51 protein-coding genes, 1 tRNA gene and 1 other RNA gene (1 of these 53 only partly in view) are annotated in these 51,856 nt (G+C 69.0%); 21 read left to right on the plus strand and 32 right to left on the minus strand.

The window, feature by feature from the left end; translation table 11 throughout:
• From OXU32_17820 to aspS, 16 genes are all read right to left on the minus strand, one after another.
• On the minus strand, positions 1-932 hold the 5' portion of the coding sequence (locus OXU32_17820; protein ID MDE0075814.1) for a competence/damage-inducible protein A. 379 nt of this gene lie to the left of the window's left edge; the window shows 932 of its 1,311 coding nt (coding positions 1-932); it begins with the start codon at positions 930-932; the stop codon falls past the left edge of the window.
• Positions 896-1,537 carry a CDP-diacylglycerol--glycerol-3-phosphate 3-phosphatidyltransferase gene (pgsA, locus tag OXU32_17825; GenBank protein MDE0075815.1) on the minus strand — a complete coding sequence of 214 codons (642 nt, stop codon included), beginning with the start codon at positions 1,535-1,537 and terminating at the stop codon, positions 896-898. Before pgsA ends, OXU32_17820 begins: the two co-directional genes overlap by 37 nt.
• An 8-nt stretch (positions 1,538-1,545) precedes the next feature.
• Entirely contained in the window at positions 1,546-2,124 is a 579-nt protein-coding gene (locus OXU32_17830) for a gliding-motility protein MglA (GenBank protein MDE0075816.1), read from the minus strand.
• Between the two features lie 4 nt (positions 2,125-2,128).
• Positions 2,129-2,443, minus strand: a complete 315-nt coding sequence (locus tag OXU32_17835) for a hypothetical protein (protein MDE0075817.1) — start codon at positions 2,441-2,443, stop codon at positions 2,129-2,131.
• Positions 2,444-2,479: 36 nt separating this feature from the next.
• Complete coding sequence (gene recR, locus OXU32_17840; protein ID MDE0075818.1) at positions 2,480-3,073, minus strand: recombination mediator RecR; 594 nt, start codon at positions 3,071-3,073, stop codon at positions 2,480-2,482.
• A 17-nt stretch (positions 3,074-3,090) separates the two neighbouring features.
• Positions 3,091-3,414 (minus strand): YbaB/EbfC family nucleoid-associated protein, encoded by a 324-nt coding sequence (locus OXU32_17845; GenBank protein MDE0075819.1) that lies wholly within the window; start codon positions 3,412-3,414, stop codon positions 3,091-3,093.
• A gap of 88 nt (positions 3,415-3,502) precedes the next feature.
• The gene (dnaX, locus tag OXU32_17850; GenBank protein ID MDE0075820.1) at positions 3,503-5,188 is read right to left on the minus strand and encodes a DNA polymerase III subunit gamma/tau; all 1,686 of its coding nucleotides are present in this window, start codon (positions 5,186-5,188) and stop codon (positions 3,503-3,505) included.
• A gap of 27 nt (positions 5,189-5,215) precedes the next feature.
• Positions 5,216-5,313, minus strand: an RNA gene (gene ffs, locus OXU32_17855) — signal recognition particle sRNA small type.
• A 108-nt stretch (positions 5,314-5,421) separates the two neighbouring features.
• Positions 5,422-5,799 (minus strand): YraN family protein, encoded by a 378-nt coding sequence (locus OXU32_17860; GenBank protein ID MDE0075821.1) that lies wholly within the window; start codon positions 5,797-5,799, stop codon positions 5,422-5,424.
• A 53-nt stretch (positions 5,800-5,852) separates the two neighbouring features.
• Complete coding sequence (gene hutU / locus OXU32_17865; GenBank protein MDE0075822.1) at positions 5,853-7,517, minus strand: urocanate hydratase; 1,665 nt, start codon at positions 7,515-7,517, stop codon at positions 5,853-5,855.
• Positions 7,514-9,085, minus strand: coding sequence for a histidine ammonia-lyase (gene hutH, locus OXU32_17870; protein MDE0075823.1), 1,572 nt, complete (start codon positions 9,083-9,085; stop codon positions 7,514-7,516). Before hutH ends, hutU begins: the two co-directional genes overlap by 4 nt.
• A 6-nt stretch (positions 9,086-9,091) precedes the next feature.
• Entirely contained in the window at positions 9,092-10,447 is a 1,356-nt protein-coding gene (gene mgtE / locus OXU32_17875) for a magnesium transporter (protein MDE0075824.1), read from the minus strand.
• Between the two features lie 17 nt (positions 10,448-10,464).
• Complete coding sequence (gene ybeY / locus OXU32_17880; protein MDE0075825.1) at positions 10,465-11,073, minus strand: rRNA maturation RNase YbeY; 609 nt, start codon at positions 11,071-11,073, stop codon at positions 10,465-10,467.
• The gene (locus tag OXU32_17885; protein MDE0075826.1) at positions 10,979-13,261 is read right to left on the minus strand and encodes an HDIG domain-containing protein; all 2,283 of its coding nucleotides are present in this window, start codon (positions 13,259-13,261) and stop codon (positions 10,979-10,981) included. Before OXU32_17885 ends, ybeY begins: the two co-directional genes overlap by 95 nt.
• Positions 13,258-14,235, minus strand: coding sequence for a PhoH family protein (locus OXU32_17890; GenBank protein ID MDE0075827.1), 978 nt, complete (start codon positions 14,233-14,235; stop codon positions 13,258-13,260). Before OXU32_17890 ends, OXU32_17885 begins: the two co-directional genes overlap by 4 nt.
• Positions 14,232-16,004 carry an aspartate--tRNA ligase gene (gene aspS, locus OXU32_17895; protein ID MDE0075828.1) on the minus strand — a complete coding sequence of 591 codons (1,773 nt, stop codon included), beginning with the start codon at positions 16,002-16,004 and terminating at the stop codon, positions 14,232-14,234. The genes OXU32_17890 and aspS overlap by 4 nt, the downstream gene beginning before the upstream one ends.
• A gap of 221 nt (positions 16,005-16,225) precedes the next feature.
• Here aspS and rlmN point away from each other — a divergent pair, with 221 nt between their 5' ends.
• Positions 16,226-17,308 carry a 23S rRNA (adenine(2503)-C(2))-methyltransferase RlmN gene (gene rlmN / locus OXU32_17900; GenBank protein ID MDE0075829.1) on the plus strand — a complete coding sequence of 361 codons (1,083 nt, stop codon included), beginning with the start codon at positions 16,226-16,228 and terminating at the stop codon, positions 17,306-17,308.
• A gap of 16 nt (positions 17,309-17,324) precedes the next feature.
• Here rlmN and lepB read toward each other — a convergent pair whose 3' ends face one another.
• From lepB to OXU32_17915, 3 genes are read right to left on the minus strand one after another with little or no spacing between them, the layout of a single operon-like run.
• Positions 17,325-18,059: a signal peptidase I gene (gene lepB / locus OXU32_17905; protein MDE0075830.1), complete on the minus strand. Its 735-nt coding sequence runs from the start codon at positions 18,057-18,059 to the stop codon at positions 17,325-17,327.
• Positions 18,056-18,604 (minus strand): LytR C-terminal domain-containing protein, encoded by a 549-nt coding sequence (locus OXU32_17910; GenBank protein ID MDE0075831.1) that lies wholly within the window; start codon positions 18,602-18,604, stop codon positions 18,056-18,058. Before OXU32_17910 ends, lepB begins: the two co-directional genes overlap by 4 nt.
• Positions 18,597-19,016, minus strand: a complete 420-nt coding sequence (locus OXU32_17915; protein MDE0075832.1) for a hypothetical protein — start codon at positions 19,014-19,016, stop codon at positions 18,597-18,599. Before OXU32_17915 ends, OXU32_17910 begins: the two co-directional genes overlap by 8 nt.
• Before the next feature lie 292 nt (positions 19,017-19,308).
• Here OXU32_17915 and OXU32_17920 point away from each other — a divergent pair, with 292 nt between their 5' ends.
• Positions 19,309-20,928, plus strand: coding sequence for an NFACT RNA binding domain-containing protein (locus OXU32_17920; GenBank protein MDE0075833.1), 1,620 nt, complete (start codon positions 19,309-19,311; stop codon positions 20,926-20,928).
• Here the strand turns inward: OXU32_17920 and OXU32_17925 are convergent.
• The 5 genes from OXU32_17925 to trpC all read right to left on the minus strand — a co-directional run bounded on the left by OXU32_17925 (position 20,925) and on the right by trpC (position 25,928).
• Positions 20,925-22,085, minus strand: a complete 1,161-nt coding sequence (locus OXU32_17925) for a 6-bladed beta-propeller (GenBank protein ID MDE0075834.1) — start codon at positions 22,083-22,085, stop codon at positions 20,925-20,927. The genes OXU32_17920 and OXU32_17925 overlap by 4 nt on opposite strands.
• Before the next feature lie 281 nt (positions 22,086-22,366).
• On the minus strand, positions 22,367-23,200 hold the full coding sequence (trpA, locus tag OXU32_17930; GenBank protein MDE0075835.1) for a tryptophan synthase subunit alpha: 834 nt from the start codon (positions 23,198-23,200) through the stop codon (positions 22,367-22,369).
• A complete protein-coding gene (gene trpB, locus OXU32_17935; GenBank protein ID MDE0075836.1) occupies positions 23,193-24,395 on the minus strand; it encodes a tryptophan synthase subunit beta in 1,203 nt (400 codons plus the stop codon). The genes trpA and trpB overlap by 8 nt, the downstream gene beginning before the upstream one ends.
• Entirely contained in the window at positions 24,392-25,042 is a 651-nt protein-coding gene (locus OXU32_17940; GenBank protein ID MDE0075837.1) for a phosphoribosylanthranilate isomerase, read from the minus strand. The genes trpB and OXU32_17940 overlap by 4 nt, the downstream gene beginning before the upstream one ends.
• Entirely contained in the window at positions 25,035-25,928 is an 894-nt protein-coding gene (gene trpC, locus OXU32_17945) for an indole-3-glycerol phosphate synthase TrpC (protein MDE0075838.1), read from the minus strand. The genes OXU32_17940 and trpC overlap by 8 nt, the downstream gene beginning before the upstream one ends.
• Positions 25,929-26,046: 118 nt before the next feature.
• Between trpC and lexA the strand changes: the two genes are divergently transcribed.
• A complete protein-coding gene (lexA, locus tag OXU32_17950) occupies positions 26,047-26,655 on the plus strand; it encodes a transcriptional repressor LexA (protein MDE0075839.1) in 609 nt (202 codons plus the stop codon).
• Positions 26,656-27,004: 349 nt separating this feature from the next.
• On the opposite strand, the gene trpD is transcribed toward lexA, so the two are convergent.
• Entirely contained in the window at positions 27,005-28,051 is a 1,047-nt protein-coding gene (gene trpD / locus OXU32_17955; protein ID MDE0075840.1) for an anthranilate phosphoribosyltransferase, read from the minus strand.
• Positions 28,052-28,211: 160 nt separating this feature from the next.
• Between trpD and truA the strand changes: the two genes are divergently transcribed.
• From truA to purF, 9 genes are all read left to right on the plus strand, one after another.
• A complete protein-coding gene (truA, locus tag OXU32_17960; GenBank protein MDE0075841.1) occupies positions 28,212-29,168 on the plus strand; it encodes a tRNA pseudouridine(38-40) synthase TruA in 957 nt (318 codons plus the stop codon).
• Positions 29,165-29,821 (plus strand): fructose-6-phosphate aldolase, encoded by a 657-nt coding sequence (gene fsa, locus OXU32_17965; protein MDE0075842.1) that lies wholly within the window; start codon positions 29,165-29,167, stop codon positions 29,819-29,821. Before truA ends, fsa begins: the two co-directional genes overlap by 4 nt.
• A complete protein-coding gene (gene purB, locus OXU32_17970) occupies positions 29,811-31,310 on the plus strand; it encodes an adenylosuccinate lyase (protein MDE0075843.1) in 1,500 nt (499 codons plus the stop codon). The genes fsa and purB overlap by 11 nt, the downstream gene beginning before the upstream one ends.
• A gap of 43 nt (positions 31,311-31,353) precedes the next feature.
• Positions 31,354-32,307: a phosphoribosylaminoimidazolesuccinocarboxamide synthase gene (locus tag OXU32_17975; GenBank protein ID MDE0075844.1), complete on the plus strand. Its 954-nt coding sequence runs from the start codon at positions 31,354-31,356 to the stop codon at positions 32,305-32,307.
• Between the two features lie 10 nt (positions 32,308-32,317).
• A complete protein-coding gene (pssA, locus tag OXU32_17980) occupies positions 32,318-33,247 on the plus strand; it encodes a CDP-diacylglycerol--serine O-phosphatidyltransferase (protein ID MDE0075845.1) in 930 nt (309 codons plus the stop codon).
• On the plus strand, positions 33,244-33,522 hold the full coding sequence (gene purS / locus OXU32_17985; GenBank protein MDE0075846.1) for a phosphoribosylformylglycinamidine synthase subunit PurS: 279 nt from the start codon (positions 33,244-33,246) through the stop codon (positions 33,520-33,522). Before pssA ends, purS begins: the two co-directional genes overlap by 4 nt.
• A complete protein-coding gene (purQ, locus tag OXU32_17990) occupies positions 33,519-34,223 on the plus strand; it encodes a phosphoribosylformylglycinamidine synthase subunit PurQ (GenBank protein ID MDE0075847.1) in 705 nt (234 codons plus the stop codon). Before purS ends, purQ begins: the two co-directional genes overlap by 4 nt.
• Entirely contained in the window at positions 34,220-36,511 is a 2,292-nt protein-coding gene (gene purL / locus OXU32_17995; protein ID MDE0075848.1) for a phosphoribosylformylglycinamidine synthase subunit PurL, read from the plus strand. The genes purQ and purL overlap by 4 nt, the downstream gene beginning before the upstream one ends.
• 84 nt (positions 36,512-36,595) lie before the next feature.
• Positions 36,596-38,095 (plus strand): amidophosphoribosyltransferase, encoded by a 1,500-nt coding sequence (gene purF, locus OXU32_18000; GenBank protein MDE0075849.1) that lies wholly within the window; start codon positions 36,596-36,598, stop codon positions 38,093-38,095.
• Positions 38,096-38,154: 59 nt separating this feature from the next.
• Here the strand turns inward: purF and OXU32_18005 are convergent, their stop codons facing one another.
• Positions 38,155-38,757, minus strand: a complete 603-nt coding sequence (locus OXU32_18005) for a hypothetical protein (protein ID MDE0075850.1) — start codon at positions 38,755-38,757, stop codon at positions 38,155-38,157.
• A 263-nt stretch (positions 38,758-39,020) separates the two neighbouring features.
• Positions 39,021-40,055 (minus strand): lyase, encoded by a 1,035-nt coding sequence (locus OXU32_18010; GenBank protein MDE0075851.1) that lies wholly within the window; start codon positions 40,053-40,055, stop codon positions 39,021-39,023.
• Positions 40,056-40,322: 267 nt separating this feature from the next.
• On the opposite strand from OXU32_18010, the gene OXU32_18015 reads away from it, so the two are divergent.
• From OXU32_18015 to OXU32_18030, 4 genes are all read left to right on the plus strand, one after another.
• A tRNA-Ser gene (locus OXU32_18015) sits at positions 40,323-40,406 on the plus strand.
• A 247-nt stretch (positions 40,407-40,653) separates the two neighbouring features.
• Positions 40,654-41,676: a hypothetical protein gene (locus OXU32_18020; GenBank protein MDE0075852.1), complete on the plus strand. Its 1,023-nt coding sequence runs from the start codon at positions 40,654-40,656 to the stop codon at positions 41,674-41,676.
• A gap of 337 nt (positions 41,677-42,013) precedes the next feature.
• A complete protein-coding gene (locus OXU32_18025; protein ID MDE0075853.1) occupies positions 42,014-42,406 on the plus strand; it encodes a hypothetical protein in 393 nt (130 codons plus the stop codon).
• 17 nt (positions 42,407-42,423) lie between these two features.
• On the plus strand, positions 42,424-42,927 hold the full coding sequence (locus tag OXU32_18030; GenBank protein MDE0075854.1) for a hypothetical protein: 504 nt from the start codon (positions 42,424-42,426) through the stop codon (positions 42,925-42,927).
• 2 nt (positions 42,928-42,929) lie between these two features.
• Here OXU32_18030 and OXU32_18035 read toward each other — a convergent pair whose 3' ends face one another.
• Entirely contained in the window at positions 42,930-44,936 is a 2,007-nt protein-coding gene (locus tag OXU32_18035; protein ID MDE0075855.1) for a procyclic acidic repetitive family protein, read from the minus strand.
• A gap of 213 nt (positions 44,937-45,149) precedes the next feature.
• On the opposite strand from OXU32_18035, the gene OXU32_18040 reads away from it, so the two are divergent.
• A complete protein-coding gene (locus OXU32_18040; GenBank protein ID MDE0075856.1) occupies positions 45,150-45,350 on the plus strand; it encodes a type II toxin-antitoxin system HicA family toxin in 201 nt (66 codons plus the stop codon).
• Positions 45,328-45,546 carry a type II toxin-antitoxin system HicB family antitoxin gene (locus OXU32_18045; GenBank protein ID MDE0075857.1) on the plus strand — a complete coding sequence of 73 codons (219 nt, stop codon included), beginning with the start codon at positions 45,328-45,330 and terminating at the stop codon, positions 45,544-45,546. The genes OXU32_18040 and OXU32_18045 overlap by 23 nt, the downstream gene beginning before the upstream one ends.
• Before the next feature lie 69 nt (positions 45,547-45,615).
• Here the strand turns inward: OXU32_18045 and OXU32_18050 are convergent, their stop codons facing one another.
• The 3 genes from OXU32_18050 to OXU32_18060 all read right to left on the minus strand — a co-directional run bounded on the left by OXU32_18050 (position 45,616) and on the right by OXU32_18060 (position 48,304).
• Positions 45,616-46,581 carry an alkaline phosphatase family protein gene (locus OXU32_18050; protein ID MDE0075858.1) on the minus strand — a complete coding sequence of 322 codons (966 nt, stop codon included), beginning with the start codon at positions 46,579-46,581 and terminating at the stop codon, positions 45,616-45,618.
• 71 nt (positions 46,582-46,652) lie between these two features.
• Positions 46,653-47,093, minus strand: a complete 441-nt coding sequence (locus tag OXU32_18055; protein ID MDE0075859.1) for an SRPBCC family protein — start codon at positions 47,091-47,093, stop codon at positions 46,653-46,655.
• Between the two features lie 20 nt (positions 47,094-47,113).
• Entirely contained in the window at positions 47,114-48,304 is a 1,191-nt protein-coding gene (locus tag OXU32_18060) for an acetamidase/formamidase family protein (GenBank protein MDE0075860.1), read from the minus strand.
• A gap of 248 nt (positions 48,305-48,552) precedes the next feature.
• Here OXU32_18060 and OXU32_18065 point away from each other — a divergent pair, with 248 nt between their 5' ends.
• Positions 48,553-49,719 (plus strand): 6-bladed beta-propeller, encoded by a 1,167-nt coding sequence (locus tag OXU32_18065; protein ID MDE0075861.1) that lies wholly within the window; start codon positions 48,553-48,555, stop codon positions 49,717-49,719.
• An 81-nt stretch (positions 49,720-49,800) separates the two neighbouring features.
• Here the strand turns inward: OXU32_18065 and OXU32_18070 are convergent, their stop codons facing one another.
• Positions 49,801-50,406 (minus strand): TetR/AcrR family transcriptional regulator, encoded by a 606-nt coding sequence (locus OXU32_18070; protein MDE0075862.1) that lies wholly within the window; start codon positions 50,404-50,406, stop codon positions 49,801-49,803.
• Positions 50,407-50,414: 8 nt separating this feature from the next.
• On the opposite strand from OXU32_18070, the gene OXU32_18075 reads away from it, so the two are divergent.
• Complete coding sequence (locus tag OXU32_18075) at positions 50,415-51,164, plus strand: DUF5671 domain-containing protein (protein ID MDE0075863.1); 750 nt, start codon at positions 50,415-50,417, stop codon at positions 51,162-51,164.
• The gene (locus OXU32_18080) at positions 51,161-51,664 is read left to right on the plus strand and encodes a hypothetical protein (protein MDE0075864.1); all 504 of its coding nucleotides are present in this window, start codon (positions 51,161-51,163) and stop codon (positions 51,662-51,664) included. The genes OXU32_18075 and OXU32_18080 overlap by 4 nt, the downstream gene beginning before the upstream one ends.
• Positions 51,665-51,856: the final 192 nt, after the last annotated feature.

The raw sequence follows: 51,856 nt of genomic DNA on the forward strand, positions 1-51,856 counted from the left end.
CGCCGCGCCACCAAGCCGCCCGTGCAGCTCTCCGCCACCGCGAGAGTTCGCCCGGATGACGTCATTTCCGCCGCGATGCACTCGACGATATCCCCGCTCTCGGCCGGGTAGCGGTACGGCCGCAGGACCGGCTCGACCAGCGCTTCCACCCGGTCGAGCCGGCGTGCAGCCCGGGGATCGTCGGGGGTCGCGCGCGCACTCAGCCGAACGTCGACCCCGGTGAGCCGCGGCAGGAAGGCGATGGACACCGCACCCAGGTTCTCGGGAACGCCCGCGTCGATGCGCTCGGCGAGCGAGGATTCGGCGATGCCGGTGGTGTGGAAGACGCGGTGCACCAGGGGCAGCAGACGGTCGCCCAGACGGTCGCGCAGCAACGGCTCGACGCCCGTGTCGAACAGCCCGCGCATCTCCGCGGGGACGCCGGGGAGGAGCACGACGATCCCGCCTTCCACGTCCAGGACCAGTCCGGGGGCGGTCCCGACCCGGTTGGGAAGCACCTGCGCGCCCTCGGGCACCCGGGCCATGCGCTCGTTGCCCGCCGGAAGCGGGGTCCTGCGCCAGGTCGCCCAGCGAGTCCTGAGCTCGTCGAGCAGCTCCTCATCCAGACGAAGGGGCCTGCCCAGCGCCTCGGCCACGACTTCCCGCGTGATGTCGTCCGCAGTGGGACCCAGGCCTCCCGTCACCAGCACGACGTCGGCAACCTCCAGAGCGCGCGCGAGCGCCCCCCGGATGTCGGCCGCGCTGTCCCCGACCACGAACCTCGCCCGCACCGGAAGCCCCAGGCTCCCCGCCCGCCGGCCCATCCAGGCGCCGTTGCTGTCGACGGTGAAGCCGGCCAGAAGCTCGTCGCCCACCGCGACGATGGCGCAGCTGGCCGGGGGAGGCGCCGTCCGGGTCAGCGGTTGCTCCCGGCCAGGCCGCGGTTGCGCCAGAAATAGAGCCCCATCGAATAGATCGTCAGCACCAGCGCCAGCAGCAGGGCCAGGCCGATGACCGCGCTGTGGAAGTGGACCCACAGATCCCAGACGGCTCCGCTCCAGCTTCCCTGTTCCGCGAAGCGGACCAGGGCGTACCACAGGAGCACGGCTCCCATGAACACGTTCTGCAGAAGGGCCTTGTACTTCCCGGCGCGGTCGGCGGCGATCACCACCCCCCGGCGCACGGCGAAACCCCGCAGGAGGGTCACCATCAACTCGCGCCCCAGCAGGACGACGAGCACCCAAAGCGGAAGTTCGCCCCACCACGGAATCTCGCCCCCTCCCGCCGGACGGTGCGAGACGATGTAGATGGGCACGAGGGTGGACACCAGCAGCAGCTTGTCGGCGATGGGGTCCAGCAGCTTGCCCAGGTCGCTGATGAGGTTGTGCTTGCGCGCCAGATAGCCGTCCCACACATCGCTCAGCGCCGCCGCCAGAAAGAGACCGAAGGTGACCGCCAGCACCGTGCCGTCGGACGACAGGGCCAGGAAGAAGATCGCGGGACAGGCAGCCATCCGCGACAGCGTAATGATGTTGGGCAGATTCCGTTGGCTCGCCATGGCGGACCTCAGCGAAGCGACTGCACCACCAGCCTGCTCACCGCCGCGAGCGTCTCGAAGACGCCCTTGCCCTCCGTGGCGACGCTCTCGAAGTCCGGCACGCCGGCCGGATTCAGGCGCGCACGCAACTGTTGCACCGGAACGATGCCCGGCAGGTCGCGCTTGTTGTACTGGATCACGAAGGGAAGACGGGAGACATCGCACCCGCGCGCCTCCAGTGTTTCGTAGAGACTCTGCATCGCCTCGTCGTTGGCTTCGTCGCGGTCGATCTGGTAATCGGCTACTAAGACGACCCCGTCCACGCCCTCGAGGAGAATCCGGCGTCTGCTCTCGAAATAAGCCTGACCCGGCACGGTGTAGAGGTGGAAGCGGGTCCGGAGGCCCTGTACGTCGCCAAGATCGAGGGCCAGAAAGTCGAACAGCAGCGTGCTGCCCTGCTTCGTGGCCAGGGAGATGAGCTCGCCCCGGTTTCCGGGATCGACGCGGGAGTGGACGTATTCGATGTTGGTGGTCTTGCCCCCCTGCCCCGGCCCGCAGTAGAGGATCTTGCAGTTGACCTCCCGGCCGGCGTAGTTCGTCATCGGCATGGCTTCACGCCATCTTCTCGCTAAGCCCGGTCTCCAGCACCGCCAGCTCCCGCTCCATCCGCGCTTCGATGGCCCGTGCCCGATCGCGGAGCAGCTTGCGGGGCTCCCACGCCATGTAGTCCTTCAGGAGGTTCACCGTGTTCACCGAGGCGCGGGCGCGCGCCATGTGCCCCAGAGCCGCGAGCCGCCGAAAGACCCGCGGGCTGAAGAGGTCCCGCTGGTGCCGGGTCATCTGGTCGTGGGCGACCAGAACCGCGACACCCCCGACCGCCACCAGCAGCAGCGCCACCAGCCCCACCTTCTTCAGCTTCTTGTTCATCCGCTGGCTCCACCGCCCCGGCGGCGATTCCGTTTCCTACATCTCACGGCGCGCTTCCAGCGCCTGTGCGAGCGTCGTCCCATCCACGAACTCCAGGTCGCTGCCCACGGGTACGCCCGTGGCCAGGCGCGTCACCCTCAGGCCCATCGGCCTGAGCTGACGTTCGATATACACCGCCGTCGCCTCGCCCTCAACCCGCGGGTTGGTGGCGAGGATGATCTCGCGCACCTCACCCTCCGCCGAGCGGATGCGCTCGAACAGGGACCGCAGGTTCAACTGCTCGGGCCCGATCCCGTCCAGGGGCGACAGGCGACCGCCCAGTACATGATACACCCCCCCGTACCTTCCGGTGCGCTCCACCGCACCGACATCGAAACTCCCCTCGACCACGCAGATCGTGGAAGTGTCCCGCCGCGGGTTGGAACATATCGCGCAGCACTCTTCGTCGCCGAAGTTGCCGCACGTCGCACAGGGACGCACCCGTTCAGCCAGGACCTCGATGGCGGCGGCGAGCCTTCGGGACTCGTCCGGGCCGGTGCGGAGCAGGTGATGCACCAGGCGGAGCGCGGTCCTGGGGCCGACCCCGGGGAGTCGGGAGAACTCGCTGGTGACCCGGTCGATCACCGACATCGAGCCTTCCCGCGCCGCTAGAACAGTTTGGGAAGCTGTCCCGGCATCGGAAAGCCGCCGGTCATCTTCTTCATTTCGGCCTCGTAGTGCCGGCGCGCCTTGCTCTGCGCCTCCCCCACCGCGGCCAGAACGAGATCCTCGAGCATCTCGACATCGTCGGGATCCACGGCCGAGGGTTCGATCGTGATGCTGCGCACCGTACCCTTGCCGTCCACCACCGCGGTCACCATGCCTCCGCCGGAGGATGCGCTCAGTTCCTGTCGGTCCAGGGTCTCCTGAAGCTCGGTGACCCGGCTCTGCATCTGCTGTCCCAACTGGATGAGCCGCTGCAGATCTTTCATCGAGTGGTTCTCGGGGGCGAGGGTGTGTGAGGAGCGGGCGTGAATGCATCGCCGCTCGAATGCCGGGGGAAGTTGGTCCAACGGGCTGCTAATCCACCAATTCGAGATCGAGTTCTTCTACCGCGCGTGCCAGGAGTGGTTCCCGCTCCACGAGCTCCTCCAGACGCTCCTGCCGCACCTGTTCCGGAGACACCGCGCGGGGTGCGCGGGGCGCCGCCCGGCCACCCTCGACGATGTCGATTTCGGGGGTGTAGTCAAGGTGACGGGCGAGCGCCTGCCTGAGCGATGCGACCGAGTTGCGGGGAAGATCATCGAGTCCCATGCCGTCGGGAAGTCCGATCCTCAACCCACTCTCTCCAGCCTTCTCGACGGATGCACCCTTGAGGATGGTCAGCAGGCCGCCGGGCAGGGTTCCCCGTCCCTGACGGAGTACGGTCTCGAAGGCCGTGACGAGATCCGGACCGGTGGTGGCGGAGGACGAAACGGGCTCCGGAGCGGGCGACGGCACTGCGGACGGACGGGACGCGGGCGGCGGCGCCGCGGGCGGACGGGACGCGGGCGACGGACGGGAAGGGGGTGACGGCCGGGAAGGGGTCGGCTTCGGATCCGCCGCCGGGCGCGCCGGCGCGCCGCCGAGGCCCTCGATCAGATCCTCGATCAGGACGGTGTGCTCCAGGTGGCTCAGGCGCAGCAGCAGGAGCTCGATCAGGACACGCGGCTGGCTCACCCGCTTCAGGCTGCCCTGTGACTCGAGATCGGCCGCCATCGCCAGCATGCGCACCAGATCGGCGGCTTCGAAGTGCCGTGCGCGCGCTTCGAGGGCGGCGCGGTACTCGCCGCCCGCATCGACGGATTCCTCGCCGTCCAGACGGACGCGCAGGAGCAGGCGCAGACTCTCCACCAGACCGTGGTAGAACTCCACCAGGTCGTAACCCTCGTCCACGAGCGCCTCGACGAAGGAAAAAACATCCCGGTGACGGTGCCCGTGGATGATGTCGAAGAGTTCGAGGAAGCGTTCCTCCTCGACCAGGCCGAGCACCTCCCGCACCGCTCCGGGGGCGACCTCGCCCCCGGTGAGCGCCAGAACCTGGTCGAGAAGCGAGAGAGCGTCGCGCATCCCCCCATCGGCCTTGCGCGCGATGATGCGCAGTGCTTCGGCGGAGGCCCGTGCGCCTTCGCTTCCGATCACCTGCTCCAGTCTGGCCACGATGTCGGCCACCCCGAGCCGCCGGAAGTCGAACCTCTGGCAGCGGGAGAGGATGGGCGATGCGGACTGCTGGATGCGCTGGGGCTCGGTGGTGGCGAAGATGAACATCACCCGGGGAGGCGGCTCCTCCAGAATCTTGAGCAGAGCATTCCACGCCTCCCGCGTGAGCATGTGCGCTTCGTCTACGATGTAGACCTTGAAGCGATACTCGTCGGAGGGCGCGTACATCGCCCGCTCGCGCAGGCTGCGGGCGTCGTCGACGCCCCGGTTGGAGGCCGCGTCGATCTCCACGACGTCCAGCGATGTGCGGCCGCTCCAGATGAGCGAGCAGCTCTCGCATGTGCCGCAGGGTTCGCCCTCGCCTGTTCGCGCAGGGCAGTTGAGCGCCATGGCCAGGACGCGCGCCAGTGTGGTCTTGCCGACGCCCCGCGGACCGCAGAAGAGGTAGGCGTGACCGGTGCGGTCTGCGCTCACCGCCCGCCGCAGCGTCTCGGAAACGTGTTCCTGGGTCGCAACCTCGGCGAAGCGCCGGGGACGGTACTTGCGGGCTAGCGCGGTATGGGACACGCGGATTCGGCTGCGGGAGAAAGGAACATGCCCCAGGTGAACCGCAGCCGCGATCGCCGCACGTACCGCTGCTGCCTGCACGGCCCTGACGGGGTTCGGTGGGTCTTCGCTCTGCGGACCTGGGGCACGCAGCAATCTGGATTCGGGGGTATCGCGCGTCAAGCGGAAGCGGGGGCCGCCAGCCCGGCCCCGCTCGACGCCGGCCAGCGGGGCGGATGGGTGCGCGAACCGGGTCAGAGGCGCCACGCATCGGCGACATGGTCGACGTGCGGAACACGCGACGCGTCGCGTGTGCTCCCGAACTGGACCGCCACCGCGTCGAAGCGCAGCGACAGTCCCCTGAGGCCGCCACGCGCATGCATCCAGGCGCGGGCGACCTTGGCGATCTCGCCCTTCTTGCGTTCCGTGATGGCCTCGAGTGGATGGCCGAAGCCCGTTCCCCGTCGCGCCTTGACCTCCACGAAGGCCACCGTGCGCCCGCGGCGCACGATCAGATCCACCTCGTTGCGGCCCGCGCGGTAGTTGCGCTCCAGCACGGTCCAGCCCGCGTCCTCGAGATGGCGCGCGGCGATCGCTTCGCCCTCGCGCCCCAACTGCCCGCTTGCGGTCATGAATGAATGTGCGGGCGAAGCGCGGGCGCTGGAATGGCTTCGTGGGACCGCGGCTACTCCAGCATCGGGATGCGGATTCCCTCGCGCCGAGCGGTCCGGAGGGCGATGGGGTAGCCGGCGTCGGCGTGGCGCGCGACCCCGATGCCGGGGTCGTTGGTGAGCACCCGCTCGATGCGCGCCCGCATCCCGGGGGTGCCGTCGGCGACCACGACCTGGCCGGCGTGAAGCGAGTAGCCGATTCCGACGCCGCCGCCGTGGTGGAAGGACACCCAGCTGGCCCCCGACGCGGTGTTGAGCAGCGCATTCAGGATCGGCCAGTCCGCGATGGCGTCGCTGCCGTCGCGCATGGCCTCGGTTTCGCGGTTGGGGGAAGCGACGCTCCCGGTGTCAAGGTGGTCGCGGCCGATGACTACCGGCGCGCTCACCTCCCCGCTTGCCACCAGGTCGTTGATGGCGCACCCGAAGCGCGCCCGCTCTCCCTGCCCCAGCCAGCAGATGCGCGCGGGGAGGCCTTGAAACGCGACCCGGTCGCGGGCCAGCCGGATCCAGCGGCACAGGTGCTCGTCGCGGGGGAACATCTCCAGCACCAGGTCGTCGATACGGTGAATGTCGGCGGGATCTCCCGAGAGCGCGGCCCAGCGGAAGGGGCCCCTGCCCTCGCAGAACAGGTCGCGGATGTAGGCGGGCACGAAGCCCGGATAGGCGAAGGCGTTGTCCAGGCCCGCCTCCAGGGCAATGCCGCGCAGGTTGTTGCCGTAGTCGAACGCCACCGCGCCGGCTTCCTGCATCGCCACGATGGCCGCGCAGTGGGCGCGCATGGAGGAAAGCGACCGCCGCTGGTACTCCTTCGGGTCGGCTTTGCGCAGGCGCGCGGCTTCTTCGAGGGAGAGGCCGGCCGGGACGTACCCGCCCAGGGGGTCGTGCGCCGATGTCTGGTCGGTGACCACATCCGGGGTCACGCCGCGCGCCACCAGCTCCGGAAGCACCTCGGCGCAGTTGCCCACCAGCCCGACCGAGACCGCCTCGCCCGACCGCGCCGCGCCCCGCACCCACGCCAGGGCTTCGTCGAGGTCGTGGGTCATGCGGTCGCAGTAGCGGGTCGCGATGCGCCGCTCGATGCGCTCGGCGTCGACCTCCACGCACAGGATGGCGCCCTCGTTCATGGTGGCGGCGAGCGGCTGGGCTCCACCCATGCCCCCCATCCCGCCGGTCAGCACCCAGTGTCCGCGCAGAGATGCCCCGAAGTGCTTGCGGGCGAGTGCGCCGAAGGTCTCGTAGGTGCCCTGGAGGATGCCCTGGGTGCCGATGTAGATCCACGACCCCGCCGTCATTTGCCCGAACATGATGAGGCCGCGCCTCTCCAGCTCCCGGAAGTGCTCCCAGGTCGCCCATTTGCCGACCAGGTTGGCGTTCGCGATGAGCACCCGCGGCGCCTCCGGATGGGTGCGGAACACCCCCACCGGCTTTCCGGACTGAACGAGCAGCGTCTCGTCGTCGGCGAGGCCGCGCAGCGTGCGCACGATGGCGTCGAAGGCGTCCCAGGAGCGCGCCGCCCTTCCGGTGCCGCCGTACACCACCAGGGCGTCGGGCGCTTCGGCAACCTCGGGGTCGAGGTTGTTCATGAGCATGCGCAGGGCGGCCTCCTGGGTCCAGCCGCGGCACGAAATGCGCTCTCCCCTGGGAGCCCGCACGGTGCGGGTCCGTGGCGTGCGGGTCATGAGCCTCCCCCGGCGCTGCGGGTGATGTCGGCGATGGCGCCCGAAGCCACCAGATCGGCGAGCGCCTCCAGGTCCGCGGTCAGCGACCGGTCGCCGGAAAGCGTCGCAACCCGGGTACGAACGAGCGCGTGAATCTCCTCGACCGCGTCGCTGGAACGCAGCGGACGGCGGTAGTCGATGCCCTGCGCCGCGCACATGAGTTCGGCGGCCAGGATGTGCTCCAGACAGGACACGGCCCGCCCCGCCTTGCGCGCAGCCGCGAGCCCCATGGCGACGTGGTCTTCCTGGCCGGCGCTGGTCGGCACCGAGTCGACGCTGGCCGGGTGGGCCAGAACGCGCATCTCCGACAGCAGGTCGGCGACCACCACCTGCGCGACCATCAGGCCGCTCTCGAGCCCCGGGCGCCGGGCGAGAAAGGCGGGCAGCCCGAGCGACAGGTCCGGGTTGACGAGCCGCTCGATGCGGCGCTCGCACATGGACGCCACGTCCACCACCGCGATCGCGAGAAGGTCGAGCGCCTGCGCCACGATCTGGGCGTGGAAGTTGCCTCCGGAGAGGACCTCGCGGGACTCGCCGGCGCCCCCTGCCGCTTCCGGGAACACCAGGGGATTGTCGGTCGCGCTGTTCACCTCCACCTCGAGGATGCGCCGCGCGTAGCCGAGCGCGGAGCGAGCGGCCCCGTGCACCTGCGGGATGCAGCGAAGCGAGTACGCATCCTGCACCCGCGGGTCGCCGAGGCGGTGCGACTCGCGAATCTCGGATCCCGCGATGAGGGCGCGCAGGCGGGCAGCCGACGCCGCCTGCCCGGGGTGGGGCCGCGCGGCCTGGATCTCCGGCCGGAACGCCTCGGGGGTCCCCAGGAGGGCTTCCGTCGACATCGCGCCGCTCGCCTCGGCGGTGTCCAGCGCCCGCTCCGCGGCCAGCAGCGCCAGAACCCCCAGCGCGGTGGTCGCCTGGGTGCCGTTGATGAGCGCGAGGCCCTCCTTGGGTCCCAGCCCGATCGGCGCGAGCCCCGATTCGGCCAGGACGTCTTCCATCGAGCGCTGCTCGCCGCCCATCTCGCCCATCCCCTCGCCCAGAAGGCTCAGGGCCACGTGCGCCAGGGGCGCGAGATCACCGCTCGCACCCACCGAGCCGAATTCGGGGATGACGGGGTGGATCCCGCGGTCGAGCATGTCCAGCAGCCGCTCTACGAGCCGCGGGCGGCATCCCGAATGTCCCCGGGCCAGGGCGTTTGCGCGCAGCAGCATGATCGCCCGCACGCATTCGCGGGGCAGGGGTTCGCCGACGCCGGAGGCGTGGCTGCGGATGAGATTGTGCTGCAGCGCCCTGCGGTCCTCGGGCGCAATGACGACCTCGGCCAGCCGCCCGAACCCGGTGGTCATGCCGTAGACCGGCTCGCCCGACCCGATCAGCCGCTCGATCGTGGCGCGGGAGGCCCGCATGCGCCGGGCGGCCGCGGCGTCCAGCGAAAGACGCTGCGTGCCGGGGGCCGAGCGCGCCACCGCCTCCACCGCCTCCAGCGTGAGCGAGTGTCCGTCGATCGGGATCCCGTGCGGAACGTCCAATTTCGGCTACATCAGGAGGACGGTGGCGAGGCCCAGCAGGAGCAGGAAGCCCAGGAAATCGGTCGCGGTGTGCAGGAAGACCGAGGACGCGACCGCCGGGTCGAATCCCAGGCGGTGCAGCAACATGGGGATGAACGCCCCTCCGAACCCCGCCATCAGCATCGTGCCCCACATCGAGATCAGCACGACCAGCCCGAGGCGCGGATCTCCGCCCGGCACGAGCAGGCTCGCCCCGGCCACGATGCCTCCCAGCACGGCCCCGTTCACAAGCCCCACCAGGACTTCCTTGCTCACCACCGCCCCCGGATCGGCGCCCACATCGTCGCGCAGCGCCAAGCGGCGCACCGTCACCGCCAGGGCCTGGGACCCGGCGTTCCCGCCCATCCCGGCGATCACGGGCATGACGACCGCGAGAATGACGGCGCTCTCGACGGTATCGGCGTAGAAATAGACCACCAGCGCTGCCGCGGTCGCGGTCAACAGGTTCAGGACCAGCCACGGAAGACGGGTTCGGACCGCTGCCACCCAGTTCGCCCCCAGCGACTCGTCGTCCGAGACACCGCCGAAGCGCAGGATGTCCTCTGTCTGCTCGGCTTCCATCACATCGAGCACGTCGTCGAAGGTAATCCGCCCCAGCAGCTTTCCACCGGGATCCACCACCGGTACCGTGGGCAGGTTGTAGCGGGCCATGAGGCGGCCAACCTCCTCCTGGTCCTCGTCCGGGCTCACCGCGGCCGCCACGGGCTCCACCAGCGTCGATACCGGGTCCTCCGGCTCAGCCAGGATCAGATCGTCGAGAGGGACCGTTCCCACCAGCCGCCCGCTGCCGTCGACAACCCACACGGTGTAGAAGTCCTCCACCTCCCTGCCCTGCCGGCGGACCTCCTCGATCGCCTGCCCGGCGCTGAGGATTTCCGGCACCGAGACCAGCGCCGCGGTCATGATGCCGCCCGCGCTCTCCTCCGGATAGGCGAGCAGTTCGCGGATCTCTCCCGCGTCCTCGACGGACATCTCCGCGAGGATGCGCGCCCGCTCCTCGGGCTGCAGGTCGGCTACCAGGTCGGTGGCGTCGTCGTCGGCCAGCTCGCTCAGCAGTTTCGCGCCGCGGTGGGGCGTCATGGCCGCAAGCAGATCCGCCGCGTGCTCGTCCTCCTCCATCTCGGCGAGGGTCTCGGAGGCCAGCTCGGCGGGGAGAGCGCGCAGAACCACAAGGCGGTCGGCGTCCGAGAGCGACTCCAGGACATCCGCCACATCCGAAGGATGCAGCTTCGCCAGGGTATGGTTCGCCTCCGCGATCTTCCCCTGGGCGATCGCGGCCAGCAGAACCTCCTTGCGGAGCGCGAGGGACTCTTGCGACGACACGGCGAATGGTCCGGAAGCTAGGGCGGGTTCGACGAGGCGCGAGAATTCTCGCGGGACCCGTCGCCGGCGGCAAGCACCCGCTTCACCAGCGCTTCCTGGCGGAGGAAGAAGGCGCTCGCGAAGCGATCCTCGGCGGGATGGTCGTACCCCAGCGCGTGGAGGGTTCCGTGGATGGCGAGCCGCACCAGTTCCTCGTGCGCGGACAGACCGAGTTCGGCTGCCTGGCGCAGGGCCTGCGGGTAGCCGATGTAGATGTCGGCCAGCAGCGGCTCATCCGGACCGTGCAGGGCGAAGGAGATCACGTCGGTGACGCGGTCGCGGCCGAGGTAGTCGCGATTCAGGGCACGGATGCGGTCGTCTCCGACGAGGGTGAGCGACACCTCCCCATGCATCGTTTCCTCGTCGGCGCACGTGGTGCGCACGGCACGGACCAGGCTCGCGCGCACACGCGCCGAAATCGCCGATTCGGCCGCGGCCGGGGAGTCAACGTCAACCAGCACCTGGGGCCCGGTCACGGTTCCGGGAGCGGTGTCAGGGGGAGGAGGAGGGGGACGGCGCGGCGTCGCCGGCGGGATCACCGTTTGCGGCGGCTTCCGAGGGTTCGTCGCCGGCCGCTTCGCCGTCATCGCGAGCCTTGCTGATATGCGCCGTTTCGGGATAGTCGATGCGGCGGTGGTACATCGCTTCGAGCACCTTCGCGAACTGCTCCTTCACGAGCGATACCTGCGCGAAGGTGAGCGGAGCCTCGTCCAACTGGCCATCGGCCACCCGGCTGTCCACGATCGCGTCGACCATGGCTCGGATGCGTTCCGGGGTGGGATCGCGCAGGGTGCGGGCGGCCGACTCCACGGGATCTGCCAGGAGCGCCACCGCGGTCTCCCTGGACTGCGGCTTCGGTCCCGCATAGTGGAACTCGGTTGCGTCGACATTCTCTTCACCGGCCTGCTCGAGCGCCTTGCCGTAGAAGTAGCCGATGCGCTGGGTGCCGTGGTGCTCGGCGATGAAGGCCGAGATGGCCGCGGGCAGCTTTTCCTGACGGGCCAGCCGGAGTCCTTCGACCACGTGGCGCCGCAGGATGGCCGCCGAGATCGCCGGATCGAGCCGGTCGTGCGGGTTTACGCCCCCGTGCTGGTTCTCGATGAAGTACTGCGGCTCGAGCACCTTGCCGACGTCGTGGTAGTACGTGCCCACCCGGCACAGAAGCCCGTTCGCGCCGATGGCCGTGCCTGCCGCTTCGGCCAGGTTGGCCACGTTGACGGTGTGGGCGTAGGTGCCGGGTGCCTCCATGGACAGGCGCTTGAGCAGCGTGCGGTTGGGATCCGCGAACTCGAGCAGCGTCTGATCGGTGGTGATGCCCGTGAACCACTCGAACGCGGGCACGAAGAGGAGCGCCAGGCCCGCGCTTACGATGGCGTTCCCGGTGGTCCAGCCGATGGAGGGGAGCACCCCCGCGGAGGGCTGCATCCGACTGAGCCACAGTGAGAGCGTGACGAAGGCATAGGATCCGGCGATTACGGCGATGAAGGTCCAGCTCTGCGAGCGCCGCCGCACGACTCCTACGGCGAGCGCCGCCGCGCCGCCGCCCACCATGGTGGTCACCATCACTTCCGCGCCCTGGAAGGGCGTTAGCGACGCGGTAACGACGGCCAGCACCAGCGCGAGCATGAGGGCGAGGCGGCCGTCCCACACCACCGCCACCGAGAGCGTCACGAAGGCAATGGGGAGCAGCTCGGGCGGGAAGATGGCAACCCGCGAAATGACGATTGCGGAGGCGAAGTAGGTGGCCAGCAGCAGAGCCAGGAGCGTCATCCAGCGGATGTTGGTGTACACCTCGCCGCGATAGGCCCACAGCACGATCCAGAGCATCCCGAGCAGCAGCACCTGCAGGAGGTACGCGCCGAGGGACGGCAGAAAGCCCGTGGCCGTCGCGCCGAGCAGCCCGAGCGTCCGTAGCTGCTCTTCGTAGGCGCGCAGGCGGACCAGGTCCTCGTCGGTGACCTGCTGGTTGGCGCGCAGGATGGCCTCTCCGGTGAGCACGTTGCCGCGCGTGGTGGCGACGGACTGGCGGGCCGCCGTGCGCCGGGCCGCCGTGGCCTCCTGGTTGGGCACGTAGCTGAACTCGCGGAAGCGGATGAGGAGCAGACGCAGGATCTCGGTCGCCTCCGGAGAAGCGTCGTCGGGCAGCAGCGCGGCGGAGCGGTTGTAGAGGTCGGTGGCGGTCAGCAGCTCGGCGGCCGACACGAAACGTTCACCGCCCTCGTCGAGCACCGTGATGCGGTCACCGAGGTTATCCCGTGTCGTCGCATCGACCACGCCGGCCGGGATGAGTTCCCGCGCGGCGCGCAGTGCGGCCCGGAGCACTTCCTCGCGGACGGCCGCATCCCGCAGCATCTCCACCAGCGCAGGTGTCGCGGCGATGTTCTCGGCCGCCAGCACGGAATCGAGCGCCGCGGGGCCCGCCCCCAGGGTATCCTCGACCGTGGCGAAGAAACGGTTGAGGGCGTCGGCGGTGGAGTCGCCCGCCTCCGGACGGTAGCGGTAGATCATCGGCACCGCGGCAACCGCGGCCGCCCGGTCGCGCTCCAGCTCGGCCGCGGACTTGGGCACCGCGAACTCGACCTCGGCAATCAGATCCTCGGTCGCGACCACCCCGGCCTCGTACCCGCTCACGTCGGCCACCCGCGGGTTGGGCGGGAACCCCACCGTCACCAGGAGGGCGAGCCCGGCGAGCATCAGGACGCGCGCGCCGTGGTGGACGACCGCCTCGGGCCACAGGCGCTCCGGCGGGCTCGACAGCATGCGCCAGAGGGTCACCGGGGCTCTCCTTCCACGGTGTCCTTCTCGTACGCGCGGATGATGTGCTTCACCAGCCGATGGCGGATGACATCCACCGCGTCCAGATAGACGAGCGCGATACCGTTCACGTTGCGGAGGATGTTCTCCACCTGAAGCAGACCCGAATCCGCTCGGTTCGGGAGGTCGATCTGGGTCTTGTCGCCGGTGATGACCACGCGCGAGTTCAGGCCCAGGCGGGTCAGGAACATCTTCATCTGGGCGCGGGTGGCGTTCTGGGCCTCGTCCAGGATGACGAAGGCGTCCGAAAGCGTGCGGCCGCGCATGTAGGCGAGGGGCGCGATTTCGATGGTGCGATCGTCCAGGGCGCGGCGCACGCGCTCGGGCGGCATCATGTCCTCCAGCGCATCGTAGAGGGGCCGCAGGTAGGGGTCGACCTTCTCCTGCAGGTCGCCGGGGAGAAAGCCCAGGTTCTCGCCCGCCTCCACCGCGGGCCGGGCCAGCACGATGCGCCGCACCCGCTTGCGGTAGAGCGCCTCCACCGCCTTGGCCACGGCCAGATAGGTCTTGCCTGTGCCGGCCGGACCGATCGAAATGACGATTTCGAAGCTGTCGATGGCCTCGACGTAGCGCCGCTGTCCCTCGGAGCGCGGGCTGATCACCCGGCGTGACCCGGGCAGCGCGATGCGGGACGGCTCTCCCGCCTCCACGGGTGCCGCCCGGCCGCCGCTGGCGTGCTCTTCCGCGAAGCGTGCGATGTCGGAGGCGTCGAACCCGACCCTCATGCGGGCCAGCTCGATCATGTGGCGCACCACGGGGACGGCCCGCTCCACGCCTTCGAGGGCCCCCGAGAGCAGCAGCCGGTCGCCGCGCAGGATCACCCGGATGCCGAAGAGACGCGCCAGTCCCTGCATATTGGCGTCGTTGACCCCGGCCAGCAGGAGCGGATCGGCTCCCTCGGTGTCGAGGCGGTGCTCCACTATGGTCTGGGTCATGCCAGCTTCAGCGCCTCCAGCTCCGCCCTTCCCGGACGTCCGGGCGCGGCCTCGAAGAGGGCCCTCGCCGCGGTGGTCTTCGGGAACGCGATCACGTCTCTCAGGCTTGTGGCTCCCGCGAAATGCTGCACGATGCGGTCCATCCCCAGCGCGATTCCGCCATGCGGAGGAGCACCGGAACGCAACGCCCGAAGGAGGAAGCCGAAGCGCTCTTCGATCTGCCGGTCGCCCAGGCCCAGAGCCCGCAGGACGCGCTCCTGCAATGCCGCGTCGTGGATGCGCAGGCTGCCCGATCCGAGTTCCGAACCGTTATACACCAGATCGTACGCGCGTGCCCCGCACGAAAGCGGATCCGACTCCAGTCGAGGCAGGTCCTCCTCCGCCGGCATCACGAAGGGATGGTGGTTGAAGGTGATGCCCGCTCCGTCCGGAAGCGGGTCGAAGAGCGGGAAGTCGAGAATCCACGCCCACGCATGCTCCCGGCCGCGTGGGACGGCGGCCACATCCGCCGCCCGCAGCCTCGCCGCCGCGAGAGCCGGCGAGGTGACCGCATCCGGGCCGGCTGCGGCCAGGGCCAGATCGCCGGCACGCAGGCTCAGCGCGTCGTAGTGCCCCTCGCCCAAGAAGCGGGCGAGCGGACCCGAACCGCCGTCTTCGGTGCGCTTGACCCAGAGCAGCCCGGGCGCACCGGCCTTCCTTGCGGCCGACTCGATCACCCCCACCTGCTTGCGGGAGAGCGATGCACCTCCCGGAAGGCGGAGCCCGCGCACGCGCCCGCCCGCCTCCAGCGCCGCGCGCGTAATGCGGAAGTCCACATCCGCGAAGGGCTCCGACCAGTCCTCGATCTCAAGCCCGAAGCGGAGGTCGGGACGGTCGCTGCCATAGCCGTCCAGGGCATCGCGGTACGCCATGCGCTGGAACGGCGCGGGCGTGCCCATCCCCGCCACCTCGGAAAGGCGGACCATGAGTCCCTCGATCCACCCCAGGATATCCTCCGGCGCGATGAACGATGCCTCCACGTCGATCTGGGTGAACTCGGGCTGCCGGTCGGTGCGCTGATCCTCGTCGCGGAAACAGCGCGCGATCTGGAAGTAGCGGTCGAACCCCGCGGTCATGAGGATCTGCTTGTAGATCTGCGGGCTCTGCGGCAGGGCGTAGAACTCTCCCGGGTGGACGCGGCTGGGCACCAGGAAGTCGCGCGCCCCCTCCGGCATCGGCTTGGTGAGGATCGGGGTCTCGATCTCGAGGAAGCCCAGCCGGTCGAGGTAGTTGCGGGTCTCGAGCACCAGCCGGTGACGCAGTTCCAGCGCGGCCTGCATGGGCGCGCGCCGCAGGTCCAGATGGCGGTGCAGCAGCCGCAGTTCCTCCGCCGGAGGCTCCTCTCCCGGGTTCTGGTGCACCGGGATGGCGGGCGTGTCTGCGTCCCCGAGCAGTTCGAAGCTCGTGGCCTGCAGTTCCACCGCACCGGTCGCCATTTCGGGGTTTTGCGCCTCTGCCGGCCGTCGGACGACCTCGCCGCGCACCGCGATCACGTCTTCGGCGCCGAGCTTGCCCGCCGCCCTGAACGACTCCGGTTCCGTCCAGTCGGGGCCGAAGGAAACCTGCACGATCCCGGAGCGGTCGCGCAGATCGATGAACACCATGCCGCCCAGGTCGCGGCGCCGATGAACCCAGCCGGCGAGTCGCTGCGTGCGGCCCGCGTCCTGTTCGCGGAGGCTTCCCGCCATGCGCGACCGCCGGGAAGTGCGCTCCGGTTTCGGATCAGTCATGTGAGCCCGGGTTGAAAGCGGGGACAAGCCGACGAATCGGACTTGCGGGGAGTGCTCGTCGAACATCTCGCGAGCGGGGATGGAAGAGGAAGCCGACGGCCCCTCTCCTGCGAAATCGCGCTAAGTTAGTCAGCGTGCGCCCCCGGCTCAAGCAAGGAGACTTCGCCTGTTTCCGGAGGGTGCGCGAGAACGAGCGTGCGGTGACTTCCTTCCGGACTGCCATGGTGCGAAAAGCGAGCGGCGACGAGCGCCCCGACCTGCTGGGCCTGGTCCCGGCGGAATTGCGCGAAGTTCTGCGCCGCCACTTCCGTGAACGCGGGCAGCCGGAGTTCCGCACCGGCCAGGTGGAACGCTGGGTGTTCCGCAACGATGCCCGCGGCTTCGGGGAGATGAACGACCTGCCGCTGGGCGAACGCGACGTCCTCGCCTCGGCCTTTCGCCTCGAGGAGCCCGCGACCGCCAGCGTGTCGGTCTCGCGGGACGGGACCGTAAAGCACCTGTGGCGGCTCTGGGACGGCGAGCTGGTGGAATCGGTGCTGATCCCCACCCGCTCGCGCCTCACCCTGTGCATCTCGTCGCAGGCGGGCTGCCCGCTGGGGTGCACCTTCTGCGCTACCGGCTGGTCGGGCTTCCGGCGGCAGTTGACGGCGGGTGAGATCGTGGCCCAGTTCCGAGCCTCCCGGCGCTGGGCGCGGCAGCGCGACATGGGCGAAGTCTCCAACATCGTGTTCATGGGGATGGGGGAACCGCTCGCCAACCCGCGCGCGGTCCTGCCCTCGCTCACCATCCTGAATGGCGGCTACGGGGTCGGGGCGCGCAGAATCACGGTGTCGACGGTGGGCGTGGTCCCCGGAATCCGCTCCCTGGCCGAACGGCCGGAGCAGTTCGGGCTCGCGCTTTCGCTGCACGCTCCGGAATCCGAATTGCGCCGGGAGCTGATCCCGCTGGAGAAGCGCTATCCGCTGGCCGAGGTGAAGGCCGCCCTCGAGCGATTCCGCCGGGTGCGCGGCCGCCGCATCACGCTCGAGTACACGATGATCCGGGGCGTGAACGACGATCTCGCGCTCATCCCCGCCCTGGCCGGTTTCGCGCGCGACACGCGCGCCTTCGTGAACCTGATCCCATTCAACCCGATTCCCTACCAGCCCGACTGGCGCCCGAGCGCGCCCGCGAGAGTGCAGGCGTTCCGCAGGAAGCTGGAGGAGGGCGGAGTGGCGGTGATGGTGCGCGAGCCCCGGGGGCGCGACATCGACGCGGCGTGCGGTCAGTTGCGGGCGAGCCGGCTGACGGTGCTCACCGGGTAGGGGTTGCCGGCCCGCGTCAGCGGATGCGGTCCCCTATGCGATCCCAGCGAATGCGGCGGAGCCAGGGGAAGGGCGTCATCGTGCCGCGTTCGTACGAGTAGTAGATGAACAGTGCGCGGCCCTCGAGCCGCCAGCCCTCAAGCAGCCCCCAGTAGCGTGAATCCTGGCTTTCGTCGCGGTTGTCGCCCAGCATGAAGTAGTTGCCGGGCGGGATGATGATGGGACCCCAGTCGTCGCGGCTGGGGCGATACGAGTCCGCATCCTCCCCGGGCACCAGGAACGGCGTCTGCCAGGTCATGCGGATGTCGTCGTGGTCCGGGCTCGCCGGGTTGTGCTGCGCGTAGGGCTCATTCGCGACCGAGCCGTTGATGTAGAGGGTCTTGCCGCGCATCTCCAGCGTGTCGCCGGGCAGGCCGATCAGGCGCTTCACCAGCATCATGTTCTCCTCGTGCGGCGGATCGAACACGAGGATGTCGAAACGTTTCGGGCTCGAGTAGCCCGGGATGCGAATGGAGGTGCCCGGGATGGGGGAGCCGATCGCGGCCCGGTTCACCACCAGGAAGTCGCCCAGCAGGAGCGTGTCCATCATCGAACCCGAGATGATGACGAAGGTCTGCAGGACGAAGAACCGGATCAGAAAGAAGAGGCCACCCCAGATGAGGAGCATGCGCAGCCAATCGCCCAGAGTCCCTTCGGATCTCTCGGCCCTGGCCCGCGCCGCCCGGCTCGACTTGCGCTTCTTCCTGCTCATCGCTGGCTCCCCGCCTGGTTCAGACCGTCCGCCCACTCCCTGAGACGCGAGAGGATCCCGCGCCAGCCCGGCTCGGGCGGAGGGGCCGCCACCGCGTCCTGCGCGCGTTCCGCCTCGGGCTCGATCAGGATGGAGGGATCCCAGGTGCTCCCGAGCAGCACCGTGACGTCGACGTACGCAGTCGAGTCGGGCTCGTCCTGGTAGGTGGGGATTGCGAGGGCGTCCGCGACCATCGACGCTAGGTCGACGCGTCCCAGCCGGGCGAGCACCAGGGAGCTGTCGCGGTCGAACGCGCCGGCGTTGCCGAACTCGACCACATCGAAACCGGCGTCGCGCAGCACCTCCGTGGCCTCCCGCGCCATCCCGGGTACCCCACCCGCGTTCAACACCTCCACGCGCACCCGCTCGCGCGGATTGGCGATCACGTCGGCGGTCAGGGGCGGGGCTTCGGGCGGCTCCCACCACTGGAGCACCGCCGAGCCCGCCAGCACGGCCAGTCCGCCGAGCACGGCCACCAAGGCCAGTCCGCGGAGCAGCCTACCCATGAGCCCTCATCCTCAGCAGCTCCAGGAAGGCCGCGGTTTCGGGCCGGACGGACCCGCCGATCCCCCGCAGGTGCTCGGTGCGCGCGCCCGCCACCTCGAAGGCGACGTCGTCCATTTCATCGGGCATGCGTCCCCGGAGCGACGCCCGCCATTCCGCCCGGACCGCGCGTCCGGGTTCGAGAAAGTCCGCCGCGTAAAGAGCCACACCCGCGGTGTCCAGGCCGGGATGACCGAGGGTGTGGAAGGCCACCGCCCGCAAAAGGCCATCGTCCTCGACGCCCTCGCGGGCCAGACGGCCGGCGGCGGCGGGCCCGTGCAGCAGCTTCCCGGGGAGCTCCGCGAACTCATCGTCCACCATCGCCCGCAGCTCCGCAGGGTCGCCATCTCTCAGGACATCGTGGAGATGCCCCATCGCCGCCCACCGCACCACTTCGTCTTCGCATTCTGCGCGTACTACTGCCCATTCGCGCATAAGGTTCGACACCCGGATCATGTGGAGGCGGCGGGACTCGCTTGCCTGCGCCCAGCAGGGGAGCAGCCCGCCGCCGGCGCGGACGACGAGAGGGTGATTGCGCGGGGGATTCATACAGGGGAGTAGATAGCGCCCCGGGCCGGGAGGAATCAACCCCGGCGTGCGCCTTCCGGACCCGGACTCGTCTCCGGAGATGGCGCATTGGTTCCCGGTTGCCGATAGCTTTGCGGTCATGCAATGGGACAGTCTGCTGGTGGTGGCCACCGCACGCGCGCTCGGGCGCGAGTTGCGCGCAGGACGGACACGCGCCCTCCATCTGGATCGCGGCGCGGGCCGGGTTGCGCTCTTTCTGCGGGGACGGACGGTCGTGTTCGCTCTGCACCCGGCCTCAACGGGGCTCGCCGTCATCGACGAGGCGACGCCTCCTGCGGGCGCCGTCCCGCTGGCGGGGATCGTGCGCGAGGTCTCCGCACCCGCGGACGAGCGCGCCATCCTGGTGGAGATCACCCGCCTGCGGGGCCGGACGCGCCGTACGCGACTCGTGCTGGAACTCTCGCCGGGCCGGTGGAACGCAATCCTCACCGAGGGCCCCGACGACCGCATCCGAAGCGTGCTCAGACCACGCCGTTCCGGGGAGCGCAAGCTGCTTCCCGGCGCGGTCTACGAGCTGCCGCGCCCGTCGAAGCGCCGGGGGGCTAGCCGCCCGATGGCCCTCGCGTCGTGGCGCGAGCTGTTCCAGGACGTGGAGCCGCGGCAGCGGGTGACAACCCTGGTCCGCAACGTCGCCTACACCTCGCGCATGAACGCGCACGCGTTTCTGGGTGACGGAGACGAGGCTGGCTGGAAACGCTGGCGCAAGTGGCGCGATCTGAAGGACCTCGACCCCCGGCTGCTATCTTCGGGCCGGGGGCTCCAGCCCTATCCCTATCCCCTTCCGGGGATGGAGGGCAGCGCGCGCGAGACTCTTCTTGCCGCGCTGACGGACGGGTCGGAGGTGCTCGCTCGCGCAAGCCTGGTCCCGTCCGAGGTGATGTCGGCCCTGGAAAAGCGCATCGGCGCGGCAGAGGGCCGGCTGGTGCGCCTGCAGGAACAGCTCGCCCGACTCGAGGACCCGGTCCGGATGCGTGGGATCGGGGATCTGCTCCTCGCGAGGATGAAGCTGATCCCGCGCGGGGCGGCCCGGGTGTCGCTCGACGACTTCGAAGGCGGCACCATCCGCGTCTCGCTCGATCCCACGCTGGCGCCGCACGAGAACGCGGCGCGCTACTACGCCCGCGCCGCACGCGTGGATCGGGCCGCCGCCACGCTCCCGGGCGAGATCGAGGACGCGGACGCCCGGCTGGCCGCCTGGTACGCGGTCTCCGAGGAGGTAGCAGAAGGATCGATGGATGCCGGGGAACTGGAGCGGCGGCTGGGACTGCCCGCTCCGGGACCGAGGTCGCGGAAGGCCCCTGCCCGCCTCCCCTACCACCGCTTTCGCAGTTCGGCGGGCACCGCGATCCGGGTGAGCCGCGGGGCGAAGAGCAACCACGAACTGACCTTCCATCACTCCGATCCCGACGACATCTGGCTGCATGCCCGTCACGCCTCCGGCGCGCACGTCATCCTGCGCTGGCGCGGCGAGGGCAACCCGGCCCCCCGTGACCTGGAGGAGGCCGCCATCCTGGCCGCGGTGAACTCGAAGGGCCGCACCTCGGCGACCGTTCCGGTGGACTGGACGCGCCGCAAGTACGTGCGCAAGCCGAGGGGCGCACCTCCCGGCACGGTCACGCTCGAGCGCGAGAAGACGGTGTTCGTCAGCCCGGATGCGGAGGTGGCGAAGAGGTTGAGGGTGGATCCTGAGCGACGCTAGTCCGGCGAGGGCCACTCGACCTGGAACCTTGCTATGTAGCTGACGTCAAGCTCGTCCCTGAGAACAGCCCAGATCGTGTCGCCCTTGAAGTACGGATCCATCTGCCCCGGGTAGGGGCGTGCGGCCCAGCCTTCGGGGGTATCGACGTGACCGATCCATCGACCATCCGCGTCGAAGACGTCGTAACCGTCCGTCGGATTCCAGTACGACCAGAGCCGTGGCCCCAGTCCGCGGCGCCGTTGCTCCTCGGTCGAAGGCCGGCTGATACCCGGAGCTCCCGGCCAGACCCACACTCGGCCGTCGTCCGTGCGCCAGAGTCGAAGGAACGCGGGACGCTCCCGCGGAAGGATCGGAATCGGAGGAAGCGACCTTGACTCAGCTCCACGTCCCAGCCTCGCGAGAGTCTGGTTGTCACTGCGCCGACGCATGTTCTGTACGCGGAACCCGTCGTCCCAGTATTCATGCTCCTCGTCCGTCCTCACCGGTGGATCCCATGCCCGCGACATCCGAGTCACTCCCCCGTCCGACCGGACGACGTCTATCGCGTAGCTGGCCGAGCAGCCGAAAGCCAATACACCCGTTCGGCCCCGCGTCCATTGCGCGAAGGGCATGTGGCGGAGGCGGTTGTCCTCCATGCTCCCTCCGGAGTGCCCCGGGGATCGCCGCTCACAGCCCTCCCAGGCTCGAGTTGGCAGGAACACGGTGTCCGTCACTTCCTCGTGGCCGATCAGGCGTCCGAACAACGGTCTCTGCTGCCCCGCGCGGAGCGTGTCCAGGCCACTCCGGGGCGGGTTGAGCGAGATCCAGAGCTGACCCCGTTCGTCCCATCGGAGGGCATCCCGCCCGTATCCCGGTCTTCCCGCCGACGGACGTAGTCTGATCTCTCGGACCAGGGTGCCGTCGGGCGAAAAGACACTGACGCGTCGATTGCCGAAGTCCAGCGCGGCCAGCGCCCCGTCGGTGGAGAGGTCCATGCTGACCACGTACGTCACCTCGCCGGGGCCCTGGCCTTGCCGGGCAATCGTCCTTACGTATGTGCCTTCCGCATCGTAGTGGCGCAGGTCGCCGTCGAGATCGGCGACAAAGAGACTTCCGTCGGGGCCGACCGTGAACACCGGCAACCTGCTCAGCAGGTACTCCGGCGGACCTTCGATCATGCCGATTCGTGACACCTCGCGAAGGGAGGCTGTGCCTCGCAGGGGTGAGGATGAGAACACGAACGTCGTGTCACCCAGTTGCCGTGACGAGGATTCCTGTAACGATTCGGGCGTTCCCTCGCCGCATCCGCCCATCGAAAGCGTCATCAGAAACGCTGCCAGCGCACGGCTCACGGTCCTACCTCCCATTAACCGAGGAAAGGCTCTCAGTACGATGCGGAGGGGAAGCCTGGCTCGTCAACTAAACATTTAGCAGTCCGGTGGCTGAATCCGCAGGCTGGCTATCCGGCGGGATCCCGACCGTCCCGCCCCATCGCCCCCCTGAGGGCGGCGACGAACTCGCGCACGCCGTCCGCTCCGTCGCGCTCGCAGCGGTCGATTAGGGCGCTGCCCACCACCACCCCGTCCGCCACCGCGGCCACGTCGGCGGCCTGTTCGGGGGTGGAGATGCCGAACCCCACCACGACCGGGATGCCCCCGGCCCGCCGTTTGACCGCCTCGACCTCCCGCCCCAGCGCCCGTCGCAACTGTGCGCGTGCGCCCGTGATCCCAGTGCGCGAGATGTAGTACAGGAACCCCGCGCCCGCGCCCGCGATCACGGTGATCCGTTCGGGCGACGTGGTCGGGGCGATCAGGCGGATCAGGTCGAGGCCGTGCGCCGCCAGCCGCTCCTCCAGCGCGGGATCCGACCCCGCGGGCACGTCGGTCAGGAGCAGCCCCTGGGCGCCGGCGCGGGCGGCCGCGCGGGCGAACTCGTCGACCCCGTAGCGCAGGATGGGGTTCAGGTAGCCGAAGAGAACCACTGGAGTGTCGTGTCCGGCGCGGAAGGCCCGCAGCACCTCAAGCGTGCCCTCCGTGGTCATGCCCCCCTCGAGCGCCCGGAACGAGGAGCGCTGGATTGTGGGTCCGTCCGCGAGAGGGTCGCTGAACGGGATGCCCAGCTCGATGATGTCCGCCCCCGCACGCGCCATCTTCCGCAGCAGCTCAAGGGACTGGGGCGCATCCGGATAGCCGCAGGTCAGGAATGGGATGAGCGCGGCGCGGCGCTCGGCCCGGCAACGCGCGAAGCACTGTGCGAGGGACATGCCGGTTCGGGCATGGGCGCGGTCACTCATCGGCCTCGGTCCCCGACAGCCGCGCCACATGCGCGACGTCCTTGTCCCCGCGGCCGCTCAGGCACACCACGACCGGTCCGTGGCGGGCGAGCTCCGCCCCCGCCTCGAAGACGTGCGCCATCGCGTGCGCGCTCTCGAGCGCCGGGATGAGCCCCTCCAGGCGGGAGAGCCGGTGGAAGGCGGCCAGCGCCCGATCGTCGGTGACGGTCACGTATTCCGCCCGCCCCTCATCGAGGAGCCACGAGTGCTCGGGCCCCACGCCCGGGTAGTCGAGCCCGGCGGAGATGGAATGGGCCGGGGCCACCTGCCCGTCCGCGTCCTGGAGCAGGTAGCTCAGCGACCCGTGCAGAACACCCGGCGTGCCCGCAGCCAGCGGCGCCGAGTGCCGCCCGCTGTCCAGTCCCTCGCCCGCAGCCTCGACCCCTACCAGCCGCACATCCCCGAAGGGAACGAAGGCGTGGAAGATGCCCATGGCGTTGGATCCCCCGCCGACGCACGCGACCACCGCACCGGGGAGCCTGCCCTCCGCGGCCTCCAGCTGCGCGCGCGTCTCGTCCCCGATGACGGCCTGGAAATCGCGCACCATGCGCGGGAAGGGATCGGGCCCCACCACGGAACCGATGATGTAGTGGGTGTCGCGCACGTTGGTCACCCAGTCGCGGATGGCCTCGTTGGTGGCGTCCTTGAGCGTGCACGAACCCGAGTCCACCGGACGCACCTCGGCCCCCAGCAGCTCCATGCGATAGACGTTCAGCGCCTGGCGCTCGACATCCTCCGTGCCCATGTAGACCACGCACTCGAGGTCGAAGAGCGCGCACACGGTCGCCGTGGCCACCCCGTGCTGCCCGGCGCCGGTTTCGGCGATGATGCGGCGCTTGCCCATCCAGCGCGCCAGCAGCGCCTGCCCGAGGGTGTTGTTGATCTTGTGGGCGCCGGTGTGGTTGAGGTCCTCGCGCTTCAGGTAGACGGGACCCGCGCCGATGGCTTCCTCCACGCGGGGAGCGCGGTAGAGGGGGGAAGGCCGGCCGGCGTAGTTCTCGAGCAGGCCTCCGAGCTCCGCGGCGAAGGCCGGGTCGGCCGAGGCGTCCCGGTAGGCCTCGGTGAGCTCGTCCAGCGCGGTGATGAGGGTCTCGGGCACGTAGCGGCCCCCGTACGGGCCGAAACGGTCCGCGGCCGCTGGTGCGCCCGGCGTCACGAGTCACCTCCGTTGCCCTGCGCGGCGCGCACGAAGCCCCGCACCTTCGCGGGGTCCTTTACGCCCAGCCGGCGCTCCACCCCGGAGCTGGCGTCGACGACGTGCGGCCGCAGGATCGAGACGGCCTCCGCCACGTTGCCGGGGTTGAGGCCCCCCGCCGCCACGAAGCGCTGCCCGGGGGCGAAGCGGTCGCGGATTCCGGCCAGGCTCTGCCAGGGGAAGCGGGTGCCGGTTCCGCCGGGCAGCTTTTCGTGCCATCCGTCGAAGAGGAGTCCGTCGGCGGCGCCTCCGTACCGGTCGAGCGCGGTCAGGGCCTCGGCCGCGTCGCGCACGGGCGCGGCCTTCCACACCGTCCAGGGGCCGCTCGCGCGCAGGCGGGCGACGGTGGCGGGGTCTTCGCGGCCGTGCAGCTGCACCACGGACGCCCCGGTGTCGCGCGCCGCCGCCACCGCCTGATCGAGGGTCGGGTCGACCAGGAGGATCACCAGCGGGATGGCGGCGGCCTCTGCCACCGCCCGCGCGGTGGGGATGTCCACGCTGCGCGAGAACCCGGGGGTGAGCACGGTGCCCACATAGGTAGCGCCTGCCTGCGCGGCGAGGCGGCCGTCCGCGGGGCGGGTGATCCCGCAGATCTTCACTTCAGGCACGGGGGCGGGTCCGGTTGGGGGTGGGGGGTTCGGGAGCGGTGGCGGTCGCGGGTGACGGTTCCGGCCCGGCCGTGGCGGCGCGCGGTCCGCGCGGGACGCCGGTCAGGGCTGCCACCGCGTCGCCGGGGCGCGGACTCCGCAGGAGCGCCTCACCCATCAGGACGGCGTCCGCGCCCGCGGCACCTACGGTGGCCAGGTCCTCCCGGGTGGCCAGCCCGCTCTCCGAGATCACCACGACGTCCGGCGGAATGCGGCGAACCAGTTCCAGCGTGACGGCCACGCTCGAGCGGAAGGTGCTCAGGTCGCGGTTGTTGATGCCCACCACGTCGGCGCCGGCCGCGAGCGCCCGTTCCAGCTCGGCGGCATCGTGAACCTCCACCAGCGCGGCCATCCCCAACGCTTGCGCGCCCCTCAGCAGCTCTCCCAGAAGCGGATCCCCCAGGATGCGCACGATGAGCAGCACCGCGTCGGCGCCCGCCGCGCGCGACTCGTCGAGTTGAACCGGGTCGACCAGAAAGTCCTTGCGCAGAACCGGCCGCGGCACCCTCGCGCGCACCCGCCGCAGATCGTCCAGGTCGCCTCCGAAGTACGTGCGATCGGTCAGCACGCTGATGGCCGATGCGCCCGAGCGCCCGTAGTCCGCCGCCAGATCCGCCGGATCCAGGTCCTCGCGAATGGATCCCGCCCCCGGAGAACGCCGCTTGACCTCCGCGATGATGGCCACATCCCCCGACGATCCTCTCAGCGCGGAGCGGAAGTCGCGGGCCGGAGGCGCCGAACGGGCGGCCCGCGCCACCTCGGCCCGCACGGACCTCAGGGCCCGGACTTCGTCACGCTTCGTGCGGACGATGCGGTCGAGGATGTTCACGCGTTCGGGATCGGACATCCGCGGTCGAGGACGGATGCCGTTCCGGTTCTTTCGGAGTGCATCTTGCGCTTCGGTAAACCTTCGGGTAGGTTATTCGGGTCCTGTTCGGTCATCACTTTCGCGGAGCGCGCATTCGATGCCCCTGACCAAGCGACAGAAACAGATCCTGGACTTCATCGAAGGCTACCTGGACGAGTGGGGCTACGCGCCCAACTTCGAGGAAATCGCGCATGCCTTCGGATACGCTTCCCTGGCCACGGTCCACGAACACCTGAGCAATCTGGAGCGCAAGGGCTATATCCGGAAGGCCTACAACCAAAGTCGCTCCATCGAGATGGTGCACCGGGAGACGGGCGCCGGCGTCTTCGCGCTGCCGCTGCTCGGAGCGGTCGCCGCGGGGCTTCCCATCGAGGCCATTCAGGACACCGAAACCCTGTCCGTGCCCCGGGACATGGTTCCGAGCGGCGCCGAGAGCTACGTCCTTCGGGTCGAGGGCGATTCGATGATCGACGAGCAGATTCGCGACGGCGACTACATCGTGGTCAGCGCCCGCCAGGTGGCGCATGAGGGCGAGACCGTAGTCGCCCTGGTGGGGGGCGATTCGGCCACCGTCAAGAAGTTCTATCGCGACCGGGGCTCCCGCATCCGGCTGCAGCCCGCCAACGAAGCGATGGAGCCGATCATCGTCGACGCGGCCGACGTTCAGATCCAGGGCGTCGTGGTCGGCGTGATCCGCAAGTACTGAGGTTCGATCGAGGGACAACCGATCGGGACGGGACGATTCACGGGGGGTCGGACCGAGGTTCGGTCACCAGACCGGCTGCGGCCGGAGGGAGGGTAGGATGAGGATTCCGTTTGCGGTGGGCAGACTGAAGGGCGATTTCGCGGAAGTGGTGCTTGTGGGAGAGGATCCGGGGCCGGGAGACGTACCGTTTCTTCGCTCGGCGCGGATGACACGCAGCCCCGCACGATTCCGTCCCCAGCGCCGCCGGAGTGCGGCCCGCCCGGCCTGAGAATCGCGATGACGGTCGTCCCTGAGCGGGACGGACCAGGCGAGCAGATCCCGCGGGGGGTGCGGAGACCCGCGACCTTTCTCAACCGCCGCCGGCGCGGCTGGCTTCGCGGAGTTCCGCGAGCTTGCGGATCGCGAGCCCGCGGTCGATGGTTTCGGTCGCGATGGCAACCCCCTCCGGAAGAGAATGAGCCAGGCCCGCCACGTAGATGGCGGGGCCGGCGTTGGCGAGGACGAACGCACGCGCCGAGCCCCGGCGGCGGCCTTCCAGCACATCCACGATCAGGGTGGCGTTCTCATGCGGGGTTCCACCGGCAAGCGCCTCCAGACCTCCCGGCTCCAGTCCCAGGTCAGCCGGGATAACGGAGTAGGTCGTGATCCTGCCGCCGCGAAGATCGGACACGGTGGTGGTCCCGGCGGGGCTCAACTCGTCCATCCCGGGCTCGCCATGCACCACCAGAGCGCGCTGGTGGCCAAGTTCGAGCAGTGCGCGCGCGATCAATTCCCGCCAGGCGGGGTCGGAAACGCCGACCAGTTGGCGAGTCACCCCGGCCGGATTGGTGAGGGGCCCGAGCAGATTCATGATCGTGGGGACGGCCAGCTCGGCCCGCACCGGACCTACGTGACGCATGGCGGGATGAAGAAGGGGCGCAAACATGAAGACGATCCCGGTTTCCGCCAGAACCCGGCCCATTTCGTCCGGTGTCAGTTCGATGCGAACTCCGAGAGCTTCCAGGACGTCGGCGCTTCCGCTTTGCGATGTGAACGAGCGGTTGCCGTGCTTGGCGACCCGCACGCCGGCAGCCGCCGCGGTCAGGGCGGCCGCGGTGGACACGTTGAACGTGCGCACGCTGCCGCCCCCGGTGCCGCAGGTATCGACCAGCTCGTGGGTTCGCTCCGAAGCCACCGGCCGCATCGCCCGGCGCAGCGCCCGCACGCCCCCGGCGATCTCCGATGGCACCACCCCCTTGGTCCGGAGTGCGATCAGGAAGGCCGCCATCGCCACGTGCGTCGCCTCGCCGGACATGACGGTCGTGAACGCGCCCTCCGCCTCGGCCGCGGTCAGGTCGGCGCCTTCGGACACGCGGGCGATCAGGGGGGCCAGCTCGAGTTTCGCTTCGGGCGACATGGCGTATTCCAATGCTGCGCAGGGGGATGGCGGGACCGCTCGGGCGATGGTACCAAGGACGGGGCAGGCGGTCAACGCGCGGGACCCGGGACGTTGCCGGCCGTGGCAGAGGACGGGCTCTATTGAGTTGTCGCTCCGGGACTCCTAGTTTCCCGGCGTCATGGCCCGGGGACAACGCCGCTTCCGACTCACGCTGCACTACGACGGGACCCGTTTCTTCGGCTGGCAGATGCAGCCGGAAGTGCGCACGGTGCAGGGTGAGTTGCAAGCCACCCTCGAGCGACTTACAGGCGCGCCGCGCACGGTAACGGGGGCGGGGAGAACCGACCGGGGGGTACATGCCACCGGCCAGGTGGCCGCGGTCACCCTGCCACCGCGCTGGAGCGCCACCACCCTCCTGCGCGCGCTCAACGCCACGCTCCCGCAGGACATCTGGGTTGCGGAGGCCCACGTCGCTCCGCACGGCTTCCACCCACGCTACGACGCGACGGGGCGCGAGTACGGATACCGGCTGGGCCTGACGGCTGCGGCCCGCTCGCCATTCCACCGGCCGTGGTGCTGGCCTCTCGCCCCCGTGACCGACGACGCTGCCTCGGCCAGGGCGGACGTGGATGTCGAAGCCCTGCACGCAGCGGCCGCGCTCCTGGCGGGCGAGGAATCCTTCGCCGCCTTCGCGCGCGCCGGCCAGGAACACCGGGGAGACCGCTGTATCGTCACGGGGGCACGCTGGACTCAGTGGGCCCTGGGCGTCGAGTTCACCATCCTCGCCAACCGGTTCCTGCACCACATGGTCCGCTACCTGGTGGGCACCATGGTCGACATCGCCCGCGGACGCCGACCGCTCGACGACATGCGCGCGATGCTCGCCGGCAACCGCGACGGCCTGGTCACGTCGCCCCCCGCTCCCGCCGCCGGCCTCTTCCTTCGCCGAGTGCGCTATCCCGCGCACACAACCGCGCACAATACGGCAATCCCGGACGACTCCGCGACAGATTCAGACAACACCGCGGCGGCCGACATCCCTCCCGAGGCCGCCCGAAGCGTCCCGTTCGCCGACCCCGCCCTGTTAGATTCCGACACCGACCGCCCACTCGCAGGGAGCGCCAACCACTCATGAAGATCTTCCTCGACACCGCCGACCTGGGTGAGATCCGCCGCGCCGCCGCCGCGGGCCTCATCGATGGCGTTACCACGAACCCCTCCCTGCTGGCCAAGGTGGCCGGCGACCGCGATCCGATGGAGATCTTCCTGGAGATCTGCGAGGCTATCGACGGCCCGGTGAGCGCGGAGGTCGTCGCGCTCGACACCGAGGCCATGGTCGACGAGGGCACCCGGCTGGCCGCCGTCCACCCCAACATCGCGGTCAAGGTGCCGCTCACCGAGGACGGCCTGGTGGCGTGCCGCGAACTCAGCTCGCGCGACATCCCCGTTAACGTGACCCTGTGTTTCTCGGCCCCGCAGGCGCTGCTCGCCGCCAAGGCGGGGGCGGCCTACATCTCGCCCTTCATCGGACGGCTGGACGACATCTCCCACGACGGCATGGAGCTGATCCGCCAGATCCGCGTCATCTACGACAACTACGGCATGCGGACGGAGATTCTGGCGGCTTCCCTGAGGCATCCGCGCCACGTTGTGGAGTCGCTGGAAGTGGGCGCCGACGTCGCCACCCTGCCGGCGGGCGTGCTGCACAAGCTGATCCGCCACCCGCTGACCGACCTCGGGCTGGCCGCCTTCCTGGCCGACTGGGAGAAACTGGGACGTGACCTCTAGCAGTCCGGGCCGCGCGGCCGCGGCCGGGGCATCCAGCACTGGGAAGTCCGCCTCGGGCGGCTACGTGCACCCCCTCTCGGGACGTTACGCCTCTCGCGAGATGCAGCACATTTTCTCGCAGGCGCGCAAGTTCACCACCTGGCGCCGGCTCTGGATCGCGCTGGGCGAATCGCAGCGCGAGCTGGGGCTGGACATCTCCGGCGAGGCGCTGCGCCAGATGCGGGCCGCGGTCGACGACCTGGACCTCGACCGGGCCGCGGAGCTGGAGCGCCGGTTCCGCCACGACGTGATGGCGCACGTCCACCTCTTCGGCGAGGTGGCGCCCGCGGCGCGAGGCATCATCCACCTCGGCGCCACGAGCGCCTTCGTGGGCGACAACGCCGACCTCATCCTTCACCGGGAAGCCCTCACCCTGATCCGCGACCGGCTGGTGCGCTGCGTCGAGGCACTGACTGGTTTCGCTCGCCGCTACCGGTCGCTCCCCACCCTGGCCTACACCCACTTCCAGCCCGCCCAGCCCACCACGGTCGGCAAGCGGGCGACGCTCTGGATCCAGGATCTGCTGCTCGACATCGAGGAGATCGAGTTTCGCCTCGGCTCGCTCCGCTTCAGGGGCGTGCGCGGCACCACCGGCAGCCAGGCCTCCTTCCTCGACCTCTTCGACGGCGACTCCGCGAAGGTGGACGCCCTCGACGACGCCGTGGCCCAGCGCATGAGCTTCGAGCACCGCTACCCGGTGAGCGGCCAGACCTATCCGCGCAAGGTCGACGCTGCCCTGCTGGCGACGCTCGCGGGCACCGCCGCGTCCACATCCAAGATGGGGCACGATCTGCGCCTGCTCTCGCATCTGGGAGAAGTCGAGGAGCCCTTCGAGAGCACCCAGATCGGCTCCTCGGCCATGCCCTACAAGCGCAACCCGATGCGCGCGGAGAGGGTTTGCGCCCTTTCCCGCCACGTGATCACTTTGTATCAGGACGGCGCGTTCACCGCGGCCACCCAGTGGCTGGAACGGAGCCTCGACGATTCCGCAAACCGGCGCGTCAGCATCCCCGACGCCTTCCTCACCCTCGACGGCATACTGGTTCTGGTCGAAAACGTCTCCTCCGGGCTGGTGGTCAACGAAGCGGTGGTCCGCCGCTCGCTCGACGCGCAGCTCCCCTTCATGGCCACCGAAACCATCCTCATGCGCGCGACCCGGGACGGAGGCGACCGCCAGCAACTGCACGAGCGCATCCGGCGCCACGCCCACGCGGCCACCCGCAAGGCGCGCGAGGAAGGCGGAGACCCCGACCTGTTTTCCCGCATAGCCGGCGACGACGCCTTCGGCCTGAGCGCGCCCGAACTGGCCGACCTCCTCCGGGGCGAGCGGTTCATCGGGCGCGCTCCCGAACAGGTGGAGCGCTTCCTCGACGGGTTCGCCCAGCCGCTTGTCGACCGTCTCGGACCCCAAGCCCGCGCCCGTCTCGACGCCCCCGACATTCGTGTCTGACCTCAACCATGACCCCACCCCAGCCATGGAGCTCGACGACAACGTGACGACCATCGTGGATTCCGCCCTATCCCTCCCCCTTCTCCACCGCGGCAAGGTGCGGGACGTCTACGAGGCGGGCCCCGACACCCTGTTCATGGTGGCGAGCGACCGCGTGAGCGCCTTCGACGTGGTCCTGCCCCAGCCCGTGCCCCACAAGGGCGAAGTGCTCACCCAGCTGACCGCGTGGTGGCTGGCGCGCTTCTCCGCCCGCTCGCCGGTGCCGGGCGCCGAGGGGGGCATCGACCACCACCTGCTCGCCGTGCGGCGGGACGAGATCATCGACCGTGTCCCCGAACTGGCGCACAGCGTCGACAGCTGGGCGCGCCGGGCGATGCTGGTGCGCCGCACCCGGCCGATCCTGGTCGAGTGCATCGTGCGCGGCTACATCACCGGGTCGGCCTGGCGGGAATACCGCCGGAGCGGGACGCTCGCCGGCGAGCCCCTTGCCCCGGGCATGATCGAGAGCGACCGCATGGAGCCGCCCATCTTCTCCCCCTCGACCAAGGCACACGAGGGCCACGACGAGAACATCACCTACGACCAGGTGGTGGAGCTGCTGGGCGCGTCCATGGCGGAGACCCTGCGCGACCTCTCGCTCGGCATCTACAGCGCCGGATCGGAGACCGCGCGCCAGCGGGGGATCATCCTCGCGGACACCAAGTTCGAGTTCGGGATGGACTCGGATGGCCGGCTCCTCCTCATCGACGAGGTGCTGACCCCCGACTCCTCGCGCTTCTGGCCCGCCGAGCACTACGCGACCGGCCGCGGACAGCCCTCCCTCGACAAGCAGCCCGTGCGCGACTACCTCGCTCACGAAACGGCCTGGAACAAGATGCCGCCCCCGCCCGACCTCCCCGACCGCATCGTGGAGGAGTCGACGGCCCGCTACCTGGACATCTTCCAGCGGCTGGTGGGCGTGCCGCTGTCCGAGTACAGGGGCCCCAGCTTCGGATGAAGACGATCCCGTGATCCGCAAGCGCGCGCGCCGCAGGCGGCTCCAGAGGGGCATCATCATCATCCCCTCCGCCTTCACCCTGGGCAACGTCTTCTTCGGCGTGTTCGCCATGGTGATGGCGTCGCGGGGCGCGTACGAATGGGCCGCCTGGTTCATCGTGTTCGCGGGCATCCTCGACACCTTCGACGGCGGCCTGGCGCGCTTCACGCGCACGGGCTCGCGCTTCGGCGCCGAGCTCGACTCCCTGGCCGACGCGGTCAGCTTCGGCGTAGCCCCGGCGATGGTCATGTACCAGCTCTACTGGGCCGACGGCTCCTGGAGCTGGCTGCTCTCCTACCTCTTCGTGACCGCGGTCGTGGTCCGCCTGGCGCGCTTCAACGTGGAGCAGGGGGGAGAGGCGAAACGCTCGTTCCACGGGCTGCCGTCACCGGCTGCGGGGATGATGCTGGCGACATCCTACCCCTTCACCCAGACGGCATTCTTCGAGGCGTATCTGAGCACCCTTCCGTGGACCCAGATCATGGGCATCCTCATGGTGCTGCTCTCCGCGCTGATGCTGAGCCACGTCCCCTACGCGCGCATGCCCCGGGTCGGGCTGCGCACCCCCAGAACCCGCATCAACAGCGCCATCGTCGTGGCCACCATCGTCACCGCGATCGCCGTCCCCCGCTACTACTTCTTCCCGGTCCTGTTCGGGTACGCCGTCTGGGGTCTTCTGAAGTCGGTGGTGATCGGCTTCCTCGACCGGATTCCCGAGCGCGATCCTCTCCTGGAAGTGGATGAGGATGAGGATGACGACGAGCCTGAAGACGAGGAAGAAGCCCGGCCGCTCGACTACGGCGGCCTCGGACCCCGCTACCGCCCCGGCAGGCGCAATCGGCTCGCCCGACGCCGGCGGACCAACCCCCGCGACGACAACGGCACGGAGGACACAACTTGAGCGCCTACGCCATCGAAATCCGCGTGACCCCCCGCCGCGGGCTGCTGGACCCGCAGGGGAAGGCCATCCAGCACGCCCTGGACTCCCTGGGCTTCGCCGGGGTCGGGGAGGTGCGCGCCGGCAAGCTGCTCGTGATCGAGCTCGAAGCCGACTCGCCGGACGAGGCCGCCGCCCGGGCCACCCGGATGTGCGAGAAACTGCTCGCGAACCCCGTGACCGAGGATTTCGCCATCGAAGTCGGACGCAACGCCGCACAGCCGGAGGCGGCGACGTGAGAGCGGTGGTGGTGACCTTCCCTGGGTCCAACTGCGACTACGACTGCCTGCAGGTGCTGCGCAAGGTGATGGGGGTCGACACCCGCTTCATCTGGCATCGCGAGCACGAGCTGGGCGACCCCGACCTGGTGGTGCTTCCAGGCGGCTTTTCCTACGGCGACTACCTGCGCGCCGGCGCCATCGCACGCTTCAGCCCCATCGTGGAGGCGGTGAAGCGCTACGCCGGGCGCGGCGGGATCGTGCTCGGCATCTGCAACGGCTTCCAGATCCTGTGCGAGGCCGGGCTGCTCCCGGGCGCCCTCAAACGCAACGAATCGCTGAAGTTCCGGAGCCACGACGTGCACGTGCGCGTCGAGACCACGAACACCGCCTTCACCCGCGCGTACCGCCCCGGCCAGGTCCTGCGCATTCCGATCGCGCACGCCGAAGGCAACTACATCGCCGACCCGGCCACCCTCGAGCGCCTCGAGGCGGAGGGGCGCGTCGTCTTCCGCTACACCACGCGCGAAGGAGCACGCGGCGACGGCGGCAACCCGAACGGCTCCGCCAACGACATCGCCGGGATCGTGAACGCCGCGGGGAACGTGCTCGGGCTCATGCCCCATCCCGAGCGGGCGGCGGAAGGCGTACTGGGCTCGACCGACGGGCTGGGCATGTTCGAGTCGCTGGTCGCTCATTGCGCGCGCGAGAGGGTGGCATGATCGGGCCCGCGAGCGGCGGGAACGGCAGCGGACCGGCCGCGCCGGAGCCGCGTCCCGGAGATCCGGAGATCACGGCGGAACTCGTCGCCGACCACGGTCTAACGCCCGAGGAATACGACAAGATCGTCGGGCACCTCGGGCGCACCCCCACCTTCACCGAACTCGGCGTCTTCTCGGCGATGTGGTCGGAGCACTGCGGGTACAAGAACTCAAAGCGCCTGCTCCGGCTCCTGCCCACCGAGGCCCCCTGGGTCATCCAGGGCCCGGGCGAGAACGCGGGGGTGATCGACATCGGCGACGGATACGCGCTCGCCTTCAAGATCGAGTCGCACAACCATCCGTCCGCCGTCGAGCCGTACCAGGGCGCGGCCACGGGAATCGGGGGGATCCTGCGCGACGTTTTCACGATGGGGGCCCGGCCGGTCGCGGTGCTCGACTCGCTGCACTTCGGAGACCTGGACTCGAGCCGCGTGCGCTACCTCTTCGACGGCGTCGTGCGCGGAGCCGGCGACTACGGCAACTGCGTGGGCATCCCCAACCTCGGCGGCGAGGCCTATTTCGACCGCGGCTACGAGGGCAATCCCATCATCAACGTGATGTGCCTGGGCATCATGAAGCGGGAACAGCTCATCCGCGGCGAGGCCCACGGGGAAGGCAACACGCTGATGGCGGTGGGCGCGCGCACCGGGCGCGACGGCATCCACGGGGCCACCTTCGCCAGCGAGGAGCTGGGCGAGGACTCCGACGCCAGCCGGCCCCAGGTGCAGGTGGGCGACCCCTTCACCGAGAAGCTCCTGCTCGAGGCAAGCCTGGAGCTGATCCGGAGCGGCCACATCGTGGGCATCCAGGACATGGGCGCGGCCGGCATCACCTCCAGCGCCGCGGAGATGGCCGGCCGTTCCGGCAGCGGGGTCGTGATCGACACCGCGCTGGTGCCGGTGCGCGAGCCGGGGATGACGCCGTACGAGATCCTGCTCTCGGAGAGCCAGGAGCGCATGATGGTGGTCGTGCACAGGGGCCGGGAAGAGGAGGTCCGGCAGATCCTGGCCAAGTGGGAGCTGGAGGCGGCGGAGGTCGGCCAGGTCACCTCCGATGGACGCTTCCGCATCCTGGAGGACGGCCGCCCGGTCGCCGACATTCCCGCCCTGCCCCTCACCGAGGGGTGCCCGACCTACGAGCGCGAGGGCATCGAGGGCGAAGAGGTGCGCGAGCTGAGGGAGATGGACCTGGCGCCCTATGCGGGCGGCGAGGGCGACCGCACCGCCGACTTCCTCCGCCTGCTGGCCTCTCCCAACCTGGCCTCCCGCCGCTGGATCCACGACCAGTACGACACCACCGTGCGCACGGCGAGCGTGATCCAGCCGGGAGGGGACGCGGGCGTCCTGCGCGTGCGCGGCACCCGGCGCGGCATCGCGGTCACCACCGACTGCAGCGGCCGCTACACCTACCTGGAGCCCGGCACCGGAGCCCGCATCGCCGTGGCTGAGGCCGCGCGCAACCTGGCGTGCGCGGGGGCGTTGCCCATGGCGGTGACCAACAACCTCAACTTCGGCAACCCGCTCAAGCCGCACATCTACCATCAGCTGCGGGAGGCCGTGCTGGGCATGGTCGAGGCGTGCGCGCTCTTCGAGACCCCGGTCACCGGCGGCAACGTCTCGCTCTACAACGAGACCAGCGGCACGCCCATCTACCCCACGCCCGTCATCGGCATGGTCGGCATCATCGAGGACCTGGAGCGGGTGACGCGACACGCGTTCCGGGACGAGGGCGACGTCATCGTGCTGCTCGGGCGCAACACCGACGAGCTGGGCGCCTCCGAGTACCTGTACGCGATGCACGGCATCGTGGGCGGCAAGCCCCCGCGGGTGGACCTGCTGGCGGAACGCGTGCTCCAGCAGGCGCTGCTGGCCATGATCGGCGAGGGGCTGCTGCGCTCGGCGCACGATTGTTCGGAGGGCGGCCTGGTGTGCGCGCTCGCCGAGAGCGCGCTGCACGAGGGCGAAGACCCGGTCGGCATCCGCGTGCGACTGGCGGACCCGCTGCCCTCGACTGCACTATTCTTTGGAGAGGCGCAGGGGCGCGTGGTGGTTTCGTGCGATCCCGCGAGCCTCGGTCGGGTGCGGCGGCTGGCCGATCGGTACGGCGTGCCCTGCACGAAGATCGGCACGGTAGGAGCGATCGGCGCAAGTTTCGTCGTGGAGAGCGCGGACGCGCGCATCGAGGCGGACATCAGGGAGGTGGGTGCGGTGTACTTCGGGGCTCTGCCGGAGCGCATGGACGCGCAGTAGCAAGGGATAGTATTCCGTGGACGAACCACGCCCGGCATGCGAGCGGCGATGCATCCACGAACTGCGGGCGCCCGGAGGCGGCACATGAGGGACGGACAGTACACGCTTCCACTGGCCGGCAAGGCCGAGCCGCAGTCCCGCCCCCTGGGCCCGGCGGACATCCCCGGCTCGCTGCTGGACGGACGCCCGCGCGAAGAGTGCGGCATTTTCGCGGTCAGCGGCATCGAAAACGCCGCGGAACTCGTCTTTCTCGGTCTCTACGCGCTCCAGCACCGGGGACAGGAATCCGCCGGCATCTACTCCATCGACCGGGCCGGGCGCGCGAGCGTGACCAAGGGCCTCGGGCTCGTCTCCGATGTCTTCGACGCGGAAAAGCTGAGCGCCCTTCCGGGCGGCACCTCGGTCGGCCACGTGCGCTACTCCACCGCCGGAGGCAGCCTGCAGGAGAACGCCCAGCCCATTGTGGCGCGCTACGCGAACGGCCCGCTCGCGATCGCGCACAACGGCAACCTCACCAATGCCCTCGACATGAAGGACCGGCTGGTGGAAGAGGGCGCCCTCTTCCAGACCTCGAGCGACTCCGAGGTCATCGTGCATCTCATGGCGCGCTCGCGGCACCGCGACGTGGCGCAGCAGGTGGACGACGCCCTGGCTCATCTGGAAGGCGCCTTCTCGCTCGTGATCGCGGTGGGAGATGCCCTCTACGCCGTGCGCGATCCGCACGGGTTCCGCCCCCTCCTGCTGGGACGAAAGGACAACGGCTACGTGCTGGCGTCGGAGTCGTGCGCCTTCGACATCGTCAATGCCGAGTACGTGCGCGACGTCGAGCCGGGCGAACTGCTGCGCGTTCGCGGGGGCAGGGTCGAGAAGCTGCGCAGCCTGCGCGCCGCGGCCCGTCCGTCGCCGTGCATCTTCGAGCTGGTCTACTTCGCCCGTCCCGACTCGCGCATCTGGGGAGCCAGCGTAGACCGCTCCCGGCGGGCCTTCGGGCGCCAGCTCGCGCGAGAGCATCCCGTCGAGGGGGATGCGGTGGTGGCGGTCCCGGACAGTGCGAATTCAGCGGCGCTGGGATACTCCGAGGAGACCGGCATACCCTTCGAGCTCGGCCTCCTGCGCAACCACTACGTGGGCCGCACCTTCATCCGCCCCTCGCAGGCGGATCGCGATTTCGGAGCCCGCATCAAATACAACCCGGTGCGCGAGGTACTGGAAGGACGCCGCATCGTGCTCGTGGACGACTCCATCGTGCGCGGCACCACCAGCCGCAGCCTGGTGCGTTTCGTGCGGGGCGCGGGCGCGGCGGAAGTGCATCTGCGCATCGCCAGCCCCCCGGTGCGCAACCCCTGCTTCTACGGCATCGACATGCCCAGCAAGGAAGAGCTGATGGGGTCCGGGCACACCGTGGAGGAGATCCGCGAGGAGCTCGGGCTGGATTCGCTGGGCTACATCTCGCTGGAGGGGATGACGAAGGCCGTAGAGGAGTTCGGTCCCTTCTGCGACGCCTGCTTCTCGGGGCACTACACCGCGCCGCTGGTGGACATTGAACGCCAGTTGGACAACTCGCTTCTGGCCCTCGCGCGCTGAGGGGGCGTCCGGGGGCGTCACACTTCGGAGCGCCCGGCCAAGCGTCGGGGAGGGTCCGGTCAGCCGCCGGGAGGCACCACCACTTCCGCCGTGTAGATGAGGTCGCCGAGCGGCGAGTTGTCGCCGTTGGCGGAGTTGCCGGTCACGTGGAACACCACCGGCGACGGTTCCCCGGGCGCCACCCACTCGAAGCTCCAGCTGGCAACATCTCCGGGACCGAGTTGGCTCCCCGCAACCGTGTGGTTGATGTAGTCGACGCCGTCCTCGCTGCGTACGACCGTGCGCCCGTCCAGGGGCGCCAGCCGTCCTGCCGGCGTGCCCGTCCGCTCGCCCTCATTGAAGCGCGCGGCGGCCTGGAAGCCCGCACTGCCCATCCCCTCCCCTTCCACGATCACGGTGACCACGTAGACCGCGCCCGGCGTGAAGGAGGCGGGAATGCCGTCGAGCAGAAGTGCGCCGCCCAGTGCGTTCAGCTCAAGGTCCAGATGGCACTCGATGCAGGTGAGTTCGCCGAAGCCGCCGGTGCGCGCGAGGGGCGGGCCGTCGGCGTGGGGGATGGGGGCGCGCGGGGCAGCGGCGGGGGCTCCGCCGGCGCCGGAGACGCCCACCCCGGCAACCACACCGGCGAGGAGCCACCGGTTGGGAATACGCAGATTACGCATTTTACGCAAAATACGTAAAACGCGACCGGCCGGGCCGATCCCGCTGTCGACCCGGCCGATCCGTCCGGCGTCCCGCAGCCCGCGGACGCCTAGCGGTCCGTGGATGAATCCGCGCGAGCACCGAGAGCGGCGAGGCGCCGCGCTGGCAAGGCGCTTTGAAGGCCGAATAGCAGGGCTATTGGGCCGAAGAGCAACGCAGAGCGAAGCGATCCAGCGCGGATGCATCGCCGCTCGAATGCCGGGCGGAGTTCGTCCACGGGCTGCTAAAAGCTGACCGGCCTCGAAGGCGGCAGCACCGCCCGGCCGATGGTGTTCGTGTCGGCCCCGAACCAGACCACGTTGGTGTCGGCGTCGTAGTACATGTGGCGGATGGTCCCGCCCCCACTCTCGACCGCCACCGAGCTGATGTACTCCTCTGTGCGCGTGTCGAAGCCCACGAACATGTTGGGCTGGACGCCGGTCTCGACGAACCAGACCCGGTCGTCGTTGTCGATGGCCACGCCGTAGGGGCGCGCATCGCCACCGCTCGGGTTGGCCCACTCGGTGACCTCGCCGGTGGCCGGGTCGACCCGGCCCAGGAAGCCGCGCGCATAGTCCACGTACCACGCGATGTCGTTGGAGTCGATCACCATCCGCCGGGGGCGCGCGCCCTCCGGAAGCTCGTAGTAGGTGGGTTCGAAGCTCTCGGGGTCGACCATGACCAGCATGTTGGTACCGAAGAGGGTCGCCCAGGGCCGGTCGCGGGAGTCCATCTTGAGGCCGTAGGGCCGGGTCGACCCGCCGCGCGCGCCGGGATTGTTCGGCATCTCGACCAGCCGCACTTCCCCGCTCTCCTTCCAGAACTTGCCCACGAAGTTGCCGCCCTGGACGGTGAACCAGAGGTCGCCGGCGGCGTCGAAGGCGAAGGTGTGCGGGTCGCGGGCGCGCTCGTCGGGCATGGCGAAGATCTCGATGTCGCCCGTCCCGGGGTCGAGGCGGCCGAGGTTGCCCACCAGGTTGCCGGTATACCAGACCATGCCGTCGTCGGCCACCACCACGGTGTGCGGGCCGGCGCCGTCGGGCAGGTCGAACTTCTCCATCTCGCCGGTCTCGGGGTCGAGGACCGCGGCGTAGTGGGACCGCTGGCCGGCGAACCAGACGCGGCCGTCGGGGGCCACGTACGGATCACGGGGCCGGCTCTGCTCCCACGGCACCACCCACTCCTCCAGGGTCGGGTCGTTCTCTTGAGCAAACCCGCTGACAGGGGCCGCCAGCAACATCAGGGACACCGCTACCATCGCACTGCAAAGGGATTTCATGACTCGGCCCTCCCGCCGGGTTTCGGAGATGTTCTGCACACGTTGAGATGCTTCGGACTACAGCTTTAATCGAAGGTTCGGGTGGGGACGGGGCAAGGAGGTGGGGCGTGTGCGTTTCCCATCCATTCCGCACTCGTGCCGTGCTCGTGCCACACGTCACTTCGCCCACGCAAACGCCCCGCCTCGCCCACGTCCTTCGCTTTGCAAGGACACATGGCGTTCATCCGGCGTTGAAGCGGGTCGCTGCGGTTTCTATCTTGCGGAGATGGAGGGGTGGCAGAGCGGCTAATTGCACCGGTCTTGAAAACCGGCGGGTCTTTACCCACGTGGGTTCGAATCCCACCCCCTCCGCTCGCGAGCAGCGCTCGCGCCGGAGAGGGTGTTATTCGAACCCAAGGTTGAGCCTCGGTTGCGAATCCCACCCCGGTCGCGCTCGTCCGAGGGTCGCCGGGATCCATCATGGACTGCGGACGGTAGGACGCGGGAAGCGGCATTGCGCGCTTTAGGCGACGAAGTTCCCGTCGGGCGGACGGCGATCGCATGGCGACGCGGCTGTCTGGGCGGCTACTCACCAGCACTTCAAGAAGGCGGTGCAACCGTGGCGATCCTGCGATCCATTCCTCGCGTGGCGATTCTTCTTGCCGTGACGGCGTCACCTGGTGTCGGTCAGGTCCTCGAGGGGCCGGAGGGACCCGTCGAAATCATCGGGCTGGAGCGTTGGACTCCGCAGGGGTTGCTCGATGCGATCCGGGAGACGGCGCCCGGCCAACCCTTGAGCGCCTGCGCGGCCACCATGAGGTTCGAACTCGGCTTCGCCGATGCCGGCGTGTTCGGCTATCTCCAGTCGACTACATCCAGGTCCGAACGATACACGGTCATTATCGGCATCGAAGACCGGGCTCGAGTCCGGTACCGACCCGAGGGAAGCGAGAGCATCGACCTGCCGGAATCGTGGCAAGCCCTGGCGTCCGTAGCCGATGAAGACATCGGGACTCTGGGCATGGCCCGGGAATTGTTCGATCTGCGAAATGACCCGGAAACCGCGCGGAAGTTTGCCACGCTCTTCGGCGCTGACCTGACCTCCATCGAGCGCGTCTGGGAACTGATCGCGGACAGAGACAGCGAGCAGGATCGGCTTCTGGCCCACAGGCTACTCGCCAACGCCGACTCGTGGTCATCGCGCGCAATCGCGGCGACGCTCCTCGTCAACTTCGGCGAACACGACGCGGTCTGGCACGACCTGCTTTCGGCGACAATCGATCCCATCGGGCAGGTGTCCGGCGCGGCAACATCCGTGCTCGGGAGCCTGGCTCAGATGGAGCGTAGCCGACCCGTCCAGTGGGATGCGGCGCGTGAACCGATTGCGGCGGTGCTCGATGGCACCAATCCGTTCGCCTTCAAGACGGTGATCGAAGTCCTGGCCGCTACCGGGATCGAACCCGCGTTCGGGAAGCAGCTCATCCGCGAAGCACCCGACCTCCTGCTCGCGCATGTCGGCGCGCAGCACGAGATCACGCGCCAACCCGCGATCGACCTCCTGAAGGCCGTGAGCGGTGAAGACTTCGGCGCCGATTCCGAAGCCTGGGCGGAATGGCTCGAGGGTTCGCTGGACGATTCCTGATGGATCGACCGGTCCGTCGAAACGCCTCCTGACGGGCTGACGATCGGCCGGACGATTCCTCACCAGTTGAGTGACCTGCCCGACCGGTCGCCGCGCCATGGTAGTTCACCGGGGTCCAAACGCTTAACCCTCGGAACAACGAGGACCGGGCGCGAGACAACCCGATCCGCGGGCTCGGAGTCAGTAGCGAGTGTACCCTTGCGAAAACGACCGTCGCGGCAATCAAGGGGTCGACCCTCGCGTGAATAGCTTGGAGAAGGAGGCAACGTCAATGAGAGTTCCAGATCGGTCTTCGGTTTTCGCGCGCACCCTCCAACTCCGCAGGCGACGCATCGCCGTGCTCGGCACGTTGCTGGTGATTGGAGCCGGCGCCTCGTGCATGAGCGCCACCGCTCTCAGGCACGAGGCGATCGCGATGGATGATGCCGTCGCGCTCGATGTCTCGCCGCGCGTCATCCCGTCGTCGGTGAAGGCCCATCTGGCGGACGGATCCACGGTCCTGTTCCCGGAAGGCGTCACCATCGAGGAGGCGTGGGTCACCGGCAACGGAGACCGTTACGATATTCGTCTCAGTCCGGTCGGCTCCGTTTCCGAAATCGCGCGGGACAGTGTCGCCGCGCTGGAACGCTTCCGTACCGTGATCGATGGAGACAAGACGATCGCCTACAATGCACTGAGCACGCTGTTCGGGCTCGCGGCGGGGGCTGTAGCCCTGCTGATTGCAAGATGAACTCCCGGGAGGCGAGAATGGCGCACCTTCAACACCGATTCATCCGTGCGGGTATCGTTTGCCTGCTGATGTCGGCCTGCATTCCCTACTATGGGCCGCAGGTCAGCGAGTTGGCGCCCGCTACCCGTCCCGCGGGCATCGCTTCGGTTCTCGATGTGGGAGGCGACCCCATGCAGGCAGAGGTTCTGGCTGTGGAGGACGACGCACTGATCGTCCTGGTCGACCGGGTTCCGCAGCACGGCATGGCCGGAAGGCTGGCGCGGATTCCCTTCACCGGCATCCGGACCGCCGAATTCGCAAATGCCGACGGCTTCGACTACAGCGCCTGGACGTTTCTCTTCAGCCTCGGACCACCCAGACCCCCCGAGGCCCGTTCCCTGGTGCTCGATGAAGTCAGCCTGGACCCGGAAACCCACGAACGCCTGCGACTCCTGGCCCGCTATCCCCAGGGCCTCGACGCCGGACTTCTCGCTCGCCTCGAGGGTGTCTACGGAGAGATGGAGACTCTCGACGGCGGCTGACGCTATCTCTCCACGCTCATCCCCAGGATCAGCCGCTCCTTCCTGAACAGGTCGATGCCCTGATGCGCGATGTAGAGGTTGAGGGGCTCATCCGAGACGGCGCGCACGTGTGAGAGCTGGACGTTCACGCCCCAGGAGGCGTTCAGCACGAGTTCCGAGCCGTCCTGGTTCAGCACCCCGAGACCGAACGAGGTGACGGGACTGATCCACCAGCTGTCGCGCTGGTAGAGCCAGGGCGGCCGGTACTGGAGGTTGGCGGCCACCAGCCAGCTGGGTTTCCCCTGCCCGAGGGAAAGCGACGCTTCCGGGACGAAGTTGAACGCCGTCAGGTGATCGCTCGGGCCCCAGTCCGCGGCAACGCCGAAGATCCACTGGGTGTGAGGTCCTCCCAGGACGCCCGTGTAGGGGCGCAGTTCGCGGGCCGGAAAGCCGAGCGCGGGATCGAGGCGGCTGTCACCGAAGACCTGCTCCCGGAAGCCGGTTTCGGGCTCGACTGGTTCAGGGTCAAACTCGAATTCGGGGTCAAACTCGAATCCGGGCGCGGGCTCGATCTCGGGTTCGATGGGTGCCGGCTCGGGTCCGGTCAACGGAGGCGCCACCTCGGGCTCAACCGGCATCACAGGCGCATCGGGTGGCTCGACCTCGACGGGGATGGCCGCTTCGGCGCGGGCGGTCTCCTCCATCCTTCGCTCCATCTCGTCCAGGCGCGCGTCCACCCGTTCCGCCAGGCGGTCCTCCATCTCCGCCAGGTCGTCCCGGCCGAAGTCCGGACGGCGGGGACCGCTGCCGCCTCCCACAAGGATCTTCAGGCCGGCAGACATCTGCCAGTTATGGACGAGGTCACGGGGATCCCTGACGTCTTCGAAGTCCACGGCAGCGGCATCGAGGTCAGGCCTCGACATGATGTAGTCGCGCGCGGCCGCCGTCAGCCGCAGGTGCCGGCCCAGTCCAAGATCGAGGCCCCCTCCAACGATCAGCGTCGTGCGGTCGGCGGGGATGCTTCCCCCATGCGAAGCCAGCTCCGGGCCGAACTCCATCCTCCCCGCGCCGGCCAGCAGATGGGGCGAGAACAGCGCGAGGCCACCCAGCGTGAACTGCGCTTCCCCGCCGTACCCCCTGATCCCGTCCTCCCATGCGTGGCGGTCATCGACGCCCCGCCAGTAGAAGCCGCGCAGCCCCACGGAAGGCCCGAGTTCGAAGCCGGCGCGGAAGCCGGCAATGGCCTGATCGTCGATGCCGAAGGCTGGATCGAAGGCCTGTGCGCCGCCGAATGGCTCGAACAGCACCGCGGCACTGGACGATGGGGATCGGAATCGGCGGTCACCGGCCCGATACCGATCCGACCATGAGGGGTAGTCGGGCTCGCCGAGCTGCAGCATCAGCCCCACACGCAGGGCCAGATTCCGGCGCAGGGCGCCCGCACCCGGATCCTCGCGAAGCGCCGCATCCCCCACGGACACGGGTGCGGCCAGCTCCAGCGGATCCAGATAGTACCTGCTGCGCTCCACCATCACTTCGCCTTCGAACAGATCCAGCACCCGCGTCCGCAGTCCCGCTCCGTACCTGAGCTGGACGCGCTGGATGTCGCTGCCCGCCTCTGGCCGGAACCGCAGGATGCCCGCTCCGCCCATCATCACCGGCACCAGCGAGCCCCTGGCGAGCCCGATGGACACCTCGGCTCCCCAGGAATCCATGTCCAGTTGCTGATCGGCCGGGGGCGTCCGCATGCCGGCCGTGAACGGCAGGCCGGACAGGTGGGTCGAGCGGGAGTCGCTCTTCCGGTAGAAGGCCGTAAGGTCCACATGCTCTCCGAACCCGAGTCCCGCGGAGCCGCCCAGGGAGCGCGCCTTGCCGAGGCCGAGCGACTCGTCCCACTCGGTCCAGGTGACGGAGGGACGAAGGTTGTAGCGAAGTTGCTGAGCCGCGAGAGGCGCGGCCGCGGATGCGAGGGCGCCCGCGAGCAATCCGGCGAGGAGCAGGCTGCGGGATGCCGGATGTCCCGCGTACAATGAAACGGACTTTCTAACTGTACCTGGTATAGTCACTGCGACTATCCTCCTCATATTGGTTGCCGGGCTCGCGTGCACGGGCTCGCGTACGTTTCGCCAACCCGAAGGTTTCGGCCTCGGGCAGCCGGTCGTCATGGCGTGCGACGGTGCGCGCGAAACGCATCGCCATCCCATGCCTTAAGCGTTTGGAGCCGCAAGAAGTACCATGGATCGATGCGCCTGGTCACAGCCGATGGCTGGTTCCTGGCGAGAACGCGTGGCAGCCACCGTCACTACTGGCATCCGGTCAAGCCGGGAGCCGTAACCATTGCAGGTAGAATGAGCAAGGACTTGGCCCCCGGAACCTGGAAGAGTATTCTCAGACAGGCCGGACTCGACAAGGAGAAGCACCGTGACATACGCAATCGTCATTGAGCGCACCCTCAACGGCTACTCCGCCTACGTTCCGGACCTGCCCGGTTGTGTTGCCGCCGGGGACTCCCAGGAGGAAACCGAGAAGCTGATAAGCGAGGCGGTCGCTTACCACCTGGAGTCGCTGCGAGAACGCGGGAATCCGATTCCGGAACCACAGACGGCAGTGAGGTTGGTTGAGGTGCCTTCCGCGTCATAGGAACGATGCGGCAGAGGTCGGACGTTCGGTTCGTTCTTTGGATCCTGCCTGGAAGGCACGTCCAGGCGGCTAGCGAGGCCTCCCCAGCGGTCTTCCATCCAGCTCCCATGCCGGGTCGATCTCGATACCCAGGTGGTCCAGCGCCGTTACGGCCAAGTCCACGATGAAGGCCGGTCCGGGCGGTGGCCAGGTGGCGGTGGCAGGGCCGTTCGCCAGGATGAAGATGATCATCTCCTCGGGTGAATCTCCACCGTGGCTGCCGTCCGCGAGCCTGCCGTGGTCGGTGCTGACGAGCACCAGCCAGTCCTCGTTCTCGTAGCCGGGCCGGGCCCGGACCGCGTCGATGAGCATGCCCACATGCCGGTCGGCCAGCGCGATCGCGTCCCGGTACTCCGTGCCGATAGAGCCGTGTTCGTGGCTGGTTTCGTCGGCATTGCCGAGGTAGACGAACATGGCGTCGGGATCGGCGGTGGCGAGATGGCCGACCGCTTGCGCGGTGAGTTCGGCGTCGGCCTCGGCCCAGCCCAGGTCGTAGCCGTTCAGCACGACGCGGGTGTCGAGGGAGGCCGGAAGCACGGGACCGCCGCCGTCAAGCTCGGCCAGCGACAGCCCGTCCACATCGACCAGCGGCAGCCAGTCCAGCGCGGCGAAGGTGTTCAACTCCGGATGCTGCCGCTCCAAGCGCGTGAGAAAGCTCGGCCAGCGATCGTAGTCGCGGCCGGTGAAGTTGTTGTTCGTGACCCCGTGCTTTTCGGGCCACACCCCGGTGAGCATCGACGACCACGACGGGCCGCTGACGGACGGTGTGGTCGTGCGCGCTTCCGCCGTATACCACCCGCCCGCCGCGAGGGCGTCCATGTTGGGGGTCGGCACCTCCGCCAGCACGTCCGGCCGCACGCCGTCGATGCCGATGAGGAGGACCTTGGGGGTGGTCTGGGCGGTGGCCGCGTTCGGGGAGGCGGCGCAGAGGAGCGCGGCCGCGAGCGCAAGGCCACGGAGAAGCGCAACCGCGCGCGATGCCCGGAAGGGCCTCACGAAACCCGATCCAACCCTCCGGCGGCATCTGGCCCTCTCGACGTGGCTGACAGGCGGGTTAACCACCGCGGTCATCGCTCGCTCACCAGGTCCACAAGTCGCTCCAGGCAGATCTTCCATCCCTCTTCGTGCCCATCCCTGTCCTTCGGCGTGGGAAACCCCTCATGGGAAAGCCGGATCTCGGTCCCCCCCCCTGCCGGTACGAATTCCACCGCCACCAACGTCTCCGCTCTCATCGGGTGCGGTTCCCGCCAGCCCCAGGTGTAGGCGAGTCGACGTGGCGGGTCGATCTCCCGGTAGGTGCCGTGGGCCGTGACGTGACCCTCGTCGACCTCCAGCCGGATCGAATATCGCCCGCCCATGCGCAGATCGACATCCACCTCTACGCCCGCGGTCGGGTCGGGGTGCGTCCAGCGCTCCATCATCCCGCTGCTTGTCCAAGCTTCGAAGACCTGGTCGGGGGTCGCGGCCGCGGTGCGGACCTGGCGCAGTGCGTTTGCTTCGGCCTTCATGAGATGTTGTCCGGCAGCCCCTACCGCAGAAAAACGCTCTTGGGGATGAACCCCGAGACGACCTGCGTGATGTCCACCACTTCGTTGATGCGGAAGTCAACCGCGATGCTCGCCAGCGAGAGCGCCTTCGCAGGCGTGAGCCCCCTTTCTTCGACGAGGAAATCGACGACGGCCCGGACGGCGTGTCGCGTGGCGCGATTCAGGTCGATGTCGATGCCCATCAGGATGTAGTGCTCGTCGTTCTCGGCCATCGGCCACTCGATGGACCGGTCCTTGTGCACCGAGAGGCGGAAGGTGCCCGTGAGCGACTGCTCGATGGCCGTGCCGCTCACCTCCCCGTCGCCCTGCGCGCCGTGCGGGTCGCCCACGTAGAAGAGGCCTCCGGGGTGGAAGACGGGCAAGTACAGGGTCGTGCCGGTCTTCAGGTGCTTCACGTCCAGATTGCCCCCGAACGCGCCGGGCGGTGTCGACCCCTGGACGCCGGGCGTGGTCACGCCGGGCTGACCCATCACGGGATCCTCGGGCGCCACGGCCATGACGCCCATGAACGGTTCGAGCGGCACGTGGATGTCGTCGGCGAGGAACGCGACCTCAACGCCGTCCGCCATGCCCGTGTGAATCACGTGGCGGCCGCTCTCCGGCGGGATGTCCAGCGCCGGGTCACCCTCCCGGAAGCCGGGATACGACGTCGAGAACACGCCGCTGCGCGCGCCCGTGCTGTTGATGCCCCAGTTCGCGCGCGTCTCGACGGAGAGAATCTCGATCGCCAGCACATCCCCCGGCTCCGCGCCCTCGACATGGATGGGGCCGGTGATGAGGTGGCCGCCGCCCACATCGCGAGGCCGCCCGTCGCGCGACGCCCAGAAGTCCAGCACGTCCTGGTGGACCTCCTCGCGCGGGATGCCGAGGCCGGTGAGGAAGTCGGCCGGGTTTTCGTCCTGGGTCGCTCCCGCGGAGGTCAGCGTGTTGACGCGCACGGTCTCTCCGGACTGCACCCGCAGCACCGGTTCCTTGTCGATCGGAAACCAGCCCCAGGTCACGTTGTCCGGGGTCGAGGGAACGAAGTGGTCGGCCTCGACGGGCTGGGTGGTGGCGGCATCGGAACTGCCGGCCGCTGCGTTGCTCGCGGCGTCGTCCGCGGGCGCGACACAGGCGGCGGCCAGAGTCAGAAACTCAAGAGCCACAAGCTGCGGTATCCAATGGTTTTTCATGGGCACATGATGCGACATTTCGGATTCCTCCTGGTTCGACCGACGCAGCCGGGGTGCAGCCGCTCTCGCGGCGTTCGGGCCCTGGTATCGCAGACTCAAGTTAGGAGGACAATCGCTTTCCCGCAGTGGCGGTCCACCATCGAAGCCGTTACATCGACAAGTCTTAGGACATTCCTGCCGGGAAGTCCTGAAGGCACCTGCGCCAGAATTGCGGCACCGGAGCGGCGGGGATGTAGAGGAAGCAAGAGATGACTACTCTGATCGAGCGGGTGCGGAAGCCGAAACCGGGCAGGGCGCTGCGGAATGCAGACAGCGTTCTCTTGACCTGCGTCGCCGTCCTGCTCGCCACGACGCAAGCGACGGCCCAGCTTCCGGTCGTCGACCTCTCCGACAGGCCCGTGGAGACGCTGATCCCACCAGAGTTCGAGGGCGGGTTTTTCAATCGTATTGGAGCGATGGTGATCCGGGACGACGGCCTGTGGGTGCTTGATGCGGGCCAGAGGAGAGTGTTCCGGTTCGACACCGAAGGTCGCCTTGTCGTCGCCTTCGGGCGGCAGGGAAACGGCCCGGGCGAGCTGCTCTGGCCCAGCGCGATGCGCGTCGATTCGGTGGTTACGATACCCGATATGCGGCAGGTGCGCGTGAGTCTATTCACCCTTGACGGCGAGCATCTGGAGACTCGGCGCGTGAGCGGCCCGGTCGTGCCTTCGGGCGGATTGGCGGTCCTGCGAAACGGCGTCACGGTCTATGCCGCGGCTGCAAGCTACACAATGAGTTCCAGTGGCGTCGGGGGCGATCCGTATGTTCATGTGACCGTGGGGTTCGCCGGGTCCAGCCGGTCTGATACGATCGCGAGTCTGCACGCCAGCAGTGTAATGTGGCAGGCGGCGGGCACGATGTCGCTGTTCAGGACGGGCTTCGGCGCCGCCGGCGCCTGGACGACCATGGGTGACAGCGCGATCGTGGTGGCGGACGGAATCACGGGCACGATTTCGGTCTTCACGGTGCCCGACCCGCCGGAGATGGAGGCCGATACCCCGCAGCTCTCGGTGGACTCGGTCGCGATGGGCATCGCGGGGCGTCCGGTGACCGGGGCGGACCGGGAGCGGGTCGAGGCCGACTTTCGGAGGGATAATCCGAGCGTTCGAGGGCGGGTGACCTTCGAAGGTTGGCCGAGTCATTGGTCGGTGGCCACCAGTCTGCTGGTTTCGGACGACGGCAAGGTGTGGGCACAGGGGGCGGTCCATGGGGACGAGCGCCAGCACTGGACCGAAGTAGACCTCCAGGGACCCCTTCGCCGACAAGTCATTCTTCCCGAGCGCTTCTCCCTTCGCGCGATCGCAGGCGGGAAGCTCCACGGAGTCGCCAGAGACGAACTGGACGTTCAGCGCGTGGCGATTCTGGCACGCCCGTGACGGACCTTCGGAAGGAGCTGCGGCGCTTGCAGTTCCGGCAGGCAGACTGACGGCCGTAGCGCCACCATAGTTCTCGGGCGCTCAATCGGCTCGCATCCCCTCCAGGAGTGTCGAGGTGGTCTGCCGGATCAGTCCATCGACGTCCACCGCAGTGAGGATCTGCCCCTCGATCAGCAGTGACGCCAAACCATGCACGGCACCCCATGCCACGTAGGCCTGCAAGTGGGGATCCTGTCGCTTGATGGTTCCGCCCTGCTGGTGTGTCTGGACGATGCGCACGAGTTCGTCGAACAATGCGTTCGCGGCCTCGCGGAGCTCGGGTCGGTCCTCGCGGGTGATCGCTTCCTTACCGTACATCAGGCGATAGTGCCCCGGGTTCTCGAGCGCGAACCGCACGTACTCCTCGCCGACCCGCCGGAGCCGCCCGATCCTTGCGCCCGAGGCTCCCGCAGCCACTGCCTCCAGGCGGTCTCGAAGGCGGTCGAAACCGGCGGCGGCGACCGCAACCAGGAGCGCGGACTTGTCCGCGAAGTGGCGATAGGGTGCGGACCGCGATACGCCCAGGCGCCGCCCGATCGCGCGCATCGTCACACTCGAGGTCCCTCCCTCGTCGATCATCGCGGCGGCTTCCGCGAGCAGTGCCGCCCGCAGGTCTCCGTGGTGATACGCGCTGCCGTCGAGGGTCATGCCAAAAGGTGACCGCGTCGAAGGTGATCGGCAATGTTGACATCGTCAACGTCACGGGTTATGTTGACGCCGTCAACAGGCCCGAATCGACCACTCAAAGGAGGAACTGCCACATGTCCGTTAACGAGCAGATTTCCGGATTCCTGAAGGCAGGCCTGGAGCAGGGGCTGCCTCGAGAGCGACTCAAGGAGGTGCTTCACGAGGCCGGTTGGCCGCCAGATCAGGTTCGACGCGCCCTGGGCGGCTTCGCCGATGTTGCGTTTCCGATCCCCGTCCCCCGCCCCGCACCCTACCTGTCCGCTCGGGAGGCCTTCGTCTATCTCGTTCTCTTCGGCACGCTGTACACCAGCGCGGTCAGCCTGGGGAGCCTCATCTTCGCGTTCATCCATCAGGCATTTCCCGATCCTGCCCTGGATCCTGGAGCCGCGCTGGAGGCGGCGCGAGAGGAGATACGGTGGTCGATCTCCTTCCTCGTCGCGACGTTCCCCGTCTTCGCCTTCGTCTTCTGGACGAATGATCGCGCTGTCCGCAAAGACCCGGGTCGACGGCTTTCGCGAGTTCGGCAGTCGCTGACGTACCTGTCACTGTTCCTGGGTGCAGCCACCCTCATCGGCGTGGTCACAAGCATCGTCTACAACCTGCTCGGCGGCGAGTTGACGGTCCGGTTCACCCTCAAGGTCCTCACTGTCGGCGCGATCACCGGCTTGTTGTTCGGGTACTTCCTGCGCGACGTGCGCAAGGAGGAGGTGGCAGCATGAACCTCTCGCCGCGATCCATCGCGCTGGCGGCCTCGGCAACGGCCGTCGTGGCGGCGGTGGCGTTCGGGCTGGTACTCCTTGGATCTCCCGCGCAGGAGCGCGAGCGCCGGATCGACGCTCGGCGCGTTGCGGACCTGCACGGAATCGCGGCGGCCAGCAACCTCTACTGGTCTCGACATTCGCGGCTGCCGGCGTCCCTGGACGATCTGACGGCCGCCCCCGGCTTGAGGGTCAACACCCGCGATCCCGTGAGCTCGGAGATCTACGGATACGCGGCGCTCGACAGCTTGCGCTACGAGGTGTGCGCAACCTTCGATGGGGAGTCCCGTTCCGGGCCCGGAGAGCCGGCCACAGTCCCCCCGGCCGTTCAGATGAGCTGCCAGGGCTGCCATGCGGCGGCGAGGATCCGGGTCGACGGTCCGGTCACCGGGCAGTTCAATCCCCGGGACCTGCGGACACACGGCAGCGGACGGCAGTGCTTTGAACTGCAGGTGCGGTGAGGCGGGGGCGGGAGCGGGGCTCCCAACCCGGAACGACCCGGCGCTGGAGGGTGTCCGGTATGTGTACACAGATCAAGTCGGACTTCAGCGGACCGAGGAGGCGATGGGAAAGACGATGATCACCGGCGCGCACACCATCATCTATGGACGCCCCCGTGACGCAAGCGTTCTGGAGAACCGGTCGAGCGGGCG

This window comes from Gammaproteobacteria bacterium, from assembly GCA_028819075.1.
GTDB lineage: Bacteria > Gemmatimonadota > Gemmatimonadetes > Longimicrobiales > Gaopeijiaceae > BD2-11.

Excerpts from the sequence above, each read along its gene's own strand:
- pgsA (MDE0075815.1), bottom strand. The coding sequence starts at position 1,537 with ATGGCGAGCCAACGGAATCTGCCCAACATCATTACGCTGTCGCGGATG.
- OXU32_17830 (MDE0075816.1), bottom strand. The coding sequence starts at position 2,124 with ATGCCGATGACGAACTACGCCGGCCGGGAGGTCAACTGCAAGATCCTC.
- OXU32_17835 (MDE0075817.1), bottom strand. The coding sequence starts at position 2,443 with ATGAACAAGAAGCTGAAGAAGGTGGGGCTGGTGGCGCTGCTGCTGGTG.
- recR (MDE0075818.1), bottom strand. The coding sequence starts at position 3,073 with ATGTCGGTGATCGACCGGGTCACCAGCGAGTTCTCCCGACTCCCCGGG.
- OXU32_17845 (MDE0075819.1), bottom strand. The coding sequence starts at position 3,414 with ATGAAAGATCTGCAGCGGCTCATCCAGTTGGGACAGCAGATGCAGAGC.
- OXU32_17860 (MDE0075821.1), bottom strand. The coding sequence starts at position 5,799 with ATGACCGCAAGCGGGCAGTTGGGGCGCGAGGGCGAAGCGATCGCCGCG.
- hutU (MDE0075822.1), bottom strand. The coding sequence starts at position 7,517 with ATGACCCGCACGCCACGGACCCGCACCGTGCGGGCTCCCAGGGGAGAG.
- ybeY (MDE0075825.1), bottom strand. The coding sequence starts at position 11,073 with ATGACGGCGAAGCGGCCGGCGACGAACCCTCGGAAGCCGCCGCAAACG.
- OXU32_17890 (MDE0075827.1), bottom strand. The coding sequence starts at position 14,235 with ATGACCCAGACCATAGTGGAGCACCGCCTCGACACCGAGGGAGCCGAT.
- aspS (MDE0075828.1), bottom strand. The coding sequence starts at position 16,004 with ATGACTGATCCGAAACCGGAGCGCACTTCCCGGCGGTCGCGCATGGCG.
- rlmN (MDE0075829.1), top strand. The coding sequence starts at position 16,226 with ATGGTGCGAAAAGCGAGCGGCGACGAGCGCCCCGACCTGCTGGGCCTG.
- lepB (MDE0075830.1), bottom strand. The coding sequence starts at position 18,059 with ATGAGCAGGAAGAAGCGCAAGTCGAGCCGGGCGGCGCGGGCCAGGGCC.
- OXU32_17910 (MDE0075831.1), bottom strand. The coding sequence starts at position 18,604 with ATGGGTAGGCTGCTCCGCGGACTGGCCTTGGTGGCCGTGCTCGGCGGA.
- OXU32_17915 (MDE0075832.1), bottom strand. The coding sequence starts at position 19,016 with ATGGGGCATCTCCACGATGTCCTGAGAGATGGCGACCCTGCGGAGCTG.
- OXU32_17920 (MDE0075833.1), top strand. The coding sequence starts at position 19,309 with ATGCAATGGGACAGTCTGCTGGTGGTGGCCACCGCACGCGCGCTCGGG.
- OXU32_17925 (MDE0075834.1), bottom strand. The coding sequence starts at position 22,085 with ATGATCGAAGGTCCGCCGGAGTACCTGCTGAGCAGGTTGCCGGTGTTC.
- trpA (MDE0075835.1), bottom strand. The coding sequence starts at position 23,200 with ATGAGTGACCGCGCCCATGCCCGAACCGGCATGTCCCTCGCACAGTGC.
- trpC (MDE0075838.1), bottom strand. The coding sequence starts at position 25,928 with ATGTCCGATCCCGAACGCGTGAACATCCTCGACCGCATCGTCCGCACG.
- lexA (MDE0075839.1), top strand. The coding sequence starts at position 26,047 with ATGCCCCTGACCAAGCGACAGAAACAGATCCTGGACTTCATCGAAGGC.
- trpD (MDE0075840.1), bottom strand. The coding sequence starts at position 28,051 with ATGTCGCCCGAAGCGAAACTCGAGCTGGCCCCCCTGATCGCCCGCGTG.
- truA (MDE0075841.1), top strand. The coding sequence starts at position 28,212 with ATGGCCCGGGGACAACGCCGCTTCCGACTCACGCTGCACTACGACGGG.
- fsa (MDE0075842.1), top strand. The coding sequence starts at position 29,165 with ATGAAGATCTTCCTCGACACCGCCGACCTGGGTGAGATCCGCCGCGCC.
- purL (MDE0075848.1), top strand. The coding sequence starts at position 34,220 with ATGATCGGGCCCGCGAGCGGCGGGAACGGCAGCGGACCGGCCGCGCCG.
- purF (MDE0075849.1), top strand. The coding sequence starts at position 36,596 with ATGAGGGACGGACAGTACACGCTTCCACTGGCCGGCAAGGCCGAGCCG.
- OXU32_18005 (MDE0075850.1), bottom strand. The coding sequence starts at position 38,757 with ATGCGTAATCTGCGTATTCCCAACCGGTGGCTCCTCGCCGGTGTGGTT.
- OXU32_18010 (MDE0075851.1), bottom strand. The coding sequence starts at position 40,055 with ATGAAATCCCTTTGCAGTGCGATGGTAGCGGTGTCCCTGATGTTGCTG.
- OXU32_18030 (MDE0075854.1), top strand. The coding sequence starts at position 42,424 with ATGGCGCACCTTCAACACCGATTCATCCGTGCGGGTATCGTTTGCCTG.
- OXU32_18040 (MDE0075856.1), top strand. The coding sequence starts at position 45,150 with ATGCGCCTGGTCACAGCCGATGGCTGGTTCCTGGCGAGAACGCGTGGC.
- OXU32_18055 (MDE0075859.1), bottom strand. The coding sequence starts at position 47,093 with ATGAAGGCCGAAGCAAACGCACTGCGCCAGGTCCGCACCGCGGCCGCG.
- OXU32_18060 (MDE0075860.1), bottom strand. The coding sequence starts at position 48,304 with ATGAAAAACCATTGGATACCGCAGCTTGTGGCTCTTGAGTTTCTGACT.
- OXU32_18065 (MDE0075861.1), top strand. The coding sequence starts at position 48,553 with ATGACTACTCTGATCGAGCGGGTGCGGAAGCCGAAACCGGGCAGGGCG.
- OXU32_18070 (MDE0075862.1), bottom strand. The coding sequence starts at position 50,406 with ATGACCCTCGACGGCAGCGCGTATCACCACGGAGACCTGCGGGCGGCA.
- OXU32_18080 (MDE0075864.1), top strand. The coding sequence starts at position 51,161 with ATGAACCTCTCGCCGCGATCCATCGCGCTGGCGGCCTCGGCAACGGCC.